This is a genomic window from Brevibacillus laterosporus (genome assembly GCF_030489605.1).
Taxonomy (GTDB): domain Bacteria; phylum Bacillota; class Bacilli; order Brevibacillales; family Brevibacillaceae; genus Brevibacillus_B; species Brevibacillus_B laterosporus_E.
Genome location: NZ_JAUKFY010000013.1, coordinates 1 through 57671, shown reverse-complemented (window position 1 = coordinate 57671; position 57671 = coordinate 1). Strand labels below are relative to the sequence as shown.

Genomic DNA, 57671 nt, shown 5'->3' with positions numbered 1-57671 from the left:
TTACAAACGACTCCTTTCTTTGCTTAAAAAAGAAAGGGGTCTTTCTCTTACAGATTAAAAAGCTGTTTTTGATTACATAAATGTCAGTTTACTCTGAAAAAGAAAGTAGGGAAAGCGATGCGTATCACGCCTGCTTCCATGATGGAACAGTTACCCACCCAATTTTTTTCAACGATGGTAGCAAAGGTTAACAAGGTAATTAGTGAGGGTCATGACGTTATTAATCTGGGGCAAGGAAATCCTGATTTACCGACACCTCCCCATATTGTAGAAGAAATGGCAAAACAGGCGAAAGATCCCATGCATCATAAGTATCCACCTTTTCAGGGACGGCTGGAATTAAAGCAAGCCGTAGCTCATTGGTATAAGCAGGAATTTGATGTAGACCTTGACCCAGAAGAAGAGGTAGCCATTTTATTTGGCAGTAAGACAGGGTTAGTAGAGATTTGTCAGGTATTAATGAATCCGGGAGATATCGCCTTGGTTCCTGATCCTGGTTATCCAGATTATTGGTCTGGAGTAGCTGTGGTAGGCGGACGTATGGTCCCTATGCCTTTGACTGTAGATAATCAGTTTTTACCTGATTATGGCCAATTAGACGCAGCTGATTTAGAAAAAGCTAAACTGATGTTTTTAAATTATCCGAACAACCCGACAGCAGTCAACGCACCTTTCGAATTTTATGAGGAAACCATCAAGTTTGCTCGAAAGCATGAAATTGTTGTTTGTTCTGATTTTGCATATGGAGCCATTTCCTTTGATGGAAAAAAACCAGTCAGTTTCATGCAGGTTCCAGGTGCAAAAGAGGTAGGAGTTGAGTTCTACACCCTATCAAAAACCTATAACATGGCGGGCTGGCGTGTAGGTGCGATGGTAGGAAACAAAGAGCTGGTAAAGCTAATCAACACATTGCAGGACCATTACTTTGTAAGCTTGTTCGGTGCTGTTCAAATGGCTGCGGCTAAAGCCATGACGGATTCTCAGGACTGTGTCAGAGAGCTGGTGGCTACCTATGAAAGCCGCCGAAATACCCTGTATACAGCCCTGCATGAAATAGGCTGGAAGGCGACACCATCGCAGGGATCGTTCTTTGCTTGGCTTCCCATTCCAACTGGTTATACATCTGCCCAATTGGCTGATGAGCTCTTATTTAAAGCTCATGTAATGGTTGCTCCTGGGATAGGCTTTGGAGCGCATGGTGAGGGATATGTACGTTTAGGACTGTTGAACACAGAGGAGCGCTTGCGCGAAGCGGTGAAACGTATTCAGAAGCTACAATTGTTTACGAATTAAGCCTCAAAAAAAGGTCATGTACAGAAATTTTAATCAATCAAAGCTCATCTGGCGGTTTTACATACTGCTAGTGAGCTTTTTTATTTTGGATATTTTCAAGCTGGCTATGCATATATTTTTTACTTTATGATAAAAATTATTTACATTATGTAAAAAATATATTACATTGAAATCGAGAGGATGTGGTCTTTTGGAAAAGGAAGGGAAAATCCGGAATGAATTATTTATGCTACGTGCAAAGAAACGATGGTCGCAAAAGGAGGTAGCTGACAAATTAGGTGTTAGCAGACAAACGATTGTGTCTTTAGAAGCAAATCGCTACAATCCGTCTCTTATGCTCGCCTTTAAAATTGCTCATTTATTTGAGGTTGATATAAATGAAGTATTTCAATATGAAGTAGATAAGGGAGATGTACCAGAATGTTAGAATTTCTATTTATTTTCTTTGTGATTACCTACGTCATTTCAGTGTCGTACACCGTTGCTTTTACGAGGTCAGAAGGAAAAGATGAACGTGGTCAACAAATTTTGGCTAATGGATATACATTAGGGTATTCCATTGCTGTGATTGGAATCCTTCTTTCCTTTCTGACAACCAAGCTATCATTTGTTTCCATTGGATATAAAGTTGCTTTAGATTTTGCTTTAATGTCTATTTGGTTTTCTGGCATTATGGTTGCTGGCTATATTTTTTATAAAAATAAAACTGTTTAGGTAATAGGTATAACAATTTTAGCTTGGTAAGACTGCCTAATCGTAGCCAAGATATGAATTCTGATCTGTCTACCATTAGGCTTCTTTGTATGTTATGGGACCATAGATAAATGTTAGTAAAATAAGCAAATAGATATTGGACCATTTTTACAGATTAAATCTGAGTTACTGAGGAAAACCTATTTGGTAGATTAGATAAAAACATTAGTTACAATCTCAATATTGACTAATAATGATTTTCATTATACGATACAGATGAAGTTGATAATGAGTCTCATTAGCAGATAGGATAAGAATAGGAGTGAATTTCCGATGACGAGATACCAAATTAACGGTTATACCGATATGTATACGGTTGTATCCAACGAGCGTAAAATAGGTGGTGCTGTCGAAGCTGATACCATCAAGCTTCGCTCTGGAGAAGAGTATAAGCATGCGGTGATTACTCGTCTAGAAATGTCCGATTCTCAATTCTGTTCGCTTGGATTTGTCACAGAAGAGGGAAAACGTCTAATCGTTCACATTCAGGATATTAGCATGGTGGTGGATGCACGTCATGTCAATGTTTGTGATTTAGAAAATCAACATATGCGAGAGCAAAAAGTGAACGAGCGACTTAAACATTTAAAACGTTTATGTGAATTAAACGAAGGAAGCTGTACTTTGCCTTTCCGTGAAGAGGCAGAAATCTTAGTCTGCGATATTGGCTATGAAATTGCGGCTAGCCACGTAGATATGCCTTTCTTACATACAGCTGATTCTCAAAAGGTTGTTCGGATTGCTTAATTATTTTCCAAATGGAAAGGATTCTGCCCTTAGGTTCATACCTAAGGTTTCTTGCTCTTAATAAAAACTGAATATTCGGACTTAATAATGCGTTAACGATGAAGAAATGAAAAGAGAGACAGCCTTCTACTTACAAACGGCTATCTCTCTTTCTTGTATACCCCTTATGTCTGTTTTATTCCTCTGTCATTTCTAATGTGCAAATCGCACTTGGACGTTTAATGCGGAGAACAGCGCACTCATAAACACGCATTAGGCTGTTCATTTGTTCGTCTCCTAGGAAAGCAGAATCAAAATCCTCAGCAATGGCAAGGTCCAGGTTATGTCTTCCTGTAGCTACCAGAGCACCGCCTTTGATCACTGGAGATTGGAATACACCATCTGTAACCAAGTTGCGAATGTGATCGATCTCAAGGACATTGGTACCTTTGTGTACACGATGGAGTAATGAATACAGCTCTGGAGATACAACAAGGGCATAAGGACCGCTGTGCCCCATTTTTAATAGCTTATTACGAGCTTCTACGATATCAGCAAAAGCATTTCCTGATTCCATCCAGTCACTCTTAATATGGGTGAGACGTCCTTTTACATTCATGATACCTGGTAGGTCAAACTCAGGATTACCATTAAAGATCAGATCATCCTCCATAAGGGCGCAGCTACTAGCGGCATTAGCGGCAGGGCTAAGGTCAATTGGCATACCCAATGTACGGGCTTGTGCCATATCACGCCAGTATAGCATGAAATCCTTGTATACGATCGGGATCGTTAAGCTAACACGTTTACTAGGTTGGGTTAGCTCTAGTGATTCACCGCGCAAGCTCAGATTACCAAAACGAGATTCATCATAAATATCGTTGGTAATGGTTTGAATACCTTCTCCTAATGGACCATAAATGTCAATGAACCGACGGCCTACCAGTTGGCGGCGAGCCATGTCAACGATGGTTTCATCTAATTGACGCCATTCTTCCTTAGATAATGGGGAGTCTGGGAATTTTTGTGATTTATCCATAAAATCCTCCGATCTTAACTTTTCTCTTATACATGACGATTGAGATGACGCAGACTTCCAACAGTAAGTCCTTTTTTCATAACAGATGTTTCTGCTGAGTGGCTGTGAGTGTCTGAATGTACTGTTGCTGGCTGCTTAGAGCTGCTAGAATCCTGCAATGCAGACGAAGCCTCAAAGTGATTCACCTGATGGATATCATGACCATGGTCATGATCATGCGTATCCACTTTTGCTGGAACGACATCGGAGAATTTCTCACTCAACTTCACCATGATCTCTTTGGTTGCTAAATAATCCTGATGTGTGTTTTCACGCATGCTATCGAGCTTTAAACGACTAGGCTCGTCTGTAAATTCATACAGCGCTAATTCCAAGTGCTCACGGAAATTGTGCAGGCCAAATCGTTCTAAGTTTAGGTCAGAGAGCAAATGAGACAGTTCGCGATCACTTAGCTGGTCCAAATTTTTTTCCTGAATGAGCTGAGACAAACGTGGAACGAGATCATGTAAACGTTCTTCCCGTTGCTCTTCCTCTTCAGAAATGTGGTGATAGTAAAGCTTCATATGTTCATCCCTAGCGTGATCGATTAAAGGTTGAACCATGGTGCGGAAAACATTGATGCCTTCTAATGTGCGGGTAAAGATGGTGTGGAGCTGCTTAATTTCCTGCAACATAAACTCCCACCTCCTTTTTTAAGAATTAGTGATAGCCTGATTATAACCGTGGGAAAACCATCCAATCAAGGACAGAGCTGTAGCTTGTAAAAATAGTGTGAACAAACGAGAAAAAAATAGTACAGAGTATTGTCAAACTTAATTGGGAATGATAATATTTATCAATAAGAATGATATTTATTCTCAATTAACTTTTTTGCTTCAGAGACATATAAACGAATAAACAGTGCACGAACTGTTTTTGACCATCAGAGTCATATGCACACACTATATAAAGGAGGATTTTTATTATGTCTATATTAATTATCGGTGGGGATAGGTTAGGCAACATCTTACAAATACTTGAAGAGGTTGGATACAAAAAGATTCACCACATCACGGGAAGAAAAAGCTCAGAAACCAGTTTAAAAATTCCATCTGATGTTAAAATGATCTTGGTTCTAACCGATTTTGTAAATCATAACCTGGCTAAAAAAATCAAATCTAAGGCCAAAGATAAGCAAGTACCTATTTGTTTTTGTAAACGTTCTTGCTCGGCTGTATCGCAAGTTCTTCAAATGCAAACCGTAAGTGCTTAGCTGGTGAAAATGACCATCCAACCTTTGGCGATTACATACGTGCATGCTTTCCTTCCATTGGGGATATGATAAAAAATATCCTTGATAATTGGAAGTGGGTGAGAAGATGGAACCGAATAAACAACTTAGTCAGATGCCATTTGCAGAGTTAGACTCTGCGCAGCTGCAACAATTAAAGCAAATCGAACAAGAAATCAACACTCAAACCGATCAGGAAGTCTATCTGATTGCGTTTTCTAAAAAGCAGGAAGTGTAATTATTAACTTCTGTGTACTATGACAATGAATATAACTATGAGAAACTCATTTTTTATAGAGAATAAAAGCAAGGTGGATGAACCGATTCCATTTTGCTTTTTTTATTTTTTGATGAAAACGCTTTTTTGTGGGAAAAATAAACTTTTATTCCATTTAATAGAAATATTTCCGATTGTGGATAAGTGGATTTTCCATTTAAGGAAGGGAAAACACAGGGAGTATTAGGGGAAATCGTGCAGTGAGAAAGAGCGTAGCCAGCTTTTCGAGTATGTGTCTTTGGAACGAAATGAGAAATAGGACGATCAACTTTTATTTAAGGGTGAAAATTTATTACAATGATCGCAAAGAAGTATGTAATAGGTTCGCGGCAATGATATTCCTATGATTTTTCAGGAGCCAATGATCTCTCTAAATCCATTGCATACGATGGGACAGTTAATTGAGGAAGCAGACTTATGTAATACAATATTTTCCACTTTGCAAGAAGAAGGTCCAGACAAGAGAAAATGGTTTCGTGACATGTGGTAATGAAACTAATGAGGTCAGGAGGAGAGAAGATGGTTTATTGGCAATTATTTCTGGCGTTCTTCCGGATTGGCATTTTTGGATATGGTGGTGGTCCAACTATGATACCACTAGTGCATGCTGAGTGCATCAAGAAGTATAAATGGGTTAGCGAGGAGGAATTCGCCGATAACTATGCACTTGGCAATACCTTACCTGGGCCGATTGCCACCAAGATGGCTGCATATATTGGATACAAGGTAAAGGGATGGCTTGGTGCCATCATCGCTATCTCAGCCATGGTCTTTCCTGTTCTGTTCCTGATGGTTGTCCTGATGCAGTTCGTAAATGTGCTGAAGACCTCCGAGACAGTACGGGGGATGATCGAAGCAATTCAACCAGTCATTGCGGTCATGATGGCGGTAATGACCTATGACTTTTTTAAAAAGGGCTGGAGGGATAGTAAAAATGGGAAAGAAAAACAAAGCTTTCTAGCGATGCTGTTCATTTCAGTAATCGCGTTAGTTCCTTTTCAAATTCATCCGGGTTTGTTCGTTGCTGTAACTTTAGTGATCGCCTTTGCGTACTCCACCTGGCATACCAAACGACAAAAGAACCAGCAGCAAAACTAAGCAAAGGAGTCTAACGCTATGATTTATCTACAGATTTTTTGGGCTTTTTTTATTACGAATATTCTCGGCTACGGGGGAGGTCCTCCAAGTATTCCGCTGATCCAAAATGAAGTCGTTACTCATTATAAGTGGATGACAGTGGAGGAGTTCGGGGAAGCGTTAGCATTAGGGAATGCACTGCCAAGTCCAATTTTCACAAAGCTGGGTGGATATATTGGCTATCAAGTGGCAGGGATTCCGGGAGCTGTATTTGGTTTGTTTGCTACGGTTGCCCCAACTGCTATTGCTATGATTGGTTTATTAGGTGTATTTCATTTATTCCGTCAAGCGCCGCAAATCAAAGCAATGACACATTCGATTCGTCCATCGTTACCGTTTTGCTTGGTATGCTGGCGGTGCAATTTATTCTTGGTTCCTACGAGCAAATTGGTTTATGGCACACACTGATATTAGGCGGTGCATCTTATTTTCTGATGGAACAACGCAAGGTTCATCCAGCCTTCGTTATTATATTAGCGATGGGCTACGGAGGATTTTTTATTAATTAATGAGGGAAAACACGCCTTTTGTCTTGATCTTTAGCGTGATAATTGCTTAGAGGCTAATAAACATACCTACCATGCAATTATTTCAGTCTTGAATACAAAAGAAGCACGTGCAGTATTCCTTTGTGCTGATGGGCATTTCTGCCGCCTCAGAGTTATGTCCAATCCTTAGTCCGTCTTGATGCCCTTACATGAAATGAACTAAGGGGAAGTGGAGTATTCCCTTTTTCAACCACCTAGCTCTTACCTTAAAGGCTATGGTGCATGGGATTAATATACAGTAGGTTCCGAAAGGAGTTGGGCGTGGTAAGATTATTATGCGTGATCGCGGACTGATGGCTCTGCGCCTGTTGATAAACATACACCCCGTAGAGCGAATCTCATAAATGATTTACAATTTCAACTAGTAGCAAAGAAGGGGTTGCCAGCTCTATAGGGGAGATGGCAACTCTTTTTTGTTTAGACGTTTATTGTTACGTGTGGTAGGAAAAAATGAAGTTATAAAAGTTGCTGAATCTTTTTCTTGATACTATCAATCCCGATGGCAAATCCGAGACATTGACCAGACTGGATGATAAATGCGTTTAAGCCAATTACTTCACCGTGTAAATTAATTAAGGGACCTCCGCTATTACCGGGGTTGATAGCAGCATCTGTTTGAAAAATTTCATCGTACAAGCGTTTAGATACTTGAATACGCCTATTTTTTGCACTGATAATTCCCGCTGTAACTGAATTCTCTAGGCCAAGGGGACTCCCGACACTAATGACCCATTCACCTACGCGTGCCTCACCTGAATTACCTAGAGTTATTGGGCTAAGACGTATGTCGGGTTCGATTTTTACGATAGCGTAATCTCGTTGAGGATCACTAAAAACAAGCTTTGCTTCAAATACTTTTCCATTCCACATTTTCACAAAAATTGATTTGGCTTTGCCTATAACATGCTCGCTGGTGAGAATATAGCCTCTGGGATGAAAAATGAAGCCGGAACCAAAGCTTTTTTCTGTCGGGCCTGCTTCGAGTGGTTCCATGTCCAAAAAGCTTTGCAAAATTTGATCGATGTCGGGAGGGGAGGTGTTGTCTTCGCAGATCAGGGAAACTACGCCGTGCTTTACCTGTTCCACTAACGGAACAAAGAAGTTGAATGGATGTAGATTACTCATCTGCTGATATTTTGTATTCGTATAGGACCAGCCTCTAGGTTTCACAACTTCATCTCCTTACTTCCCTGCAGATAGGTATACATCATCTTATGGAGGAAAGGATAAAGGTGGAACGCCCAATTATGGAGAAAGACCAGTACAATAGTCTCAAAATTAAATGTAAGTAATCAGATATCACAGAAAATTCCTGAAAATAGATACAAAAACTAGGAATATAGGATGCTTTTACTATATGAAAGAGAGGGAAATAAGCCTAAAGAAACTTGTGCTATAACGATTTAAAGCGTTACTCTCGTAGGAAGGGGGAGAAGGATTCATTTCTTGGTAGAATGTTGCTAATATGAAGTTAAACATTTTATAATATTGAAATAAAGAGGGAATAATGTAAGTAAATTAGTGTAATTTTGTACAAAGCCTACATCCGGAGGAAATGTTATGGACGTCAAATCAATCATTTTAGGCTTATTACATTATCGTGAAATGAGCGGCTACGATATAAAGCAGTTCTTTACGAGCAGCATCGGCTTCTTTTACGATGCGAGTTATGGCGCAATCTATCCAGCTCTTAAAAAGCTGGAGCAGGAAGGACATGTTACAAAAGAAGAGGTCCTACAGTCAGGAAAGCCAAACAAAATCATGTATCGTCTGACGCAACAAGGACGCGATCAATTTCATCAGGAACTGAAGACGGAAATTGAAGGGCCGATCGTTCGCTCTGATATGTTAACACGTTTATTCTTTTGTGATTTGCATACCGCAGAGGATCAGAAACACTTTTTTGATGATTTGATTGCATATCAAGAAAAACGTCAAGAAATTATTCGAAACAGTTATCAAAAAAGCATGCAGGAATTAAATGAGTACCAAAAGATGTGCTGGGAGTATACCCTTCATCAGCTAGACGGGGCTATTGAATTCCTAAAGGGGAAAAAACAAATGATGGACAAGGGGCAAAATGTTGCTCATATATCCTGAAGCTGATTATGCCTCCTTCCTGAATTGAAAACAGTCAAACTAATAAAACCTCGGGGATAGTAGCCCTCGAGGTTTTATTAGTTTTGTTTTATTTAAGATTTTCAGGGTTGAGGCATTCTAGCTCCGGTAGGACAAAACGACCATCTTTACGGATTAAAACATCATCGAAGTAGATTTCTCCGCCACCCCATTCTGGACGTTGAATTAATACCATATCCCAGTGAATGGAAGATTTATTTCCGTTAAACGCTTCATCATATGCCTGTCCAGGCGTAAAGTGGATGCTTCCGTCAATTTTTTCATCGAACAGGATATCTTTCATTGGATTTTGGATATAAGGGTTCACGCCAATAGCAAATTCTCCAATGTAACGTGCCCCTTCATCCTCATCGAAGATTTCGTTAATACGCTCTGTATCGTTAGCGGTAGCCTCAATAATTTTTCCGTCTTTAAATGTCAGCTTTACATTTTCAAAGGTAAAGCCTTGATACGGAGATGGAGTGTTATAGGAAAGGGTACCGTTTACAGAGTCCTTCACAGGAGCAGTGAAAATTTCACCGTCTGGAATGTTACACTCACCAGCGCATTTGATTGCTGGAATGCCTTTAATGGAGAAGGTTAGGTCTGTTCCTGGAGCAGTTAAGCGAACTTTATCCGTTCTATTCATCAGCTCTACAAGGTTGTCCATAGCCTTGGACATTTTGCTGTAATCTAAATTGCAAACATCAAAGTAAAAGTTTTCAAACGCTTCTGTGCTCATGCTAGCCAATTGAGCCATGGATTCGTTTGGATAACGCATAACAACCCATTTTGTTTCAGGGACACGGATGTCTGTCACAGGTCTTTGCAATTGTCGCGAATACATACTCATCTTGTCGCTTGGAACATCAGAAAGCTCTGTAATGTTATTGCTTCCGCGAATTCCGATAAAGCAATCCATTTTTTTCATAAAGGCAACTTCAGCATCCCGCATGACAGCCAGTTGATCTTCATTTGTGTTCATTAATAATTCACGTTGAATAGCAGGGTCTTGAAGCTGAACATACGGGTGAGCTCCAGCTTCATATACTTTGCGAATGAGGGCTTTTACTAACTCAGGCTGGTGACCGGTTGAATGAATGAGAACGTGCTCGCCCTTTTGAGCACGGATGGAATAATTGACCAAATTGTGTGCCAATTTTTCTAAACGTGGATCTTTCATATATGTATCTCCTCACTTTTATGACCTTGCTCATATTGTACACAAAAAAATTTGGAAAGCGAAGTACTTCGGTAAAAATATTTTTATTGATGTTTATTATTCTGAAAATGTGGAAAAGCTGAATGATAATAAAGACATTCACAAAAAGGCAGGGAATGGATATGATGAATCGAGATATCAATGCGTTACAACCAAACGAGCACTTGCATATGACTATTTGTGTGGGTGAGGATTTCAAATCGATTGCATGGAAAGCTCAATACGATATGGAATTTAACTCAGAGTGTCTGTTTTGTTTCTCTGAAAAAATTACCGGTTATCGGGTAGAGGATGAAATTGGCCATTCGGGTAAAATTGCTATTTGTCCTACATGCGAGAAAGTAAACGCTATTTATCACTAATTGTTGGTGCAAGAATACTGGTATCTTTGGCATTTATCTACCAAAATCAACGGATGGATGCCAAAGTTTTCATCTAGTTACAGAAAGTATGACATGTAAAAGTGAAAGGAAACCCCTACAATGTGTAGAGGATGCGCTTTTTACATATGGAGAAAGCGTTTGGGCGTTTCGCGTTAAAGAATGACTGCCATCATGTACCAATCGATCTTCAGCAGGATTATGATATCCTTCACTTGAAATGGGTGACACAGACATAAGATCAATACACAGACAGATAAAGCTGGACGGAAGGCAGTTTTGAGAGAGGAGAAGAAATACAGATGAAATATTGCAGCAAATGTGGCAAAGAAATGGACATCGCGCTGCGCAGTGTAATCTATCGCAGTCGGGTGAAAATTCGTAATGTGCCTATTCATGTCTGCAAAGATGAAGCATGTGCTTGTACATCGGTTGTTGATCTCGTCAAGGATGATCTTAAACAACTGATGACTAACTTAGGAGATCAACCAAAAGAGCAAGAGGTTGCGTTCGAAGCAATCAGTGAGTTTGCGAATTTACTCGTCATCATCGCTGAACAGAGCGAGGATGAGGAATTAAAAGATAAGATTGATGAGAGAGTAAATGAACTACTTGATTTATACTTGCTGGCTAAATCGCTTAATGATCAGCAATGGATTAATGAAATCCAAAGGAAGCTGACTCAAATTAAGATAGAAGTGTAATGGAAAAAGGAAAAAATTTGCCTTTCGCTCGCTTTCTCTTTATCATAATGTTCATCTAAGGTATTGAGAAAGGAGTGGGCTTATTTGGCATTTAAACAGTTGCAATCCCAAGAAGACCTGCAAGAATTCTTAAAGAAACAAGGCAAACTATTACTGTTTAAACATAGTACGGTTTGTCCGATCAGTACGTCTGCTCATGAGCAATTTCATGCGTATTTGCAAGCAAATAGCGACGTAGAGGCTGCCGAGGTTCTCGTTCGTGAAGCTCGCCCTGTCTCCAATGAGATCGCGGAGCATTTTCAGATTAAACACGAATCACCGCAAATCTTCCTTATTGAGGACGGTGCAGTATCATGGCATACCTCTCATTGGAAGATTACAAAGGATGCTATTGAGCAAGCTATGAAATAAGCAGATAGGAGAAAGACCCCATCTTCGGCATGGGGTCTTTTTTATTTTTACTCCCAGTATAGTTCTACTTTATCCCCACTTACTAAAGGGGTTTGGAAGGAAGCTGCTACATTATTTACCTTCATGATGAAATGAGGTAGCTGGTTTGTTCCAATCGGCTGAGCTGGAATTTCTATATAACGAAAGATATCGCTTACTATAGGCGCATCCCCTACTGCGGAGCGTATAGTTACAACATCGTTATGCTGCAGCTGGGTTTCAATGGTAGCGGGATTACCATTTAGCTGGATATCCATGTGACCTGTTTCTAGGGAGATAAGCTGGTCGTTTACATAGACATTGACAGTTTCCTGAACCATATCCTCTGGAGTCATTAGATCGCCGATTGTCGGTGTCTCTAAATCGTGAACCTCGCAATGGATGGTATCTTGTGAATGAACCAAATCCAATAGAGTAGCCTTTTTACCATTTAAAAGAATATGTAATTCTTTGCGAGGAAGAGAATAGGTTTGATTATTACATGTAACCGTAAATAGAGGAGCTTCAGCTACCTCCCGTATCAATGTGGCAAACCTGCTGGACTGTATGGTTTCCCCAATGGTTTTAGGCAAACGCATCTCCAGATCCATACGATCAGAAAGCAAGGCATCGCTTTTTAGAATGATGCTTTCGTGTAAAACAATTGGAGGCTGTAACAACTCCTCGCCATTAATTGTGAGGGGGAGTACCTGACTGGAATCAACGAGATCATGAGCTAAAGCAGTTGCTTCCATACCATCCTCCCCTGGACTTACACGAATGATGTCTCCATCCGAGATAAGAGAATCGAGGGAGCCTGTTCGACCGTTGATTAAAATAGTAGGAGAGGTTCCATGTCCCCCTGGGATGATTTTAAGACGTCCATTCACATTGACTGACATAGCTAGACCTGGACGGCCATGAAGCCGCTTAATGTCCATGCCAGCCGCTAGGAGCGCGTCTCCCAATGTCATTTTCCGAAGATCAAAGAGCCTTACAGGTGTATCATTAATAGTAACTGTTACATAACGAATCGGTTGGGAATGAGCAGCTAGAGCAATTCCAACAGGTGTTACAAATGCAGGCCCGTTTAGCAAGGGATGTTCACCAACAAATTGCTTGATGGCATCAGCACCTCGAACAGCAACACGATTAGCTGGCAATCCTAAATGCTGGGCTACCTTTGTTGGCAGAGTCGGAGTCAAGCTTCCGCCCCCAATTAACATAACTGCTTGGGGCGCCTTGCCATTAAGCTCCAAAATTTTGTGAGCGATCTGTTCAGCAAGGGATTCGATTTCAGGATCAATAGCGGCAATGACCTGATCTGTAGCTAATTCCTGTTCAATTCCCAAAATATCGTGGAATTGAACGGTTTCTTGATCGTGTAGCTGACGCTTTACCTCTTCTGCAACAGGAAAATCGAGTAAATACGCATTCATAAGAGCATCTGTAATCTCATCCCCGGCTGTTGGCACCATGCCATAAGCCGTTATGCTTCCATCTTCTGTTAAAGCAATATCAGAGGTCCCGGCACCGATATCAACTAGTGCTATATTTAATCGACGCATCGTGGTAGGAATCAATACATGAATGGCAGCAATCGGCTCTAAGGTAAGGGCCTTCATCTCTAGACCACTTCGCTTGAGGGCTGCTAACAAGGAATCTACAACCATGCGCGGGAGAAACGTTGCGATAACATCAACAGAAGCGTTTGTTCCACGTTGATCGATTAGACTGCCGATAATCTCCTCATCCAAATAGTAGTTAACCACACTGTACCCTACGCAATAATAGCGTGTAATGTCCAATTCATTCAGCTCTTGAGCTAATTCTGCCTGTGCCTTTTGTACAGCAGAAAACTCCAGAGTAAGCACATCATCTTTGGTCAACACGGGTAAATGGGAGATAGGAAGCTCGAAGCGCACGCGCTTTGTTTTCAGCGAGCGTCCTGCTGCTGCCACTGCCACCTCTTGTAAGGGTCCATGCTTTTGAGATAAATGCTGCTTGATCTTCTCGATGACTTCAGCGACTGCAAGTACATCGTGAATTTGTCCGTCCAGCATAGAGCGTTCCTTATGCTCTAAAATGTAACAATCTTTAATTTGAAACTTGTCTTTCTCTTCAAGCGGTTCAACGATAAGTCCTACTACACTACGGGTACCAATATCTAAAGCAAAAAGAGTGTTATTTTGCTTATCTGCATGTTCTTCTAGCAAATGGATTGTCTCCTTCCCATCTGGAATGGAAGATTTACGTATTTTCTCTATCATATACTAGCTTCTGAAGATAATAAAACCCCATTAAATTAACCTTTTTCAAAAAAATTATGGCTTGTAACAATTACTTTCGCGCTTTTTGGTACTAAAGGGCTGGTCAAACGTCTAATCATCTACTATAATAACAGATAACTCAGAACGTCTTATGTATAACCATACTGTGATTTGCAAACGATAAGGGAAAAAGTAGAAGGGTGGAGTAGAGATGAGAAATGAACAAATTGAGGCCATTCGCCGCCAATTGGACACAATTAATTTGCAATTATTAGAATTGATCAACAAGCGTGCCTCTTTGGTTCAAGAGTTAGGCCAAGAGAAGAGCAAGCAGGGCGTGAATCGTTTTGATCCAGAACGTGAACGTGACATGTTGAATCTAATTGTAGAGAATAACAACGGACCATTCAGCGACGAGGCCATTCGTCATTTATTTAAACAAATCTTTAGCGCTTCTCTTGACCTGCAAAAGGATGAGGATAAAAAAATTCTACTAGTAAGCCGTAAAAAACAACTAGAGGATACGGTTCTTACTATTAAAGGCGTGGAATTTGGTGGAAAAGAGAAGATTCTGATTGCCGGTCCATGCTCAGTAGAAAGCTATGATCAAGTTCGTGCTGTTGCTGAAAATCACGTGAAACGCGGATTGCGTGTGCTTCGCGGTGGTGCATACAAGCCGCGTACCTCTCCATATGACTTCCAAGGGCTTGGAGTGGAAGGATTAGAGATTCTGAAACGTATCGGCGACGAGTTTAATTTAGTAACCATTAGTGAGATCGTAACACCTGCTGATCTTGAAATGGCGACAAAATATGTAGATGTTATTCAAATTGGTGCACGTAACATGCAAAACTTCGAACTGCTAAAAGCGGCGGGTCGTACGAATCATCCTATCTTATTAAAACGCGGGCTTTCAGCGACCATCGAGGAATTCATTTACGCTGCAGAATATATTTTATCAGAAGGAAATACGCAGGTTATGCTTTGCGAACGCGGTATTCGTACGTATGAAAAAGCAACCCGTAACACCCTTGATATCTCTGCTGTGCCAATCCTAAAACAAGAGACTCATTTACCTGTATTTGTAGATGTGACTCATTCGACTGGCCGCCGAGACCTATTGCTTCCAACAGCGAAAGCGGGCTTGGCAGTAGGTTCTGATGGTATCATGGTTGAAGTTCATCCTGATCCTGATGTAGCATTATCCGATGCAAAACAACAGCTAACGATTCCTGCTTTCAATGAAATGCTAGATGAACTTTATGCTTCTGGTCTTTATAAACCAGAAACCGCTATGCTGAAATAAAAGCAGAACCAAAACGTGTGTAACCCTAGCAGGCCTCTCATTGGAGCGGTCTGCTTTTCTCTTATGGTAGGGTGAGTCAGGAGTAGATGTTATACATAGCTTGAAGAGAGAAGGCAGGGTGGTGGTTTCCGGCGGGTTCTGTGCTAATGGAACCAGCATCTCAAGAGACAAAAGGACCAAAAACGGCGAAATCATGCTGTTAATAGGAAAAATGTAGGCCGAGAAAACGGTTGCAACTATGGGTATCATATCGTATTATATGGCTATAAATTTATGAAAATAATACTGAAAGGTATAATCTGGAAAAGATAGGTGGACGTAATATGCCAATTACAATATATGATGTAGCACGTGAAGCAGGAGTATCAATGGCAACTGTATCAAGGGTCGTTAATGGCAATCCGAATGTAAAGCCATTAACACGTAAAAAGGTTATGACTGCTATTGAACGTCTAGGTTATCGCCCCAATGCAGTAGCAAGGGGTCTTGCAAGCAAGAGAACCACAACGGTAGGGGTTATTATTCCGGATATCTCCAGTCAGTTTTTTTCTGAGCTAGCACGGGGTATTGAAGATATCGCTACTATGTATAAATACAATATCATTCTTTGTAACTCAGATCACCGCTTAGAAAAAGAATTGCAATTAATCAATACCTTATTAGAAAAACAGGTGGATGGATTGTTATTCATGGGAGCCGAGATCAAAGAAGATCATTTTCATTCCTTAAAAACGGCGTCCATTCCAACGGTTCTAGCGGCTACGCGCGATCCAGAAGGAAAGCTGCCAGCAGTGACCATTGATCATTTCCAAGCAGCTTATGATGCTACTCAGGCCTTAATTAGACGAGGGCATAAGCGTATTGCGATTATTACAGGACCAATGTCATATCCATTAGAAGGACTCGTTCGCTTTGAGGGCTATAAAAAAGCGTTATTGGATGCGGGATTACCGTATGATGAACAATTGGTTGCTAATGGTTCTTTCCGATATGAATCAGGTCTGCAAAGCATGGGAGACTTCATGAAACTAGCAGAACCTCCAACAGCCGTATTCGCAGCTAGCGATGAAATGGCAATAGGTGCGATTCATGCTGTTCAGGATTTGGGACACTCTGTACCTGAGGATGTAGAAGTAATTGGTCACGACAATGTACGGTTAGCAGAGATGGTGCGCCCTCGTCTTTCCACAGTTGTTCAACCGATGTATGATATCGGGGCTGTTGCGATGAGATTGTTAACCAAGTATATGAATAATGAACAAGTTGAGGATCATATTGTGTTATTGCCGCATCGGATTGAGTATCGTCAAAGTACGAAGGAAATGGCAGAAGAATAGTAACGCGAGATAGAGGGTGAGAAGATGACAATCGGAATCATGGGAGCGATGGATGAAGAAATCGCTTTGTATTTAGAAGACATGCAAAATAAAGAAACCGTCACAAAAGCGGGTATAACTTATCATATAGGTGAATTTCTGGGGAAAAACGTAGTGCTTTGCAAATCAGGTGTAGGTAAAGTGAATGCTGCTGTCTGCACACAAATCCTCATTCAGGAATTTCAGGTAAGTCAGGTGATCTTTACTGGTGTAGCTGGTGCTGTCCATCCAGATTTAAACATCGGTGACATTGTTATTTCGACCGATTGCATGCAGCATGATATCGATGCTACTTCCCTTGGATTCAAACCAGGGGAGATTCCTTTTGAAAAAACATGGTGTTGGATCGCAGATGATAAATTAAAGGAATTAGCAATAAATGCTGGCCATCAGTTAGAAGCTGATATTCAGATTGTTACAGGACGTATCCTCTCAGGTGATCAATTTATTGCAGACCGCCAAAAAGTCCAGCAATTATCGGAAACATTCCAAGCATCATGCACAGAGATGGAAGGGGCAGCAGTCGCTCAAGTATGCTCCATGAATGAGGTGCCTTTTGTAATTGTACGAGCGATGTCTGATTGTGCAGATGGTTCAGCTCATGTTAATTTCCTTGAATTTACGAAGCTTGCTTCCAAGCGTTCCTACCAAATGGTAAGGAACATGCTTCATACGATGAAAAAAGAGGAGGCTTAACAAATGAGTCAATCAAAGGCAATTGTATACTCGACAAAGGGCTGTATTGAATGCGATATGGTTAAAAAAATGCTGGATGAGAAATCGGTTTCTTATGAAGTGAGAGACGTTATGAGCAGTAGTCAGTATCAGGAAGAAGTAGAAGCATTCGGGTTTATGGGCGTTCCCGTTACTGTCGTGAATGGGAAAGCAGTAAAAGGATACCAGCCTGATGGTATTTTACAAATGTTAGGGAAATCATAATAACATAAAAATAAGCAGATATACTCATACTTAATGGTAAGGGTCGCTTACATGACAAAAACGGGTTTGTATCGTATGCATCATGCATCGTACGAATCCGTTTTTCTTTTTAGGCGGAGGAGGGGGAATTCCTCATGATAATTTACGATAGATAATAAATTGACAAGGACATTGATATTATATATACTTACATTAAGTAATCAACTTACTTTAAATTAATAATCAAGTAGATGTAATTTCATTTATCGGGAAAAAGGGGTTGGAAAGAATGAATTTCCATGGCTATCCATATACATTTGTGAGTCAGGTTCATCTTATCATTGAAAATTTAGAGCGTTCTATAGCATTTTACAAAGATATGTTAGGGCTGAAGATTCTCGATCAAACAGAAACAAAAGTGGTTTTTACTGCTAATGGAAAAACTCCTCTGGTAACAATTGAGAAGCCAGATCATGTAACACCGAAAGAACCGTGGAAGACAGGATTGTATCATTTTGCCCTCTTAGTTCCTAATCGTGCGGACTTGGCTAATACTCTGTTACACCTCCTTCAAGAAGGATATCCGCTACAAGGAGCTTCTGATCATCTTGTCAGTGAGGCGGTTTATTTAGCAGACCCGGATGGGAATGGAATTGAAATTTATGCAGATCGACCATCTGAGACATGGGTTTGGGAGGGCGATTCTGTAGGAATGAGCACAGAACCATTGGATATCGAGGGGCTGTTACAAGAAAATAAAGAGGATGCTTGGAAGGGGTTGCCAAGCGGTACGATCATGGGGCATATCCATTTGCAGGTAGCCAATATACAGCAGGCGGAGGAATTTTATACGAAAGGGCTTGGATTTGAAGTTGTATCAAGATACGGGAATCAGGCACTCTTTATCTCCACAGGAAAATATCATCATCATATCGGTTTGAATACATGGGTAAGTGCCGGAGCGTCTGCGCCAAGTCCAAATAGCGTTGGCTTACAATCCTATACGCTGGTATTACCTGACGAGGAATCGAGAGAAAGAATGGTTCAGCAGGTAAAAAGCTTTGGGGCTTCTGTCACAGAAGAAAACGGGATCAAGATTACAAAAGATCCATTTGGCAATACGATTCATTTAACCGTGTAATCATGCAGGTGTTATAGATACGAGAAGAGGTATGCTGGAATTGGCATACCTCTTCTTATCATGTTAGAGAGGAGACGTAAAATACTCTTCTCATTTAGAGTTTATATTGTAAAGAAAATCAGGAAGGCTGAGACAATTATTTTATAAATGAGGAGCATGCAAGATTGCTTTGCCTAAGGAGAGGCGGTTTTTTTCGCTAATTTCTCCACGTCTTGGTATCGTCATGAACGTACTCACATCGTCAAATAAACAGGTAGGCAATTCTAAGGGACTGTGCGGAAGCCATTTTTGTAACCATTCAGCAGGAAGGGGACCATCTGATAGCCAGTGATCTGTCATCTCGCTCCATAATAGAGTCCAAGCACGTGGAACAACACGCCAAATATCATAGCCTCCACCGCCAACGGCTACCCATCTTCCTTGGCATAACTCATGAGCTAGTTTATGGGCAAGTCGGGGGATGTGCTGATAGATGCGCATAGAGCAGCTCAAATGTGTGAGAGGATCGTAGTTGTGAGCATCGCAACCGTTTTGAGTAATGATGATATCAGGTTGAAAACCATGTGCGATTCTAGGGAGGAGCGATTCGTAAATTTCAAGGAAAGAATCATCTTCAGTGAAAGCATCAAGTGGTACATTTACACAATAACCAAAGCCCTGGCCATCTCCACGCTCCGTAACATTTCCCGTACCTGGGAAAAGATATTTTCCTGTCTCATGCAGGGAGATCGTCATGACATTGGGGTCGTCATAAAAGGCCCATTGAACGCCGTCACCATGATGGGCATCTGTATCAATATATAAGACGCGGGCATCCCAATGTTTACGTATGTATGCGATTGCTACAGAGCAATCGTTGTAAATACAAAAGCCAGATGCTCTCCCACGAAAGGCATGATGCAATCCACCGGCAGGATTAAAGGAATGCTCCGCCTGTCCGTTCATCACGATATCGACTGCTGAAATAGTTCCTCCCACAATTAGAGACGTAGCTTCATGCATATTTGCAAATATAGGGACGTCTTCAGTGCCTAAGCCATAGCTGGCTGCAAGCGGCAATTCTTCTGGCTGAGTGCCCTGTCGTTTGACTATCTCTAAATACCTGGGGTCGTGTACGAGCAGTAATTCTTCGTCAGTGGCATGGCGAGGAGCTATAATATTCTCCGGGGTGAGTAATCCATAAGCTTGCATGAGATCATATGTGAGTAATAAACGTTTTTGATTAAAGGGATGCTCCTCATGAAAAAAATATTTGGTATAGTCGGCTGAATAGATTAGACGGGGGGTACTAGTCACGTAGGAATTCCCCCCTGATCGGGGCGAGTACATGAAAGCCTTTGGCACGTAACATGCTTGTCACCGTACGAGTATCCATGGTCGTCACTCGAAAGACCAGATTTTTTTTCCCTTCTGTACCTGAGGGAAACACAATGACGCTGCTCACATTTACTTTAGACTCACGAATAACCTGACTTACCTCCGCTAACACGCCGTAGCGATCTTCTACTTCTATTTCTATCTGGGAGCTGGCTTTGTTTACGCCAAACAGTTCAATCATTTTATATAAAATATCGGATTCTGTAACTATGCCTACTAATTTATTCTCCTCAAGCACTGGCAACGACCCGACCTTGTACTCGTACATGGTCTTGGCAGCCTCCTCAAGAAAATCAAGAGGATGAGCGGTTATCACTTCTGTATTCATAATCTCTTGTACGGGTTTGGTCATAATAATATGATCATCGGCTCGAGCGTATAAAGAAGAGGGGAGTGCATCACGAAGATCTCGATCGGAGACGATGCCGACAAGGATTTGATTATCTAGGACAGGGAGATGGCGAATGCGATTTTGCTTTAAGAGAGTTAATGCTTCGCCTATACTTGTGGTAGCGGTAGCTGTGACTACCTGTTTGCGCATAAAGTCTTCTAAACGCATAGACAAACTCCTTTCAATCAAGAGCATAAATTCTTAATACATATAACGTGATTGAAAACGCATGCTGTCAAAGGTAGTCATACTTTCAAGCGGAACTCGTTTACCTATGCGTGTCATTAGACAGTTTGCTGGATGTGAGCAAATTTCGGGATCGTCGGTGGCCGTCCACATCATACCGACACTGCCCATCAACTTCTCCATCACCTTGCGATAGTCCCAGACACTTAACCCTGTTCCTTGCAAATCCCAATGCCAATAGTATTCGGTGGATAATATAATGTAATCCTCCAGTGCATCGTCCATAAAGGCCACTTCTAACATCTGCTTTGCTATACTGCCCCTACGAATCTTCGAACTTACCTCAATAGCTCCCAGCTCCAGCAAATCGTCCATTTTAATCATAGACCAACGCTCCAGTGGGTCAGGATGTAGGAAGGTGACGTAGGCCAAAACTACATTTTCATGGCGTGCTATAATAATTCGCCCTTCTGGCAGGTCAGCAATTTCGACAAGTGCTTCATGTTGTTGCTTGGGAGCGCGAAATGCTTTTAAGCCTTCATCAAATTCCATAGTAGTCAAGTCCTTAGAGCAAACTGGCCCTTCAATTATAATTTGGTTATCATGAACCCATACTTTTTTTTGATAAAATGTTTTCCTGTGAATCACTAGGCCTCACCATCGCTTCCCACGAATCTACATGCTTAGTATATCTTATTCCGCATAAAAGGAGTCTTATATTTTTGAAAATTCAACAATCTGTCATGGATAAAAAAAGACTGCTGGGCGAATATCCCAACAGTCTTTTTTGTGGTCATTTATTTTACTTTTGCATGGGCTGAAGGAGCAGATTCACCATAGGTATTCACTGCAGTGATGTAGAAGCTGCCTCCAGGCTCGCTTGTAGTTAATACAAAGCTTGTTTCGGATACGGAATCCATCAATTGATAGTTGGTTGTGCCATTCATAGCATAGTAAACGTTGTAGGCAACGATGTGATCTTTTGCCGGACCTTTTTTCCAGCTGACTTTAATTCCATCTGCGGTTTTAGAAGCACTAACGCCCTGGATTTTACTAGGTGCGCTAGTAGCTACTGGTGGGGGCGTTGTTTGACCGCCATCAGGTGGAGCAATAGGATCTACTTCAGTGCCTGGTTGATTGTGATCAGGATTTGGCTGTACAGGCGGATTGCTGTCACCTGGTATATCTACTCCTGCCCCTGACGTAGAAGACGCCTGAGACTCGTTACCTGAAAGGTCAACTGCTGTTACATAGTAACCATGGTCACTGCGTTTCCCATCAGTGTACTTTGTCGTTTTCGGGTCCTTAACCGTTGCAATTTTTTCAAATCCACCGTTTGCACCTGCACGATAGATACGATAGCCCAGTACATCCTCCTCTGGGCTGGCATTCCACGTAAGGGTCGTGCCACTACCAGATTTCGTAATCGTAACGCCTGATGGAGCAGAAGGTGTCCCGTCTACAGCTACGCGTGGATCTTCTTTTTCTGGCATCCGCTCTGCCCAATCGGCAGGCTTAGTTCCAACCCTGCTATTTTTTGCAGAAATTTGGTCAGACGAAGGGAGTGGATCTGGACTCTTAAAGAAGACGCCCTCTGTTACAAAATCATCTGGTGTATTTTCCTGTGCCAGATAGAGAACCTCACCGACTTGAACAACACGAACTTTTTGATGAGAATCGTCCACTTTGGTTGGTACAAATCTTTGATTAAATAAATCGGTAATTACGTGGCCGGTTTGTTTAGACAGCTCACTTGGCAACATGCCGGACTTGCTATCAATTGTTGCGCTGACAATACCGCTTGGTTTATTAAACTTCGCTGATTTGTCAGCTACTTTTGGATCAATTTTAAAGACCTCTGTCATCACCTTACCCCAAATTTCCATTGGTCGGCGTTGTGCTGAACTAGGAATGGTAGTTGGAACATCATAGCCTGTCCATACACCAAGGGTAACATCAGGTGTGTAGCCTACAAACCATAGATCGTAGGAATCATTGGTAGTTCCTGTTTTTCCGGCAATATCTACACCTTTTGGCACATGTCTTCGCACAGAGGCACCCGTACCGGAGTTGACAACAGTACGCATCATGTCTGTCATCAGATAGGCAGTCTGTGGACTAAATACTTTAACAGGTGTGACATTGTGTTCATAAATGGTATTTCCGCGGCTATCCACGATTTTTTGAATCATGTAGGCATCTACAAAGTTTCCATCGTTGGCAAATGTAGAAAATGCATTGGTAATTTCTTCGCTGTTTAGACCGTAAGCTAGTCCGCCAATAACTCCGGTAGCCGCATAATTATCACTATCGACCAGAGTGGTGACACCCATTTTTTTCACATAGTTTAAAGCGGTCGGGATTCCGACTTTCAAATACGTTTTAATCGCTGGTACGTTCCAGGATTGACGCAAAGCTTCACGGGCACTCATCATACCATGGTATTTGCGGTCCCAGTTAAGCGGCAGGTGAGTACCTTTACTTCCATCTGCCAATAGTACAGGTGAATCGTCAATCGGGCTTCCCGGCTGTAAGATACCAAGCTCCAATGCTGGTGCATATGCGGCGATTGGTTTCATAGCTGAACCGGGTTGTCGTGAGGCGGTGGCGTGATTGGTTTGTTCAACGTTAAAGTCGCGGCCGCCCATCATGCCGATGATTGCACCTGTTTTGTTATCAATGAGGGTTGCGCCTACTTCTTCTAGGGCGTTTTCGATCTTTTCCTTTTTTCCGCCACGTGTCACATAATAGGTACGATTGCTACCAAAGTTTTTTGGATTAGCAGCGATCTTTTCCATGGCAGTATTAATTTCCTTATGCACAGTCGTGTACACATGATAGCCCTTTTGTAGAATTTGACGCCGTTGCTCCTCGAGAAGCTGACGATATTCATTGCGGCCAATTTGTGATTTGTCACGACCTTCGTTTGCTAGCTTTTGGTCCAGCAGAACCTCAGCTGTACGTTCCTCAATTTCCATCATAAGGAATGGGTGCTCAGCGTAGGCACGTTTTTCTGGTTTGGCGAGATGTGCTTGTATATTAGTGGAGAGGACCTGTTGTTGTTGAGCAGCTGTTATGTAATTGTTCTCCCTCATCCGTTGTAGCACCATTTTCTGGCGCTCCAGTCCGCGGCGATACCCTTCCTTGTTAAAAGGAGAATAGGCCATAGGACTCTGCGGAAGTCCAGCTAAGTAAGAGGCTTCGGCTAGATCAAGATTGCTCGCATCTTTGCCGAAAATCCCTTTTGCGGCTGCTTGAACGCCATAAATGTTGGATCCATTGGCGTCCTTACCAAAATAAACGTCATTCATGTAAGCTTCTAAAATCTGATTCTTGCTAAACATTCTTTCAATTCGTATGGCATGAAGAATTTCTTTCGCTTTTCGTTTATGGCTTACTTCAGGTGAGAGGATGGTACGTTTAATCAATTGTTGTGTAAGAGTACTACCACCTGTTACGACACTTTGTTTAGTAAGCTCTTGAATGGTTCCACGTAAGGTAGATTGAATAACTATTCCATTATGTTCATAGAAATACTTGTCCTCTGTGGCAATGATGGCGTTAATGAGCGCGGGTGAAATCTCCGAAATCTTCACCATCCGGCGATCTTCTCCCTTAGCTCGAAGCTGACCGATCAAGGAACCATCTTGATAGTAGGCAAACCCTGTTTGAAACTTGCTAAACAAGAGTTCTTGAATCTCTTCTTTGCTTCGGATCGGTTCATCATTCACAAGAGCGGCTATGTAGCCCGTAGCAACTCCACCTACGAGAAACAGCCCCATAAATCCTAACAAAAAACAGTATGCAAGAATCACTCGTACAGGGTGCTTCTTTCTGCCGCGCTGCCCTATTTTACGTCTAGGCCTCTTGGCAGAAGCATCTTTATTCTGCATATACGTCCTTTCCCCCTTAAAAGATCAGCCCCATTATACCATAAGTAAAAATACTGGGGTAGAATCATGTCGAGCCATAGGTAATTTGATTGGAAAATGACCGATAACCATGAATGAAGGCATTTGCAGGTCAGAATCACATCCACATCTGGCAATAACTAGCTGCGTGTAAAAAATAGAATGGTAGAGCAAGCTGAACCTCTTTTTTTCAGCAAATAAGCTCCCCTATACTAGGTTTTTCCTGTAAATAAGCTCTTGTTACGTAAACGAAAATACTCTCCCTAATAATTGACGCAAATGTAACGTCAAGGTTTCGAAATACTAGGCTATTCCTCTAAATTTTGATGTTTTCTGACTTTATCCTAAGATAGCTGATTACACATAAAGGCCTTTATAGACACAATAGAACTAAGAGGAAGGAAGCGGGTATTTTATCGGATAGGGTCGGGTAAAAATAAAAAAGCTCCACACCCAAAGGATGTGAAGCTTGATGTTTCCAAGTAAAGACTAACGGCTGTACCACTCAACGATCAGAGTTTCGTTGATTTCAGCAGGCATTTCAGAACGGTCCGGTAGACGTGTGAAAGTACCTTCTAATTTGTTATCATCGAAAGTGATGTAGTTTGGTACGAAAGTGCGAGCTTCCAAAGATTCTTTTACGATAGCAAGGCCACGAGATTTTTCACGAAGAGTGATAACATCTCCTGGTTGTACGCGGTAAGAAGCGATGTCAACTTTTTTACCATTAACAGTCATGTGACCATGGTTAACCAACTGACGAGCAGCTGGGCGAGTTGCAGCAAAGCCCATACGGAAAACTACGTTATCAAGGCGGGATTCAAGAAGCTTCATGAAGTTCTCACCCAATACGCCTCTCATTTTTTGAGCTTGTTCGAAAGTGCGACGGAATTGCTTTTCGTTTACACCGAACATATGACGTAGTTTTTGTTTTTCTTGTAACTGAAGACCGTACTCAGTCAATTTACGGCGGCTTTGACCGTGTTGTCCTGGTGCGTAGTTACGTTTAAGATCTTTTCCTGTTCCATCTAGAGAGATACCTAGACGGCGAGCCAGCTTGTGGCGTGGTCCTGTATAACGAGACATATGCTCATTCTCCTTTAATTTGGATTCGTAGGTGTTTACTTCCAAAAGGCAAGTTTCATCTTTATACACGAACTTCAGACGGTAGCGTTTCCGCATCGTGCTCCTCTTGAAAAACAGCCGCAGTCAAAAGGCAAAGGGGGTGAAACTAAAAGGCAAACCTCGTATTCCTTTTGTTTTTACCTACAATCAATGCTACCCTATTCAAACATAACTCTTATTCTATATGCTGGCTCTAGGTAAAGTCAAGAGATTGTCCTAGAATAACAGCCGGAATTCGCTGGTAAACCAAAGCTTGGCGATGAGACTAATGTCTGGACCTAACATATAAGGGTTCTTCAGGCATCTTTTTATTGTAAAACTCTAAGAATTTCTGGAAATAGATAGCCGCTTCTTCACGAGTCACAGATGCATCTGGCTTAAAGCTTTGATCAGTCGTTTCCATAATTCCAAGTGCGGTAACAATCGAAATAGAACCCTTTTCCTTTACATTGGCTGTATCCGCAGAAGATGCTACAAAGAGATTTGGTAGCTCAGCTAGGGAATGATAGCCGAGAGCCCGGGTGAACGATTCTGCTAATTCAGCCCTCGTAATCGGTTTTTCTGGCTGCAGGCTCTTGGTTTGGGGAATATATCCTCGTGCAAGAGCGTACTCAATAGCCCCGAAGTATGGAGAAGCAGCAGGGACATCATGAAAGCTGGCTTGTTTTGGTATAAATTCATCATCATAACTACCATTGCTTAGGATAGCTACTAGCATCTTGATTATCTCACCGCGCTTTATGGGCTCTTTAGGCTTTATCTCTCCATTGACAGGTTCAATTGCATTGTATTCGTACAGAATCCGCAATGCTTTTTGCTTGTCAGCAGGAAGCTTCTGCAAATCCTCTGGTTCTGACCGATTTACATCCACGGGTTTATTTGTGTATAAATGGATCCACTTACCAGTGATTGCGTCTAGCGTAAGACTGTTGTCGCTAGAGGGTTGTAGAGTATAGACGAGAGTCAAGGGTTTCGACTTTGACGACTGTTGATTTTTATCACTATGATCCTCTTGTTTCACTTGATAAGTTAATGTAACCTCCAGTTGCTGTAGCCATTTTTCTTTGGCTTCTTCCAGGGAAAGATAAGCAGCCGGTTTTTCAGGGAAGTTAACTTGACTACTTGTTGAAGAAAATAAAAGTAATTCCCCGGTTTGTTGATCTAGGACGACACTTGCTCCCTCTGCTGAAAGCATGATTTTGTGAATATAGCGCTGGAACATAAAAGAACTTTCCCGTCTATCGTTATAGTCAGGTTTATCATCATGATCAACCTTATCTAAATATAAGGTTTGAGCTTGATAAGGGGCTAAACGTTTTACGGTTTCTATAGCAAGTTGCTGTAATTTCTCTGGTGCTAATGAAGCTTTGGTTGCATCTTTGTTTATTTTCCACAAGTTGAGGTAGTAATTAAGCACGTTTCCATTTTTTTCATCAATCATGAGAGAAATGGTGTCAATCCCTTGATCTTGTGTTTTTCGTGCAAAGGACAGATCCCAAAAGGCTTCTTTATCTCTCCCTTTCTTCTGATAGATTGCATCTGTTAATTTCCACTTCCCCGCCGGAATTAATTTTTGGGCTAGCTCGATTGCTTGTGCTTGCGTTAATGGTTTTCCCTGATGCAAAGGAGGCAGTGGCTTGTCAACTATGGGTGAACGCTTGTTGGGATTACTAGAAACAGGTAAAGAAGGTTTTTCTAAAAATGCACCAGTGATGGCATCTATAGTTAAATCCTTTTCATAATCATAGAATAGTTGAGGCTCAGTTATTTCCGTTTCTTTAGAATCTGGTATTTTATAACTTAAAGTAATAAAAGGGCTTTCTTTGAAAATTTTAGTAGCTTCCTCAGGAGATATTTTCTTTGAATCAGCAGGGAAATTCAAATCTTCACTCCATGTAGAAAAGTAAGATACAATTGTCCCATTAGGGTTGACTGTAATTGTTATAGAATCATCGGGAAAAGGTATTCCGTTTATTTGTCTTTGATAGGTAAAAATGTATTCTGTAGAGGTAAGTGCTGTTCTGTTATCTGAAAGAGGTGTAGGCTTCAAGGAAATACTTGATAATTTCTTGCCGGCATGTTTACGTAGAAACGCTTCGGCTGCTTGTTGAGCTTGCTCTAGTGAGATAGGTGTCTTGCTTTTATTTGCTAAGAGAGAAGGATGTGAAAGAGAATAGCTGTTTAATTCTCCTGAGTTTGCATTGATTTCGACTAGTAAAAAGAACGCCTTTCTTCGATCAATGTTGCCACTATTCTCCCAAGCAAACGTCCAAGTGGGAGGTGAATTCGTATCTTCATTTAATGCAAAGTGGCTATCGGTTGGAACTGGACTTATACCGGACCATTCCTTTGCGAACTCAGACGCGATAGCGAGTGCTTGTTCTCTTGTTAGTTGGGACTTGCTCACTTGATGAGCTGTGGGTTGAACATGCTGTTGAGTTGATTTTGTTTTTGTGTTAGCTTCAACGATTGACCCTGAAAGCAGCAACATGCCTGTTAAGCTAAGTAGACTTATTGGACGGATCAATGAATGCATAAATAAAACCTCCTAAACCTGCAATGTGTAATGTATGTAGATGAAACTGACATATATATAACGGTAAAAACAGGAAGGCAATGAGACGAGGAAGTCATGCTGGCGTCCTATAAAGAATGGGGCAAAAGAGGAATTTTGAGCATTTCAGTGGAATTTAAAAATTAGGAAAAATGTGTTATTGAATTTTGAAGATTCTAGTATCTCATGATTATATCCATTATAATTAAATTGTACATATTCATGCAAGGAAAGTAGGGTGTCTTACTAACATGGAAACCATCGTATACTTAATCCGACATGGAGAAACGGATTGGAATCATATACAGAAAATACAAGGTCATACGGATACCGATTTAAACGAGCTAGGGTATAAGCAAGCGGAAAAGCTGGCGAATCGTCTTGCTTCAGAAGGCTTTGCTCATGTGTATTCAAGTGATTTAAAACGTGCCTTTGAGACGGCGAAACGTGTAGGAGAACGCCAGCAGACTCCTGTTCCTGTCACGAAAGTGCCCGGATTACGTGAGCGTTGCTATGGCGATTGGGAAGGGCGCCACCTTGCTGATGTACAAAAGGAGATGCTGGATGTTGAGCCACATCAGTCAATCTGCGGGATTGAATCCTATCAAGCTATGCAAAAGAGAGCTGATCGTGTCTTAAGCGAAATTATTGAGAAACATCCCGGTCAAAAAATTGCCGTGGTAAGTCACGGTGGACTGATTAATGCTTTTCTGCATTATATTACTGATGGTCAGCTTGGTACGGGGATCACTAAAATTGGCAATACCGGAATCACCATTTTGCATGCGGAGAATAAATCGTGGAAAGTTATGGAGATAAGTCGAGTTGACCATCTAGAGGAAACCATAACCGATTAATGATTAATATAGAGGAAGAAGGAATCAGCATTGCGGACACGAACGCAAATAGGAACAGTAGGTAAATTATTTGATAGCGTTGTTCCCTTTTTTCTGCCTTCTTGGCCCATACAAGCACCAGGGCTCCTTTTCTTTGCTACTCCAGAGCGTGGTGTAATCGCTACTTATGAATTGGGAACACTCCCGGCGCAATTGCCTCCAAGTTTTTTTCAAGATGCTATGGAGGAGCTAGTTAAACAGGAGGTACCCAAAGTTTGGAAAAACGGTCAGGTAATTAGTAAGGAGCGAGTTGCTTCTGAGTACGGTGATTACAAATGGCTGTTGCAAGCCTTAGGTCCTCAACCAGATGATATACATGCGATTGCAGGCATTCTTACTTGTGCACAGGAAGCTCCGCTCAATATGCGAACCTACGGTGAAATGGTAAAAGGGCTCTATTCGCTTGGGTATAAAGGGTTTATTCAGCGAATGGCCAGTGAGATCGTAGTGGAAGCGAGCAAATGTAAGGAAGCCACCCCATTTATGAAGACGGTTGTTAACGGTCTACATGCTATGGTGGGGAGGGGGCATTGTTCGCTTATTAAATTGGATGAAAGTGGACATTTATTGCCGCAGGAGCGTTACACAACAGATTCCGCTGTATATAGAGGCTCTAAATTACATCAGGTGTTAAATTGCTTTGTATCTAAAAAGGCAGAGGTTTATCAAGAAGATTCGCGCGTGGCGATGTATCCAATTTATGTGGAGGATGAACCGATCGCGGCACTTATTCTTCATGTAGCCGAGCAAGAAGAGCAATGCTTGGATAAATTGGATATCGAGATGCTTCATTCGACTGGAGAGCAGGTCAGCCATCAATTGCACAGGACTTTACACATGCATGATATCTTACGGGAAACTCAAAAGAAGGAGCTTCTTTATCAACTGACAAAACAAATTCATGCCTCGATTGACGTAAATGACGTACTAGCTGGAGTGCTTGCAAGCATAAAGCAATTATACCCGTATTTTTCAGCGGAACTGTATCTTACTATGGAAATGGAAACAAATCTACCAATCAAGACCTTTTCCTTAAAAAAACAACATAATCAGGTCAGTCAGCAAGCTTATCTTGAAGGAAAGCTAATGATGGGTCAAGAGATTATAGATGAGCAAGCGATTACATTTGTCGCTGCTCCGTTACATGGGAGACAAGGAATTTATGGCATTCTCCAATTGGCCACCCATGAAATCATTAATTTATCTGCTAAAGAAACCGAATTTATTTCTATTTTAGCGGAAACAGCTGGTAACGCCTTTGAAAACGCTCAGTTGTATCAGCAATCACGCGACATGGTTCGTGAACTGCGCTTAATCAATGAGATGGCCCAGCAGATTAATCGCAGTTTGAACATGATAGATATACTTGAGTTCGTGATTAAGATGCTGCACCGAACGTTTGATGCGAGCTATTCTGCTATTCTGCAAAAAGCATCAGACGGTGAGCGGATGCAAATTATCTCTTCATCCAAGAGTGATCAGATCGGGCAATTTGTACCGATTTCGGCTACACCGATTGCTGAAATTTTAATTGATAAGCGGAAAATTCTTCCTTCTTCCGACTGTTTTACTCATTTACCTCATCATTTGTTTCCCTTTCATTCTGTGATGGGGGTTCCTTTGTTACAAGATTCAGAAGTATCAGGACTCTTGCTGGTAGCAGATCACAAGCCTAATTTCTTTACCTATGACGACTATAAATTACTCGAACTATTTGGACAACACACCAGCCTGGCTATTACTAATGCTTTATTGCTTAGTGAAGTGGAACGCATGGTTATCACTGATAATTTAACAGGGCTTTTTACACGTAGATACTTAAATGAAAACGTAAAGAAATCCTTACTTGCAGATGAGCAGGGCTCCTTAATTTTAATTGATATTGATTACTTCAAGAGAATTAACGATACCTATGGCCACCTTGTTGGGGACGAGATATTGTATCAGGTAGCTTCTGTTATTAAGAACTGTATTCGGGACAGCGATATTCCAGCAAGATGGGGCGGCGAAGAGATAGCGATCTACCTGCCGCATGTTGATGTGCTGATTGCCAGTAAAATAGCAGAACGCATTCGTATTCGTGTGCAGCAGGAAAGTAAACCAAGTGTCACGATTTCCTGTGGAGTTGCTATGTGGAGCAGGGATGTTCAACAGAATCGTTCTGCAGAAGAACTATTTCACGATGCAGACGTGGCCTTGTATAAAGCAAAGCAAGAGGGGCGAAATCAGGTAAGAAAGAGTGAATCAAGTAAAATATGGTAGGCTATGAGAAAATGCTATCCGTAAAAATCTGGGGGAGATAGGATGTCTGCCGTATCAAAAAAGAATAGATTGTCAAAGGCCGCAACAGAGATGGCCAAGGGAGTGTATCAAATTTCTCTGCCTACTCCATTTGCAGTAGGAGATGTGAACGTATATGTATTGGAAGGCCAAGAATGTATCACGCTGGTCGATGTAGGCCCGTTAACAGAAGAGGCGTGGAGCCGTTTAGAGAATGGACTAGCCTCGATTGGATATCATCTGGAAGACGTGGGGCAAATTGTGCTTACCCATCACCATGTGGACCATATTGGACAATTGGAGAAGGTAAAACATCTATCACAAGCAAAGGTGTATGCCCACCCTCTAGCAGCACCGTATGTAGAACAAGATGAGGAATTTATGCAGTTTCATGATGAATTTTTTATTACTTTGTATAAAGAGTGCGGACTGCCAGAGGAATTGCTATCTGTTGTGGAAAAATTTCGCAGCATGATGGCCACCTTCCAAGAGAAAAGCAAGGTGGATGAATCTCTTGTTCATGAGCAAGACCTGCCTCGTTTTCCTGAGTGGCAAGTATTATTTACACCGGGACATTCTCAGTCTCATTTATCACTATATCGGGCCTCTGATCAACTATTGATAGCGGGGGATCACCTGATCTCTTCCATTTCTTCAAATGCATTTATTGAACCGCCACGAGATCGTAGCATGACTCGACCGCTAACATTGGTGCAGTATCGGACCGCCTTAGAGATGTGTGCAGGTATGGATATTAAGCTAGTGGTTTCCGGACATGGGGAGCCGATCGAGAATAGTCGCGAGCTGATTTTTGAACGATTGCAGAAAACCTGGGAGCGTACCAATGCGATCCGCCGTTTTTTGCTTGATGGTCCAAAGACCGCATTTGAATTAGCTGTCCTTTTATTTCCGCTCCTCTACCTCAAGGAATTGCCTCTCGTCATTTCGGAAACCTTGGGACACATTGATTTACTAGTGATGGTTCAGCAGATACACGTACAAAATAAAGAGGGCGTTCTCTATTATTCACTATAAACCTTTCCTTCAGTAAAAGTCCTTTCCTGTTAGACAAAGCGGGTAAGGACTTTTTATTGAAATGAATCCTCTCCCTCCCATCTTGCGTCTTTCTATGTAGAGAGAGTGAGTAAGGAACTAGTAGTAAGGTAATTTTATACATAGCTTTTATTGTCGAAAGAACAGGGAAGCACCCTTTTTTTGCATGTCGATCTGTACTATAATAAATGAGTTCCTATTCAAGATAGAGAGGTGGATGGGATGATCAAAGTCATTCTTCCGTTACTCTTACTTTTACTAGTTCTTTTTTCGTAACATAGATTAAACTCAAGGAACATATTGGCACAGGAGAATCTGCAAACGTTTTGCTCATGATATACACTCTTTTGGTATTTGGGCGATTGGGGTAAGCCGTATTATCGCCGTCCTGTTAATCTTCTTTCCGTTTTGTCCCCTATTTATTGATTGCAGTTGTAAAGGTTCTGATATTTGGCGAGATAGCCAGCTTTTTTATTCATGGCTGTCTGCGGCTTAGGGGCTACTCTCCGCTTTTTTATGGCTCGTTACCGGATCTTTTGATTGGGCCCAAAAAAAGTGAGCCAGCAGCCTTTTTTGCTAGATGTAATCGCTCTTTATGTTTTACAGCATGATTTGGCAAGATATCAACACACCATCTTAGAGGCTACAATGGGACATGATTTTTCGAATTTCACGCTCATAAACTACGTTTTTTGCTGACGACTGCCGTTTAGGTATGTTCATGTGGCTTGGATCTATAGTGAGAAAAAACGGAGAAGAAGTAGCCGAGGATGATAAAGATGAGAACTGAACAGCAAAACACAAAAGAAAGAATACTGGTAGCCGCAGCCTCATTATTTTATTCACAGGGATATGACCGTACTACTGTGCGTCAAATTGCTGAGAAGGCTCAGGTTAATGTTGCTTTAATTTCTTACCATTTTCAAGGCAAGCAGGGAGTTTTGGAAAAGCTGATCAGCCACTACTATGATCATTTTTTCCAAATCGTACAGGAGCAATGGGAGAGGGAAAAGCCGCAGGATTCGATGGGACAGTTAGAAAAGATTGTAAGATTATTTATTTTTTATCAACATGAACATGCGTTGGTAACTAGGCTGATTCAGCGGGAATTAAGTGTGGAATCCATGCTCGCACGAGAGGTAATGACCGTCTATATACATCAATTGAAGCATTGCTTTGCTACCGTGATAGAAGAGGGGATACGGACAGGGGAGTTTCGAGGAGTGGGCATTGATGCTGTTTTGATGAATCTTTCCAGTATTTTGACTTATCCGTACCTGAATCCACAAATTGTCCGTGAAGTATATTATTTAGAACCGGGTTCTGCTGATTTTTGTGAATGGCTTGTCACCTCAAGCGTTCAATTTTTGCGTTCCCTCTTAGTACATACAAGTTGAATGAGAAACAAGTTGGTAAAGGGGTTGTCCAACCGTGAAAAAAAGGCTGTTGTTGTTATGTCTTGCCGGTACTCTTTGCTTTCACAATGTGGCAATGGCGTCTCCATTTCCGAAGAAGACGAGTGACATTGTACAAGACCAAGCAAAGATTTTTAAAAAAGACGAACGAAAAAATCTTGAAGAATCACTTAAACAAACACCAGGTAACTATAAGGTTGTTGTAGTCGAAAGTACAGAACCGGAAGCAAAGTCTCCTGATGAGTATGCGCAGAAGCTCTATGCTGAGTATAAATTAGAAGAAGACTCCCTTCTGATGGTGTTGGACAAGCAAAAGAAGGATTTAGGTGTTTATGCCGGCCCTAAGCTTGTTCAACAAGGAGCAAAATCCGAGCTATTAAAGGGGAAATTGACCGCTTATTTCGATCCTTGGAAGAACACGGCTAAATTTGATCAGGGCATTTCTCAATTTGCCAAGGAAGTCCAGAGTGAATTGGCTAAATTGCCAAAGCCTGCGGAAACAGCAGTTGCGGCTGATGCAGATCCAAACATCGAGTCTCAGGAAAATACGTTGTTGAATTGGCTGCCGTGGTGGGTATTTGTTTTGGCAGGAGCCTTGTTTGTGGGACTCATTTATTTGATGATACTCACGATGCGTCGTCGCACGCTTATGCGTGATATTGATGAACTAGAAGATTGGAAAGATGAATTGCTGGAAAAAATTGAAAAGATAGAAGTGGAAAAAAATAAGCGTCGCGTGTCAGGGATGACAGAGGAGCGCTATGTAGCCCTTGCAGCACGTAAGGAAAAACTGCTTGGAACCAGTATTCCCGATATCGAAATGTTGATTATAGAAGCGGATGAAGCTTGTGATCGTTTCCGTTTTAAAGCAGCCAATAACCTGATTCTTGAAGGCGAAACGATGCTCAATGATATTGAGGATGAATTAGAAGACCTTAAAAATGATACGACCCAGGTTGTACAATCTAAAAATGAGAATAAGCAAGCGATACCAGAGCTTGAAAAGATGCTAGAACAGGTGGAACGAAAACTATCTGATGTAAGATTGGAGTACGGTCTTTCCTTCCATGAATTAAAAACCGATCTAGATCGCATTGGCGACATGAAGGCAACCATTAAATCTGCTATTGCTAGCGGAGATAATGTCAAAGCGGCAGAAGTAGCCTTTGAGGCTCACTCTATTTTAAGAGAAACGAATGACTTATTAGAACAGCTGCCTACCTATGTAAATCAAGTGCGTACCGAAATGAAAGAAGAGCTGCATCAGCTTGAACAGGATATCGAGACTGCATTAGGTGGTCAGTACGATCTGAACCAAACGGCGTTAGATGAGGAATTACTGCAAGTAAAACAATTGGTGACCTCCGCAGGGAATGCATTAGAAGAGGGCAATTTCCACATGCTGCAAACACATGTAAAAGCATTTGTCTTAAAAGTGGAATCTATTTACAGCAATCTGGAACAAGCAGTGCTTGGAGAAAAAGGGGAGGGGCATACCGATCAAGCTCAGGCTGTAGAGTCCTCGTCTACTCTAACAGATGAGGATACCTTCAAAGAGCTTGCAGGTGACCATCAGGAAGTCAATGCTGAGAATACAAGGGAAGGTATTCAGGAAAATGCCGAACGAAGCAATGAAGAACCGAGAAAAGAGACAGATCATCCTGCTACTCAACCTTCCGATACGCCAGATACGACGGCAGCATACCGGGAAGCCGCGGTAAGTGAAATAATGACAGGGAATCCGCCTGATGCAAAGCAAAGTACCTCTTCCTCGCAAAATGATCTGCAAAAGAGCCGTTCTCTCATAAGTGACAGGAAGCGGGAGCGAGCGGACGGGGAAGAACAGCATGAGTATGAGTTGGTCATGCCGAAAATTCCCAAACCGATGTCACAGGAATCTGAGAAGCTGGTTAAAATTGAGGAAAGACCATTTATTGAAACAGAAGATGATATTTTGGACGAAATGGAGCGTATCTCAGGCGAATTAATATGTATTCGACAGCGTATTAAGCGTAGTTACTTGCCGGGAGTACCAGATGATTTAAAAACAAAGTTTGATACTGTTGTCGGTCTATTAGGGCAAATTCAGCTGCGAATGGAGAATACTCGATATGACATTCGTGAAGTTGCTTATTACTTAGAAGAGGCACATGAACAGCTAATGGATACACATTACATGGCTGAAAATACAATTGCGGCTTGCCAATCAGCGGAGGGTGCTATTCAATATACGAATCGCTACCGGCGCTTAAATCGTCAGGTAAATGAATTGCTAACAAAATCAGAGCAAGCTTTCCGTCAGTTGTATTTTACTGAAGCCTACCAGTTGGCAGAAGAAGCTCGCTTGATTATTGAAGGCGATCATGATGACGATGCAGGAGGGCGCTGGATGCTGCGTAAGAAAAAAAGAGGAGAGCGTTAGCCGATGAGGGATCCTATGCCGTATGTTTTGCTGGTAGCAGGTGTAGTAGTTGCCATCCAGCCTAAAACCAAACGGTGGAAGCGACGCTTGAGCGCTCATTTCGCAGGTAACGAAAAACGCGTGAAGCAACGAGCGAATACGTTTTATCTGTTGGGTGTATCATGTGTTATACTGGGATGCTTTTTGCTGCTGCGTACCTGAATCAGCTAGCAAAAGGAATAGGTTTCATTGGACATAGGTTCGTAATGATAAGGAAAGGCACGTCTTTTTTAAGGCGTGCTTTTTTGTTGATGAAGTGAAAAAAAAGAAGCGTCAACGATCGACGCTTCTAAAGATAAAGATAAAGATAAAGATAAAGATAAAGGGAGTAGAGGTGTGAGAATCAGTAACCAACTACTTTTAGGGGGAGTAGGGTTCTGAGACGCTCTTCTGGGAGGAAGAGCAATTAGTAATATATTCCCCAATAAAATAGATCGTTAAACATGTATTTCAAAAAAAATGTACGTAATCTGCTATTTGTCTAAAAGTCGAGCAAACTCCCGATAACTAACTAGCTAGATAAGGTGTATTGAGCCGCATGTAGGCCTGCCACATAACCAGAAGAAAAGGCGATGGTTATGTTATATCCACCTGTATGTGCATGGACATCAAGAACTTCTCCAGCGAAGAATAGACCAGCGGCTTTTTTAGACTGCATCGTTTTCGGGTCTACTTCCTTAGTATGAATGCCGCCGCCTGTAATAAAAGCTTCTTCCAGCGATAGGGTTCCAATGATTGTTAACGGAAATGATTTTAGAAGACGAGCGAAATTTTGCCATTTTTGTTTGTTGAGATGACTGAAGGTGGTTTCTTCTTCTAGCTCTGCTTTCTGCAAGAGAACAGGGATAAGCCTTTCCGGCACATAGCCCTTTAAAGCATTTTTGATCGCCTTTTTGGGTTGCTCCTCACAAAGCTTCCAAGTTTCCTGGGAAATGATGTCGATGGAACGCCCTGGAAATAAATCAATTGTCAGTTGGAGAGGAACAGTGCCGAATTTACGCTGAGTAACGGATACATAATGCCCTAAACGTAGGACAGCCGGTCCAGATACACCGAAATGAGTAAAGATCATATCTCCTTCTTGCGTGGTTACCCTCTTTCCTTTTGGATCAGTAAGGGTTAGTTCGACCTCGCGCAAAGAGAGACCTTGTAATGTTTTTTGTTTAATGATCTCATCACTTGCTCGCAATGGTACTTCAGTTGGGTAGAGATCAGTAATGGTATGGCCTGCTGCCTTTGCCCACTTATAACCATCACCGGTGGAGCCTGTTTGAGGCACAGAGCAACCGCCTGCTGCTACAATAACAGCTTTTGTCTTCAAAATTTCCCCATTCTTTAATTCAACCCCTGTGCAGGCCTCTTGTTCATACAGGACACGCTCTACCTCTGCATGCAGACGGATGTGAACGCCCTCCTGTTTTAACTGGCTAACAAGAGCGTTGGCTACAGTAATGGCCTTATCTGTCGTTGGAAACATTCGGCCACGATCTTCCTCTTTCAAGGAAACCCCTATTCCTTCAAAAAAGGAGATAATATCCTGATTGTTAAATTGGGCAAAGGCACTGTGCATAAATCGACCATTTCCCGGAATTTGTTTAATCAGTTCTTCTAAATCCTTAGCATTCGTGACATTACAGCGGCCGCCACCTGAAATGATCAGTTTGCGTCCTAGTTTTTCACCTTTTTCAAGCAAACAGACACTTGCTCCGTGCTTGGCAGCTGAATAGGCAGCCATAAGCCCCGCGGGACCGCCACCGATAACAATGCAATCAAATCTTTCTTTCTTCATGAAATGTTCATCCTTTTATTTACTGTATAGAGTAATAAGCACGTTTTTCTCCACCATTACACAAGATGTGATAAGGAGATAGTGACTGGGTAAACTAATGTAAGTCAGATTAAGTATGCCATTACATTCAAAAAAGCCGTTCTTCATGGTTTCTACCAGCATTTTTAACAGTGGTAATCCTCAGGCTTCCCTTACTTACATGGTTGCATAAGTCTAACAGGTAGTCGATAATGGAAAAGTATACAGTTGTCTTTACATAGAATACAACAAAAAAGACTCAGTTTGGGAGGATCTAGGTAATGGCCGATCAATTTCAGTTGGATTTATGGAGAAAATTAACAGAAGCGCCTGGTGCTCCGGGATTTGAAGGACCTGTCCGCTCCATTATGAAAGAATATATCTCCTCTTATACAGAAGAAGTCACCTATGATAATATGGGAAGTATTTTTGGAGTGAAGCGCGGGGATGAACAAGGACCTCGTATTATGGTTGCAGGCCATATGGACGAAGTAGGGTTTATGGTAACCCAAATATCCGATAAAGGTTTTATTTCCTTTCAGCCATTAGGTGGTTGGTGGAGTCAAGTATTATTGGCTCAACGAGTTCAAATTATTACAGAAAACGGTCCGATTATCGGGGTAATTAGTTCCATTCCACCGCATGTATTAAGTGAAGATATGCGTAATCGCCCGATGGATATGAAGAAAATGTATATTGATATTGGTTGTGATTCTAAAGAGGAAGTCCTTAAGGCAGGGGTGAAACCAGGACATCCAATCGTGCCGATTTGCCCCTTTACTCAAATGGCTGACCCGAAAAAATTCATGGCAAAAGCTTGGGATAACCGTTATGGATGCGCCCTTTCATTAGAATTACTAAAAGAATTACGCGAAAATCCACAGCATCCTAACGTTATCTATGCAGGGGCTACCGTACAGGAAGAAGTCGGTTTACGCGGTGCAAAGACAGCGGCTCACATGATTGACCCTGACATGTTTATTGCATTGGATGCTAGCCCGGCTGGTGACATTCCTGGTGTGACAGATGGCATGGGTAAATTGGGGGATGGCTTACTATTACGCATTTTGGATCGTACAATGATTATGCAGCCCGGCTTACGTGATTTGTTAATTGATACATGCGAAGAACTAGGTATCAAATACCAATACTTTATTAGTCAAGGTGGGACTGATGCAGGGGCTGTCCATATGCATGGTAAAGGTGTTCCTTCAGTAGTTATTGGTATTCCGTCTCGTTACATTCATAGCCATGCATCCATCATGCATGAAGATGATTATCAAAATGCGAAAAAGCTGTTGTTTGCTCTGGTTAAAAAGTTGGATTGGGCTACGCTTGAGGCTACTCGTCGCCGATAAGCGTATGTGAAAGGAAGCGTGATTTTCAATGAATGCCATCAAATTTTATCGCCATGAAACGGCTACAGATGCCGTACTGGAATATAATTTTTATGACCATAAATTTGCTCCAACGAATTTAGTGGTACGTAAGGTATTGATGGCTATGCTTCATTCTGTCCAAAATCGTCTTACTGATTTAGAGGTGGAGTATAACGACAATATGCTGGTGGAAAAAGTAGGGGGAAATGCAGCGAGGATTCTTACACTGCTGGGAGCTTCTACGGAAAATGTACAGAATAATTATCGGGGTGAAACGGTTGTAAGCCGCACTTTTACGGCGAAGATGACGCCTGAACGCTTTCAATATTTCTATGAACTAAAGGATGTTGGTGAGCTCTCGCGGTTTGCTCTAAAAGAACAGGCATTAGATCGGATTGTCTCGTATTTTAATCAATATTTGTTAGTAGTCATACCGCTTGAGGAAGAAAAGCAATTTTTTGAACTGCTCCGAGCCATGCATGTTCCTTATCAGATCCAAGCAGTCCATAAATAGACTGAACATGTATTTCGTCACAGAAAGTATTGAAGGCACAGTGCAGTATAATCTATGAATTATCTACAAGCTTTATGAGCATCCCTTTTTATTCTGTAGGAGTATTACAGGACAAAGAGGGGTGCTTTTTTGGCTGACCATGCTACCAATTCAACTACGCACGAAGAAGTAAATTCGTAGGGAATTAGGGGCGTTATTCCATCAAGGAAAAAATTTTCTTCACATAAAAAGGCTTCCACTCGCCTTACTACTAGCAGTGAAAGCCACTCAGAATTATGTGGAAGGACGATCAGGTCCTTCTAATTTTTTGTCACCAAAGCCCGGACGATCGTCTTGGGTTTTCTTTGGTTGTATATTTGTTTCACTGCGTTCATTGGAGTTATTGGAAAAGCGCTTTTTATCCATGCTTATCATTCCTTTCGGGTCTTATTATTCCCAAAACAAAAACTTGTACTCAGGCTTATTTTTTTTGTATTCCTCAAGCATTGTCTCATGAGCTTCATTTTCCATATGAAACAATAAAGAGCAAAACGGTGCTTTATCAAGAAGGCTGGCTCCTTGCAACTTATGATCATCCGCAGAAGAATTCATCGTGCACGCTCCTTTTTAGGGTGTAGAGAAGGGGAAGACCCTTTATTTTTATGGCGGGCGTTAGCATAGATAGCAAAAGCGGTCAGAATGGCAACAGAAATTAATGTAATGATGCCATACATATACCATGGGCGCATACTGCCTACGCCGCCAAGCGATTCAATCATATAGCCACCGAGTGCATTACCTAAAGCACCGCTAATCCCTGTGACTACACTGCCGATCCCATAATAAGCTCCTAATAAAGGCGGCTTAGCAAAATGCCCAACTAAACTGTCGAATACAGGTACAGCCAGCATTTCACCAATAATAAACACAACAGCTGCTGCACTAAACGTCCAAAACTGATGAGCAAAGCCCATAGCGAATAAGCCCGCGCCAAGGAAAAAGGCACCACTGACCATTGCCCAATAAGGACTAATTTTTTCTAGGATATAACGGGCAATAACACCTTGAAATAGAACCACAAAGGTTGAATTAATGGTCCAAATCAAGCCTATCTTGGCACCTGTCCCCATAATATGTTGTCCGCGTAATGGAACAACAAGCGGAAATTGAGCATATAATCCCCAAACCATCAAAGATACCAGACAGAAAAACAAAAAGCTGCGATGCCCCAATAAACGTTTATATTGACTCCATGATAAGGAATCCTTTTTCGTTTTCTCCTGGCGGGCTTTCGGTAAAGCAAATAGAAGAAAAAAGGTCAACAGAACATAAACACCTGCTGCATAAATGAAGACAATCCGATTGGTACTTAATGCAAGTAACGTAACCGTAAGACCTCCAATAATAATTCCAATGTTGGCCGAGATTCCACGCCATGAAAATGCAGTTGTTCGATTTTTTTGTCCTACTGCATCAGCTATTTTTGCTTTTATGGCAGGGGCTAATAACCCCATACCACTGCCATTAACAGCCGAAAATACCATAAAAAGCAGAAAGGTTTGACTTACACTAAAACCAAACATAGCACCTGCCTGAATGGCTGCTCCGCTTACCATGACAAGCTTACGGGACACACGATCACATAAAAATCCACCAACAAGACTTCCAATTTGGTACATTAAGCTGGCTATAGCAAGAATGAAACCAATTTGACTTGCATGCAAATGCCGTGCTTTTTCCAAAAAAATAGGAAAAATAGGGGTCACCAGAAAGATTGCAATGTGCATAAAAAGAGCTGCAATCAACAGAAAGAGAAATGTGCGGTTACCAAGTAAGCGACGTGCGTTGGTCAAGGTATTGTCCCTCCTCTCTCTTCTGATGTCAGACTTAGTATGTGAAAAGAGAGACGCCCTTTATTCGTAGCCCAAAATGCATGAAACTGGGCAGATGCCTAGAGACTTTTTGTAAACCGTGACATATCCCTATAAAAAGAGGCTAGTAGGAGGGAAGTTTATGGGTAGCATTTTTAAATTAGGAGGTCTTGAGGTGGTCATTGGAATCATCGTTGTCATCTTCCTTATCTCCATCGTGTTTGATGATGGATTTGAATAAATAAAAGAGTGAGGTTTTGCATGCTTTCCTTAGTGACAATCATATTTGGCTCTATTCGCGCGTAGGGTAGAGCATACACAAAATTGGTACAAGTATGAAGCACAAGGAGCGTGAGAAAAGTGGCTCAAGTCATTTTAACGTTTTGTGTTGCTTATGGAATCGTGATTGGAGGATCAATACTTGGAGGCATGGGTGCTTTTTTTAGTGATCGAGCTCCGTTGCTTGTCATGTCAGATCTAGCAATCCAGCTCAAAATTATGGGGCTGGTGGGAGCCCTTGGAGGAACATTTGACTCATTTCTACAAATTGAAAAATTATTTGTCGGCAATTTCTCACCTGTTTTAAAACAGCTCATTTATATTTTTGCAGCGTTTATCGGAGCGCATCTTGGAACAATTTCGATGCTGTGGCTGACACAGGGGAGATCTTCATGACAACTCTACAAGAGGAGCAATCACCTAAAGTACGTCGATATCTTCGTTATATCAGCTTGTTTATTTTAGGAGCTGTTGCAGGAGGAGCGATATTTCTGTTCTTATTTATTCAAAGAATGGAAGATTTAATGCTGGAGAACAAAAATTTATATGTATTAAATGATCGTCTCCAAAACGAAATGGACAATCTTAACGAGTTGCATAAAGTAGCGCGAAAGAAGCAGAATGTCGTAATTGAAGATGTTGAAATCACCTTTTTAGGACAACGCCCGAACACCTTTGTAGAAGAAGAATTAAAGCATAGCCTAGAAAAAGACTTGGCCCAATTGAAAAGGAAAAAAGTGGAGCAAGTAGGCGAAATGCATGAAATATTGCATGAATTACTGCAAAAAAAAGAGTACATTATCCAAGGGAAGGTCATAGAGGTAAATATAAAAACCCTGGTAATTTCACGGGTTTTGCACTTATACGTAGTGGCTAAAGAACAACCGAAAACAATCGGATAGCTCTTGTATGTGGCTGTAAGAGAAAAATGCAACAAAACCCCAGCTTGTTCGTATATAGTTATAACAAAATAAGAAGGGCTTTTGGAACGAGGGGGCTTGGGGATGTCATTATTTAAAAAGATGATGGCGAGTGTAGGAATTGGAGCAGCTACTGTAGATACACGCCTGTTCAAGGAAACATTGTTTCCCGGTGAACTGGTAAAAGGCGAGGTTCATATTACAGGGGGAGATATTCAACAGGATATTGATGAGATTTATATTTATGTTATTACCCATTATGAACGAGAAAGTAATAATAACAAGACAAAGGAAGAATGTATCCTGTTAAAGCATCGTTTGACAGAACCCTTTAGCATTGAGCCGCAGGAAACAAAGGTCTATGCGTTTTCATTTTCATTACCTTATGCAACGCCTTTGACGATAGGAAGACAACCGGTCTATTTGCGTACAGGCCTAGATATAAAAAATGCAATTGATCCTGGTGACTCGGATTATATTGAGGTAAAACCGCATCCGATGATGGGTAACGTATTAGAGGCACTCTCTGCATTGGGCTTTCAGTTATATAAAGTCGATTGTGAATTTAATCGTCGGCTTGGTCAGCCTTATCCATTTGTACAAGAATTTGAATTTCGGCCACAAGGTCGGTTCCGTAAATATGTAGATGAACTGGAGGTCATTTTCTTTTTGCAGGAAAATGAATTAGAGGTTCTTTTAGAGGTGGATAAACGTAAGCGCGGATTTGCAGGCATGCTGGAGGAAGCATTCGATATGGATGAGCGATATGTGAGGCTGCGTCTAACTGATCAGGATCAAAATCGACCAATTCGAGAGCTTACAGCATGGATTGAGCAGATGATTATGAAAAGCATTGGATAGGAAAAAAGCTAGTATGAACTCCGGGGTATGAGATACAAGCTTGCTTCACACACTAGTCTTGATCTCATCCCAAGGAGTAGAGCATGGTATATATGATACGTAAAGGATTAGCCCTGATTTTTGGCAGTGGATTACTTGCACTTGGAGTAAACGGTTTTATTATTCCGCATCAATTAATGGACGGCGGCTTGACCGGAATTGCTTTAATAATCAACTATATGGCGGGTTATAAGGTAGGCATGGTAATGATCGTCATGAGTATACCAATTTATCTATATGCTTGGTTTACAAGGCGGTCTTATTTTTACGATAGCGTCAATGGATTGTTGCTTTCATCCTTTTTGATTGATTTATTTTCGCCGTTGCAGCATGTTTCTGTATTTACCTCCTGTTCGCTATTATTGAGCAGTATTTTGGGAGGATTATTTATTGGCATGGGGATTGGGCTGTTACTTAGATTTAATACAACGACAGATGGATTTGATTTGGTGGCTAAACTTCTATCTGATGTAACACGAATTAATATCGGGATTGTGATTTTTGTTTTTGATATTTTAATCTTGTTGATAGGCGCACTGCTAGCCGATACCCCCCATTATTTTTATTCCTTTTTAGCGATCATGATCGTATCAGGAATTACATTTTTGTGGAATCGTCGTGGAATGATCCAGACGGAATAAGTCGGGATTGTTAGTCAGAAAAGCTTGGTGGATGCCAGGCTTTTTCTATTATGTATCCCTCATGTAAGCATCGACCTTTACCTCAAAATGGAATGCTGTACACGTCTGAAAAAATTTTTTTCGAATACGAGGTATCAAGGCACATTTTTCAGACAATACTGTGAGCATGAAACATTTAGAGGAGGAATTTCCCAAATGAATTTGTTAGAAAAAACGAGACGAATAAATGCGATGCTACAAAAGACGATGGGTGGAAACGGGGTATCATATCAGGATATTGCTAAATTGCTCTCTGATATCATCAATTCCAATACGTATATCATCACGGCAGATGGTCAGATTTTAGGAAGTGGTTTTGCCCAAGAGATTTCGATTCAGGAAACCGGCCGTTTTACGAGCTTTTTGCCTGAAAACTATAAGGAAAAATTATTAGAGATTCATTTCTCAGTAGCTAACGAGGCAGTTCACAGTAACTACAGCATGGTTCCTGCAGAGTGGAAAAATCTGTTCCCTCAAATGATGACCACCATCGTACCTATTAATGCAGGTGGCAGTCGATTAGGAACATTAGTATTAACTCGTGCGTTTGGTGCTTTTGAGACGGACGATCTCATCCTAGCTGAGATTGGTGCGACTGTAGTTGGAATGAAAATAGTACGTCAGCGCACAGAACAGATTGAAAATGAAGTTCGTGACAAAACATTTGCTAAGATTGCATTGTCCTCTCTTTCCTATAGTGAACAAATTGCGATTGAAAAAATCATGGAGCAATTAGATGCTAAGGAAGGTTTGTTGGTTGCTAGTCAATTAGCGGATCAGGCTGGATTGACCCGTTCTGTGATCGTTAATGCATTGCGTAAGCTTGCTAGTGCAGGAGTTCTTGAATCGCGTTCTCTTGGTATGAAGGGAACCTATATTAAGGTGCTAAATGATAAATTCCATTCTGAGTTAGAAAAATGGAAAACCTCATAATCACATAAATGAGTAGTAACGATTTCCATGTTCTCCTCCCAGTTGTAAGACATGCCTATTTCGGGCATGTCTTTTTTTATTATTTTTAATGTTTCATGTGAAACTTTACTGTACTAAAGAAATAGTTATGTGCAGACAATACTAAATATTATTACTTATTAAATTTTTATATTTAAAAAGTCGTATAATTATGATATCTTTTTGATTAGGAGGTGTACAGCATGAAAGAGCTATGGAGAACTCCATCATTTCGTTGGTTCTGGCTTGGTATCTTTTTATCAGCTGTCGGAAATTCATTTGGATCGTTTGGGGTAAGCTGGTATTTATTACATCGGACAGGTTCTGGAGCAATTATGGGGACTTCTATCTTGTCCTATTATGTACCAGCTCTGATATCTGGATTAATAGCAGGCGTTTTATTGGATCGCATTGATCGAAGGAAACTCATTATTTTTGATAATGTGGTAAGAGGCACTTTATATGGATTGCTTGTTTTTTTGTTGTCTTTACCAACTGTACCAGTCGCTACCGTTTATATCATCATGGCCTTAGCCGGTATGTTATCCCCATTAAGCAGCACTGGTCAACAAGCTATGCTGCCGAATTTAATCAAGGATAAGGAACTGCTCATTAAAGCAAATAGCGTGATGAGTGCGCAATGGCAGATTGTTTGGCTCTTTGGGCCTATGCTAGCAGGGGTAGCGGTTACGTTAATCGGACCGGCCAATGTTATTATTATCGATTCGATTAGTTTCTTTTTATGTGCAGCCTGTTTTTTACGAGTTTCCTATACATATAAGCCAAACTCCAACATAGCAAGTCAGACGAAAAGAGAGGCATTACTTCAGTTTTGGAAAGATCTTGTGGTAGGTTATCGATATATTGGAAAGAATTCGCTGCTACTTTCTCTTTTATTCTTTAGTCTGTTTTTTAATATGGGATATTCACCTGTAGAATTATTGCCTGTATACATACAGCAAGTATGGGGGATTGGAAAAGAAGCTTATCAGGGATATATGCTTACAGCGATAGCTATCGGATCATTGTGTGGTTCGATGTTATTTATCGCCAAAAATTGGAGATATCCGATTGGAGTGACAGTCGGGGCGATTATTTGCTTGTGGGGATTCGCTACGTTCCCTCTAGGATTTACACAGCGCATGGAGATTGCTGTTGTGTGCTTCTTTGTTGGTGGGGTTGTTTTTGCTCCATTTAACGTATTGATTTCAACCTATATTCAAAAACAGGTGCCGAATGAGATTCTGGGGCGAGTTTTAACTGCCAATCGTTCCATTACAGGGTTTGGTTTACCTGTTGGAAGTTTCTTATCCGGCCTCCTGGCTTCTTCATTAGGAATGGATCGTATCTTTGTTTATTGTGCCGTGCTATGTATGCTGGTTGGAATCATAGCGATGATAAGGCTGCGAGCTTTGCAATAATTTCGCATTATTTGCGATTCAGTAAGGGTGCGACTCGTTTCAGAATAAAATCTGGTAATATAGGATAAATCAGCGACAGTAGATGGAGACGCTTTGGCAGGGCTACCTCAAAGCGTTTCTGTTTGGTTGCTTTTATTATCGTTTTTGCCGTTTTTTCGGGAGATAGCAGGTAGCCACTTACTTTTTGTTTATATGTGCCAGTATTGTCTGCGTACATGAGAAATGGCGTATCAATTGGACCAGGCAAGGCACAGGTGACTGAGATTTGTGTGGAAGCTAGCTCATGTCGAAGTGACTCGCTGAATCTTATCACAGCGGCCTTTGTCGCAGCATATACAGCAGTTTTAGCAGAAGCAACACGGCCTGCTAGAGAAGCAATATTCACAATCCTAGCTTCTGATTGAGTGAGCATCATAGGCAGGAAAGCACGGGTCATATATAATGTGCCCAATAAATTTGATTCAATGGTCTGGTGAATCTCTTCCAGTGAATGATCTAAAAAGGACTTAAATAAAGCAAAGCCTGCATTATTGATGAGAATATCGCAACGGCCAAAACGAATTTTTACCCAAGCAGAAAAAGCTCTCACTGCTTCATTATCCGACAGATCAAGTTTATAGATATGGAGCATTGGGGGACGGTTCCATTCACGCTGGACTCTTTTTAGTTTCATGTGATCTCTGCTTGTAATAACCACGTGGTACCCCTCACGAATATACTCCTTGGCAAGTGCCATCCCAAGTCCACCGGTGCCGCCTGTAACAATTACTACTGGTTTACTCATAATGCTAATCATTCACCTCCTATAAACATCCTACCATTAACGATATTCCATGTAAAAAAAACCTGAAGGGACAGGTTATAAAAGTCCTCGTCTGGGTGCAGTATAGCCATAGGAGGTGACCAATATGCCAATAGTAAAATGCAGTGTAGCGAGTTGCACGTACTGGGGAGAAGGAAACAATTGTACTGCTGAAGCCATTATGGTGGACATTGACCCTCATGCAGACAAAAAATATGATGCTGAATTTGCAGACGAGTTCGCTTATGATACCGAGCACCGTGATTATGCAACAACATCTCGTGAAACCTGTTGTCATACGTTCAAACCAAAGGCGTAATTACTTCCTATGTTAAAATGCTCCCTTAATGGAAAACAGATGAATTTTTCCAGGGGAACAATTATTCCAGTGAGTAACACCAGATAAAAAGACGTAACCTTTTCATAAGGGTTACGTCTTTTTTAGTCAGTATTGGGAGTTTAAATTACAGAGCTTGTTTCTCTATAGGTGAGACATGCTCCAGTTTCATACGTCTAATAAAGAAGTCCGCATCATCCCAGTTCGTAATGCGATGGACCAAGGACGGAAGCGCACCTTGATTATACGGCGTGTCAAACAATAGAACAGGAATGTTAAGTTCGCTGGATAATTGTAAGGCATTTTCTAATCGATCCTCCATAAATAGATCAATGCCCCATGCTTTCGCGGCACGGACCTTATCATGGCTGCCAACCAAATCTATATGATGATAAGGGATATGATGTTTAGCAAACCAAGCTTTGGTTACCTGCATATCATCTAAAGCTCTGGCACTGATATAAATAAGTTCATGAGTTAAGTGCCAGATTTGCAAAATTTCGGAGGCGTTGCCATGCAGAAGAGAATGGGAGTAGACTTCTTGGCTATTTTGTAAAAGCCAGGCAGCAAACTCTTCATCTGTGATCTCATACACATTTGCTAAATTATATTCAAAGCAATCTTGTAGTGTTAAATTTTTGCCAAAGGATCGATTCAAAAAAGGGACAATACTGCTAGGATCGGTAACTGTACCGTCAATATCAATACCAATTTTTAGTGTTTTTTTGTTTGTCATCTCCTCGCCTCCTGAGTAAATTGTACACCGAAGACAGAGAATAAGGCTACTTCCTTCATTTCATCCTGATAAAAAGGGGTTGGAGCACAGCATGGGTAACGATCAGAAACGACGTTTACGTGGTGAGCAGAAGGAAGCGAGGACTGCTCAAAGCCGCAGAGACAAAATTGATACCAAGTCATATGATACAGAGCTAGCTCAGGATTCATGGATGCGGGCTTCGCTGGAGCCAGGCGCTACCCAAACGAAGGGGAATGTTGAATATAATCCTTTGACACAGACGGAGCGCTATTCAGGCGATCAAAATCAATCTACACAAGCGGTGGCGAAATCTTCTCAGGTCAATAATGATGATTCAATGTCTTATCGAAATGATGTCTCAACAGAAACAGCTGCGGAAATCGCCGAGCCATACCGTCCGAAACGGTTACGCAATGGCGATAATTCTAGCTTGCGAGAAGCAAGACAAGCTGAAGATAAGGATGGCAATTTAGTCCAAGGGAGCGGCATAGGAATGGTAGGGCTAGGTTCCTCTATCTTGTCCTTGTTCCTGCTACCTTATGTTCTAGGCCCTCTGGGAATTGTGCTGGGATTCCTGGCTTATCGTCGCGAGGCAAGATCAATGGGGACGTGGGCAATGGTTATCGGAGCTCTTGCTTTTGTAGGAGCACTCTTGATTTATCCGTATTACGCTGCCCGGTAGATCATTATTATCGACAAAATAAAGCAAGGCGAGGGGCTGACTTGTAGGCATTAAGCCTGCAAGGCTAGCCCCTCCTTTGTGTTAAATAAAGGGAAAATACGCTAGAAAAGTGCTAATCTTGCAACTGATGCTGAGATTTTTACCATTTAGAGTTGGAAATGTGTAACTTTCAATGCTTAAATTCGACTATTACCCTTAGCCGTGAAAATAAAGGAATCACAAGATGAATAGGAGGAGCTGCATTTGTATGAGGAAGGAGCAAGGGATAGGCAGATTGGTCTTATCTATGAGCAATATTATCGTGATGTCTACCACTTTATGATTTACTTTACGGGTAATCGGAGTGTCGCTGAGGATTTAACTCAGGAGGTATTTCTTCGTGTTTTAGACTCTCTTAAGCGCTATGAGGAAAGGGCGAGTATGAAGACATGGATTTTAAGAATAGCGAAATATGTAGCCATTGATCATTCTCGAAAAAAGCGTATTCGTGCATGGTTTGGAATGGAGACAATTAATAAAATACCCTCAAAACTCGGACAACCTGAGGAGGAATATGCAGGTAAAGAAGGACGAAGACACGTTGTAGAAGCCGTACTTCGAATGAAACCCAAATACCGCAGTGTTCTGATCCTACATGGTTTAAAGGAATACAACATCAAAGAAACAGCAGAAATTCTATGCTGTAGTGAAGGCAAAGTAAAGGTTGATTATCACAGAGCAATGAAGGAAATGCGGAGATTTTTAGAGGGGGACATAGAAAGGGGCTGGATCAATGAATATTCATAATGATAGGGAATTAATAGATGAAGTCCGAAGCAGCTTTGATATCAGACCCAGACAGGAATTTACTAACGCCCTCAAAAAAAAGCTAATGGGGGTACAAGAAAAAAGAAATGGGAGAGCTCATATGGCATCAGTAATAAAAAAATGGACGGTATCTGCCGCTGCTGTATTAGTTCTAGCAGGAGGGGCTCTGATTTGGAAAGAAGGAACCAATATTACGGCGGCATTGCCGTTTTTACATTCGATTCTATTTAACGACAAAGATGGCCAAGTAACGGAGATTGTAGGGATAGCAGCACAGACAGTAGAAAAATTGTACAAAGAATTTCCAGAGATGCGTGGGTCTGAGCAAATCATCTTTCTTCAAACTTCTAAAGAAAGTCAAAGAAAAAAGTATTATATTGAATTTCGGAAGCGAGAGAATGACAATGTGATTTTGTACCGAGATGTAAGCATCGATAGTCAAAATGGATTGCTTCTTTCTTACAGTGACAATCTCATAGATGAGGACAATAAAAATGTAGCTACTCCAAAAGATGATTCGGTGAAAAAGGCAACTACTTTTTTGCACGGCTTTCTTGGCCAGTCTTTTGAGGAATACCGAATAGATTCTGTAGATGTTGATAAAAAAGGGACACGAATTCGATATATAAGATTTGTAAATCATCTTCCTGTGAAAGGTATGGACTATAGAGTCTATCTAACTGGAGACGAAAAGATAGTAGGAATTAGTTCAGGAGAAGTGGCAGGGTTGCTAACAGAAAAGCCGATATTTCCTAATCCGTCTATTGGTTTGGACAAGTCAATAATCGAAAGAAACTTTGCTGCATACATGAAATTGCAATATAAAAAGAGAGAGGGTCAGAACGAATTCAGCTTATTATACGAAGATGATTCCATTGGGTATTTTAATGCTTTAACTGGAGAAGAGATAAAAATAGCAGATCATTCTCCTTATCGTAAAAAGTATTCATCCACGATTCAAGTAAATCCAGGCGGTAAGCAGGTTAAGATTAAGTCAGCACAAGAGGTTCCTGATGCGTTGGCCCAGTTCGGTATTGATTGCAAAGGAGCCGTATATAAAGTCCAACCTCATTATAGCTACATGCCTAAGGAAATGGCGGGATATGAAACAAAATGGAAGAACAAAAAAATGATAGTGATAACAATGGATGGGATAGTTAGTGAATTTATAATAAGTAAGCCTACAGAAGAAACAGGGGGCACAAAGCTGTCAGATCAAGAGCTTGAACAAAGAGCGTTAGCTTATCTTCAACAGTATATGACAAAAGGGATAACGGAAGTAAAACGATATATAACTAGAGGGGATTCAAAAGAAGATAAAGAACAAAAGATGAAATTCGTATTCACTTATAAAGGCGTAGTCGTTCCTAGTCATAGATATGATCTTACAATTGATAAAACTACTGGCGAAATTCTCTCCATTTCATTAGAAATGGTTAAAGAAAATTTTACGAAAAATTGGCCAGACCCAGCTAATGCAATATCGCCGGCAGAGGCAGCGGCGATCTATTTGAAACACCGGCCTCTCACTCTGACATACGTTTATCCAGTGAAAGATGGAAACATGCAACAAACCCCGGTCCTTGCCTATACGGCTATACCAAACAATAGAGGATCAGGAAGTATTGATGCGATAACCGGCAAATTTGAAGAATAGTAGAAGATCAGAAAGCATCACCAGAGTCCTCATCCTATGTAGGGTGAGGACTTATAATCAGCGATACAAAACGGACTCAAACGGTGTAAGAGCGGCGATTACCGCTTCTTTAAAAACATGAGCGCGAGTAATTTTACCATTTGTAAAAAGACCGTATGCTCCCTCTTTGTGATTACTATTACTAATTCCTGATAACCTGTCAATAACTTCGCGTAATTCCCTACCCGATCTTTTCATATCTTCCCCAATATGATTAGGGATGGGAAAAGAAAGTCCTTTCCCAATATGTAAGGTTTCCCCATTCCAAGCGGCACAGATAGAGAGGAGATACCACTGTTTCGTATAGATAGCATCAAACGTCAGACCACCCTCTAATCCGAAGCCTATCTCCGCATTAGGGACTGCCTCAAGGGCTAGCTTGGCTCGCGTTATGGCTCCTCTAATCGTTTCATCCTCAGATAGAGGCTGCTCAGCAACCCCGGAAGGCACACTGACACACTGAGGCTGAATGCCAGTAGCTAAAAAAATGGCTTTTCGTTTAGCTTGATTCTGACTTCCTAAAGCAAGCGTTTTATACAATAGTTTTCACTCCCACCTTTTGCTTCTTGATTATTATAACAGGTTGGAAGTGTATCTATTTACAGTGTCTGAAAGCTTATCGAATAAATTTTTTTAATAAAAACGAAAACAAGCTGTAAAGAAGAAATCATGAACGACATCGCCTGTGATACAATGGGAAAAAATATCGGAATGGTGGGAGTCGGGCATGAGATTTACGAAAATGCATGGGATAGGCAACGATTACGTATATGTTAATTGTTTTGAAGAGCCTCTTACGAATGTTGATTTGCCGGAACTTTCACGAAGAGTAAGCCAGCAACACTTCGGAATTGGAGCAGACGGTTTAATTTTGATTATGCCTTCAACAATAGCAGATTTTCGGATGAGGGTATTTAATAACGATGGTAGCGAAGCCCGCAATTGTGGGAACGGACTACGTTGTGTGAGCAAGTATGTTTTTGATCATGGCTTAACAAACAAGACATCTTTTACCATTGAAACAAATGGGGGAGTGGTTGCTCCGGTTGTCCACTTAGGTTCAGAGGGAAAAGTGGAGAAAGTAACAGTTGATATGGGAAAACCGCGTTTACTGCGCGGGCAAATTCCTATGTCAGGGGACCCTGATTCTGAAGCGATTGGTGAACAGGTGCAAATCAACGGGCGGACCTTTACTTTCACCGCAGTTTCTATGGGGAATCCTCATGTGGTGATTCTTACGGATAAAATCTCCGAAGAAGAAGTAACCACCTATGGTCCATTATTAGAAAGGCATGCTTTATTTCCTGAAAGAGCAAACATTGAATTTATTTCCATAAATACACCTTCTGATATTACCTTTCGTGTATGGGAGCGAGGCTCTGGAGTAACACTTGCTTGCGGAACGGGAGCATGTGCTGCATTGGTAGCCGCTGTTTTAGAAGGAAAAGCAGAGAGAATGGCTACGATACATTTACTTGGAGGCGATTTGCAGATAGAATGGCGTGAGGACGATCAGCATGTTTATATGACAGGTGCAGCGGCCGAAGTATTTGCAGGTGAGTATTTGGGAGCATTACCGTTGCTAGAACAATAGCATCTTTAATTTTAGATAAAAGAGGGCAAAAAAGTGGTTATCTCCTAGCGTGTGAGTAACCACTTTTCCTATAGAAACAAGCCATTTGGCATATGAGAATTTTCATGTCCATCTTTAGTTGTATACCTCTGTTAAGACATCGTGGGAGGTTTCATCATCAATATAGACTTGCTTTGATTTTTCTGCCTTTTCAACCTCTTGCTTTAGCTTTTGCAATTCATCCTCCATTTGTTTGATTTTTTCCATTACTGTCATGATAAAGTCCCCTTCCTAGCCGAATTTATTGATAATTCTAACAAGTATAAAGAAGTGTGTAAAGCAGTGATCTTTGTTGAAAACGTTTACAACTATGACTTAAATGTGAACGAGCGCTTGGTAGATTTATTTATGTAATGGTTAGGATAAGACAAGAAGCCATTTCTTATACCCAAGGACGGATAACGATCTACAGCAATTACCAAGTGAAAGAAAAGAACTACAGCATGAAGGTAGTTGTAAAAACAAACAATATGGTATGATGTAAGACAGTTCGACCCAGATTTGAATTGTAGGAAGGGTGTCTTTGCCGTGATTTACCTGGATAACAGTGCCACGACCCAACCCCATCCGCAGGTGATTGACACCATGAAGCGGACTATGGAAGCATATTATGGGAATCCTTCTTCCTTGCATCGTTTGGGGGTAGAGGCAGAGAATGTTTTAAAACAGGCTCGTCAAATTGCTGCCCGCGCTTTGCAAAAGAAACCAACAGAGATTTTCTTCACTTCCGGTGGCACGGAAAGTAACAATACAGCAATTAAAGGTGTAGCCATGCGCTATCGAGAGCGTGGTCACCATATTATTACAAGCCAAATAGAGCATGCCTCTGTTTTGGATGTTTGTAAACAGCTAGAGGAATTTGGCTATGATGTAACTTATCTTCCTGTTAATAAGGAAGGGAGAGTTTCCCTGGAAGATGTGAAACAGGCTATGCGACCTGATACGATTCTTGTATCTATTATGCATGTCAATAATGAATTAGGGACTATCCAACCGATTAATCAGATTGGTACATATCTAAAGCTGTTTCCTAAAGTTATCTTTCATGTCGATGCAGTACAAAGCTTTGGAAAGGTACCCCTTCGCATAAATGAGTGGGGAGTTGATTTGCTAAGCTTATCTGCTCACAAATTCCACGGTCCTCGTGGTGTTGGTATCCTTGTAAAACGTGAAAATATGCTGATTGAGCCTTTATTAAAAGGTGGAGGTCAGGAAAGCGGACTGCGTTCCGGTACGGAAAACATCCCCGGAATTGCAGGAATGGCAAAAGCCATGCGTTTAATCGAAGAGACTGCTGCACAGGATATTTCAAGGCTAAAAGAGATGCAGCAACGTTTAAGAGAAGGAATTCAACAGATTCCTGGATGTATAATTAATTCTCCTGAAACAGAAGCGGCGCCTCATATCATAAATATTTCCGTGCAAGGGATGAAAGCAGAGGTTTTGTTACATGCTCTGGAAGCGGAAGGATTCTGTGTATCTACTCGTTCCGCCTGTTCAGCTAAGTCTGATGAGCCAAGTCCAGTATTGGTAGCAACAGGAATGAGTCGCGAACAGGCCAAATCTTCTTTGCGAATAAGCCTAGGTAAACAAAATACAATGGATGACGTGGACAAATTTTTAGTAGCGCTGCAAACATGCAAAAATCGCATTTTACCATATACAAAAGTGTAGAGGATGACAGCAATGAATTATGATGTAATTTTGATTCGCTATGGCGAATTAGCACTAAAAGGACGCAATCGAGATCAATTTGAAGATACGCTGATGAGAAATGTGCGTCATGTACTGGAGGTTCACCCATCCGTGGAGGTATATCGCCGGTACGGGCGGATGTATGTCCAATTGAATGGAGAGGATGCATACGAGGTAATGGAGAAGTTACAAGCAGTGTTTGGAATTACCTCCATTAGCCCAACGATTCAGGTTGAACAAACAGAAGAAGCTATTAAAGAAGGAACTCTTCGCTTGATTCAGTCTCTGACCCCTGATCCGCGTACCATCCGTGTAGACACGCGCAGAGCTGATAAACGTTACCCAATGGCTTCGATGGATGTTAATCGAATGGTAGGGACTCATCTCCTACGAAATATCGAAGGACTAAAAGTAGACCTTCATCAGCCAGAAGCTTCTGTTAAGATTGAGATCCGTACGGAAGGTACCTTTATTAGCTGTGAAACGCTACCATGTGCTGGAGGATTGCCTGTAGGCGCTAGTGGAAAGGTCTTGCTCCTATTATCAGGTGGTATTGATAGCCCTGTCGCTGGTTGGATGACGATGAAGCGTGGTGTAAGATTAGAAGCAATACATTTTCACAGCTACCCGTACACTAGCGAAAGAGCTTTAGAAAAAGTGAAGGATTTAGCGCAAAAGCTTACCAAATGGGGTGGCTCCGTCCGCTTACATACGGTACCGTTCACAGCCATTCAAGAAGCGATCCGTGAACATTGCCCAGAGGAGTATAACATCACAATTATGCGCCGTTTTATGATGCGCATTGCTGAAAAGGTTGCACAGAAACGAAAGGCGCTAGCACTTGCTACAGGGGAAAGCTTGGGACAAGTCGCTTCACAGACTCTAGAGAGCATGTATACGATTAATCATGTTGTCAAAATCCCGATCTTACGTCCGTTGGTTGCAATGGATAAGTCAGAGATTACGGAAATTGCCCGCAAAATTGACACGTTTGATCTCTCTATTTTGCCATATGAGGATTGCTGCACGATCTTTACACCTAAGAATCCTGCTACTCGTCCACGAGTAGAGCTAGCGGAGAGATATGAGCAGAAGCTTGATGTAGAAGCATTGGTAAATGACGCTGTTGCGCGTACAGAATTAGAAGAAATTACAGCAAAACCGCGTGATGTCGTGACTGATTTGTTTTAAATAAAAAAGAGACCTTCCTTTTTGCTAAGGAAGGTCTCTTTTTGTGTACATGAAAACGAGTATCTATCATTTCAAGGCTGGTTACCCCCAATTTCGAGGGAGGCAAATATTATTGGGGTTCAATATCCTGATTAGATTCACTGTGTGTAGGATGGGCTCCGGGATACTGGCGAGGTAATTCCTGATGTAGCTGTCTTGTTTCATAGGTAAATCGGGTGGTAGTAGAATGTTGACCGTTTTCCCAACCAGTTGCTTTTCCTAGCTTTTCTTCATTTGTGGCAGCACCATAAGGGCCTTCTGGAAATTCTTCTTGTAAAATCTCGTTTCTTTGGGAGTGAACAGTGGATAGTTCTTTATAATCCTCGGCAGATTCCTTTGTTTTTTTGTAGTAAGACATTTCTATGGTCTCCTTATTAATATAGATGTTTATAAAACTAGGATGTCCTTGTTTTATATAAGCAGTGCTTTTTTTAGTAATGCCAATTTTTCCTTGACTAAAAGGACTGGGAAATGTATAGTATAGAACTGTTCTAAAGATATATATTTATAAACAAATATGGCTTTATTACAGTGCGTGTTTAGTATGGTTAAATAAAATTAGATATATATGAAGATGTTTTTAGTTAGCTTAAAAAAATCTTTTCAAAAAGTGTTGACTTAATAAAATGAATTGTGCTATATTAATAAACGTAGTCGCTAGCGAGTTGCTGAAAAACAAAAAAGTTTTTAATAAAGTACTTGCGAAGTGATGATTGATATGATACAATGAATAAGCTTGTCTCGATAATCTAATTTAGAGAGATGAGGATGATCT

General features: G+C 41.3%; 57 protein-coding genes and 1 pseudogene. 38 read left to right on the top strand and 20 right to left on the bottom strand.

Annotated features, from left to right (window positions below; genetic code table 11):
• The first annotated feature begins 117 nt into the window (after positions 1-117).
• From QZ995_RS14930 to QZ995_RS14915, 4 genes are all read left to right on the top strand, one after another.
• Positions 118-1293 carry a pyridoxal phosphate-dependent aminotransferase gene (locus QZ995_RS14930; RefSeq protein ID WP_301808338.1) on the top strand — a complete coding sequence of 392 codons (1176 nt, stop codon included), beginning with the start codon at positions 118-120 and terminating at the stop codon, positions 1291-1293.
• A gap of 190 nt (positions 1294-1483) precedes the next feature.
• Positions 1484-1720, top strand: a complete 237-nt coding sequence (locus QZ995_RS14925; RefSeq protein WP_003334813.1) for a helix-turn-helix transcriptional regulator — start codon at positions 1484-1486, stop codon at positions 1718-1720.
• Entirely contained in the window at positions 1714-2007 is a 294-nt protein-coding gene (locus QZ995_RS14920) for a hypothetical protein (RefSeq protein WP_301808335.1), read from the top strand. The genes QZ995_RS14925 and QZ995_RS14920 overlap by 7 nt, the downstream gene beginning before the upstream one ends.
• A 312-nt stretch (positions 2008-2319) precedes the next feature.
• Positions 2320-2793 carry a hypothetical protein gene (locus QZ995_RS14915; RefSeq protein ID WP_301808333.1) on the top strand — a complete coding sequence of 158 codons (474 nt, stop codon included), beginning with the start codon at positions 2320-2322 and terminating at the stop codon, positions 2791-2793.
• 175 nt (positions 2794-2968) lie between these two features.
• Here the strand turns inward: QZ995_RS14915 and QZ995_RS14910 are convergent, their stop codons facing one another.
• Both QZ995_RS14910 and QZ995_RS14905 read right to left on the bottom strand, forming a co-directional pair.
• Positions 2969-3811 (bottom strand): family 1 encapsulin nanocompartment shell protein, encoded by an 843-nt coding sequence (locus tag QZ995_RS14910; protein ID WP_301808330.1) that lies wholly within the window; start codon positions 3809-3811, stop codon positions 2969-2971.
• Positions 3812-3837: 26 nt separating this feature from the next.
• A complete protein-coding gene (locus QZ995_RS14905; protein ID WP_301808327.1) occupies positions 3838-4485 on the bottom strand; it encodes an IMEF encapsulin system ferritin-like cargo protein in 648 nt (215 codons plus the stop codon).
• Positions 4486-4775: 290 nt separating this feature from the next.
• Here QZ995_RS14905 and QZ995_RS14900 point away from each other — a divergent pair, with 290 nt between their 5' ends.
• From QZ995_RS14900 to QZ995_RS14885, 4 genes and pseudogenes are all read left to right on the top strand, one after another.
• Positions 4776-5063 carry a DUF2325 domain-containing protein gene (locus tag QZ995_RS14900; protein ID WP_003334818.1) on the top strand — a complete coding sequence of 96 codons (288 nt, stop codon included), beginning with the start codon at positions 4776-4778 and terminating at the stop codon, positions 5061-5063.
• A 106-nt stretch (positions 5064-5169) separates the two neighbouring features.
• Positions 5170-5319 (top strand): hypothetical protein, encoded by a 150-nt coding sequence (locus tag QZ995_RS14895; RefSeq protein ID WP_301808315.1) that lies wholly within the window; start codon positions 5170-5172, stop codon positions 5317-5319.
• A gap of 558 nt (positions 5320-5877) precedes the next feature.
• A complete protein-coding gene (locus QZ995_RS14890) occupies positions 5878-6456 on the top strand; it encodes a chromate transporter (protein WP_301808313.1) in 579 nt (192 codons plus the stop codon).
• A gap of 18 nt (positions 6457-6474) precedes the next feature.
• Positions 6475-7004: pseudogene (locus QZ995_RS14885) on the top strand (chromate transporter).
• A 495-nt stretch (positions 7005-7499) separates the two neighbouring features.
• Here the strand turns inward: QZ995_RS14885 and QZ995_RS14880 are convergent.
• Positions 7500-8213, bottom strand: a complete 714-nt coding sequence (locus QZ995_RS14880; protein ID WP_212932432.1) for a S1C family serine protease — start codon at positions 8211-8213, stop codon at positions 7500-7502.
• Positions 8214-8603: 390 nt separating this feature from the next.
• On the opposite strand from QZ995_RS14880, the gene QZ995_RS14875 reads away from it, so the two are divergent.
• Positions 8604-9143 (top strand): PadR family transcriptional regulator, encoded by a 540-nt coding sequence (locus tag QZ995_RS14875; RefSeq protein ID WP_301808310.1) that lies wholly within the window; start codon positions 8604-8606, stop codon positions 9141-9143.
• A gap of 88 nt (positions 9144-9231) precedes the next feature.
• Here the strand turns inward: QZ995_RS14875 and QZ995_RS14870 are convergent, their stop codons facing one another.
• Entirely contained in the window at positions 9232-10344 is a 1113-nt protein-coding gene (locus tag QZ995_RS14870) for an aminopeptidase (RefSeq protein ID WP_301808308.1), read from the bottom strand.
• Positions 10345-10505: 161 nt separating this feature from the next.
• On the opposite strand from QZ995_RS14870, the gene QZ995_RS14865 reads away from it, so the two are divergent.
• The 3 genes from QZ995_RS14865 (at position 10506) to ytxJ (ending at position 11878) form a co-directional block, all read left to right on the top strand.
• A complete protein-coding gene (locus QZ995_RS14865) occupies positions 10506-10745 on the top strand; it encodes a hypothetical protein (protein ID WP_437124740.1) in 240 nt (79 codons plus the stop codon).
• A gap of 320 nt (positions 10746-11065) precedes the next feature.
• Positions 11066-11467, top strand: a complete 402-nt coding sequence (locus tag QZ995_RS14860; protein WP_301808306.1) for a hypothetical protein — start codon at positions 11066-11068, stop codon at positions 11465-11467.
• 84 nt (positions 11468-11551) lie between these two features.
• Positions 11552-11878, top strand: coding sequence for a bacillithiol system redox-active protein YtxJ (ytxJ, locus tag QZ995_RS14855; RefSeq protein ID WP_301808305.1), 327 nt, complete (start codon positions 11552-11554; stop codon positions 11876-11878).
• 47 nt (positions 11879-11925) lie between these two features.
• Here the strand turns inward: ytxJ and QZ995_RS14850 are convergent, their stop codons facing one another.
• Positions 11926-14112 carry a cell division protein FtsA gene (locus QZ995_RS14850; protein WP_301808303.1) on the bottom strand — a complete coding sequence of 729 codons (2187 nt, stop codon included), beginning with the start codon at positions 14110-14112 and terminating at the stop codon, positions 11926-11928.
• Positions 14113-14377: 265 nt separating this feature from the next.
• Here QZ995_RS14850 and QZ995_RS14845 point away from each other — a divergent pair, with 265 nt between their 5' ends.
• The 5 genes from QZ995_RS14845 (at position 14378) to QZ995_RS14825 (ending at position 18907) form a co-directional block, all read left to right on the top strand.
• Positions 14378-15472 carry a bifunctional 3-deoxy-7-phosphoheptulonate synthase/chorismate mutase gene (locus tag QZ995_RS14845; RefSeq protein WP_301808301.1) on the top strand — a complete coding sequence of 365 codons (1095 nt, stop codon included), beginning with the start codon at positions 14378-14380 and terminating at the stop codon, positions 15470-15472.
• 323 nt (positions 15473-15795) lie between these two features.
• Positions 15796-16809, top strand: coding sequence for a catabolite control protein A (ccpA, locus tag QZ995_RS14840; RefSeq protein ID WP_031413124.1), 1014 nt, complete (start codon positions 15796-15798; stop codon positions 16807-16809).
• 24 nt (positions 16810-16833) lie between these two features.
• Complete coding sequence (locus QZ995_RS14835) at positions 16834-17544, top strand: 5'-methylthioadenosine/adenosylhomocysteine nucleosidase (RefSeq protein ID WP_301808298.1); 711 nt, start codon at positions 16834-16836, stop codon at positions 17542-17544.
• Positions 17545-17547: 3 nt separating this feature from the next.
• Positions 17548-17787, top strand: a complete 240-nt coding sequence (locus QZ995_RS14830) for a glutaredoxin family protein (RefSeq protein WP_301808297.1) — start codon at positions 17548-17550, stop codon at positions 17785-17787.
• A 268-nt stretch (positions 17788-18055) separates the two neighbouring features.
• Entirely contained in the window at positions 18056-18907 is an 852-nt protein-coding gene (locus tag QZ995_RS14825) for a VOC family protein (RefSeq protein ID WP_301808296.1), read from the top strand.
• A 141-nt stretch (positions 18908-19048) separates the two neighbouring features.
• On the opposite strand, the gene QZ995_RS14820 is transcribed toward QZ995_RS14825, so the two are convergent.
• The 6 genes from QZ995_RS14820 to QZ995_RS14795 all read right to left on the bottom strand — a co-directional run bounded on the left by QZ995_RS14820 (position 19049) and on the right by QZ995_RS14795 (position 28433).
• Positions 19049-20236, bottom strand: a complete 1188-nt coding sequence (locus QZ995_RS14820) for an acetoin utilization protein AcuC (protein WP_437124742.1) — start codon at positions 20234-20236, stop codon at positions 19049-19051.
• Entirely contained in the window at positions 20196-20843 is a 648-nt protein-coding gene (locus QZ995_RS14815) for a CBS and ACT domain-containing protein (protein WP_301808292.1), read from the bottom strand. The genes QZ995_RS14820 and QZ995_RS14815 overlap by 41 nt, the downstream gene beginning before the upstream one ends.
• Before the next feature lie 33 nt (positions 20844-20876).
• Complete coding sequence (locus QZ995_RS14810) at positions 20877-21509, bottom strand: N-acetyltransferase (RefSeq protein ID WP_301808290.1); 633 nt, start codon at positions 21507-21509, stop codon at positions 20877-20879.
• Positions 21510-21658: 149 nt separating this feature from the next.
• Entirely contained in the window at positions 21659-24754 is a 3096-nt protein-coding gene (locus QZ995_RS14805) for a transglycosylase domain-containing protein (protein ID WP_301808288.1), read from the bottom strand.
• 507 nt (positions 24755-25261) lie between these two features.
• Positions 25262-25858, bottom strand: coding sequence for a 30S ribosomal protein S4 (gene rpsD / locus QZ995_RS14800; protein WP_301808495.1), 597 nt, complete (start codon positions 25856-25858; stop codon positions 25262-25264).
• Positions 25859-26162: 304 nt separating this feature from the next.
• Entirely contained in the window at positions 26163-28433 is a 2271-nt protein-coding gene (locus tag QZ995_RS14795) for a YcdB/YcdC domain-containing protein (protein ID WP_301808287.1), read from the bottom strand.
• Positions 28434-28702: 269 nt separating this feature from the next.
• On the opposite strand from QZ995_RS14795, the gene QZ995_RS14790 reads away from it, so the two are divergent.
• The 6 genes from QZ995_RS14790 to QZ995_RS14765 all read left to right on the top strand — a co-directional run bounded on the left by QZ995_RS14790 (position 28703) and on the right by QZ995_RS14765 (position 36718).
• On the top strand, positions 28703-29308 hold the full coding sequence (locus tag QZ995_RS14790) for a histidine phosphatase family protein (protein WP_301808286.1): 606 nt from the start codon (positions 28703-28705) through the stop codon (positions 29306-29308).
• Positions 29309-29338: 30 nt separating this feature from the next.
• A complete protein-coding gene (locus QZ995_RS14785; protein WP_301808283.1) occupies positions 29339-31609 on the top strand; it encodes a sensor domain-containing diguanylate cyclase in 2271 nt (756 codons plus the stop codon).
• Positions 31610-31651: 42 nt separating this feature from the next.
• The gene (locus QZ995_RS14780) at positions 31652-32662 is read left to right on the top strand and encodes an MBL fold metallo-hydrolase (RefSeq protein WP_301808282.1); all 1011 of its coding nucleotides are present in this window, start codon (positions 31652-31654) and stop codon (positions 32660-32662) included.
• Between the two features lie 797 nt (positions 32663-33459).
• Complete coding sequence (gene refZ / locus QZ995_RS14775; protein WP_301808278.1) at positions 33460-34077, top strand: forespore capture DNA-binding protein RefZ; 618 nt, start codon at positions 33460-33462, stop codon at positions 34075-34077.
• Positions 34078-34111: 34 nt separating this feature from the next.
• The gene (locus QZ995_RS14770) at positions 34112-36517 is read left to right on the top strand and encodes a septation ring formation regulator EzrA (protein WP_301808276.1); all 2406 of its coding nucleotides are present in this window, start codon (positions 34112-34114) and stop codon (positions 36515-36517) included.
• Between the two features lie 3 nt (positions 36518-36520).
• The gene (locus QZ995_RS14765) at positions 36521-36718 is read left to right on the top strand and encodes a hypothetical protein (RefSeq protein WP_301808275.1); all 198 of its coding nucleotides are present in this window, start codon (positions 36521-36523) and stop codon (positions 36716-36718) included.
• A gap of 349 nt (positions 36719-37067) precedes the next feature.
• On the opposite strand, the gene QZ995_RS14760 is transcribed toward QZ995_RS14765, so the two are convergent.
• Positions 37068-38345 carry an NAD(P)/FAD-dependent oxidoreductase gene (locus tag QZ995_RS14760; protein ID WP_301808272.1) on the bottom strand — a complete coding sequence of 426 codons (1278 nt, stop codon included), beginning with the start codon at positions 38343-38345 and terminating at the stop codon, positions 37068-37070.
• A 299-nt stretch (positions 38346-38644) separates the two neighbouring features.
• Here QZ995_RS14760 and QZ995_RS14755 point away from each other — a divergent pair, with 299 nt between their 5' ends.
• Both QZ995_RS14755 and QZ995_RS14750 read left to right on the top strand, forming a co-directional pair.
• Complete coding sequence (locus QZ995_RS14755; protein ID WP_301808270.1) at positions 38645-39721, top strand: M42 family metallopeptidase; 1077 nt, start codon at positions 38645-38647, stop codon at positions 39719-39721.
• Positions 39722-39749: 28 nt separating this feature from the next.
• Positions 39750-40256, top strand: coding sequence for a hypothetical protein (locus QZ995_RS14750; protein WP_301808269.1), 507 nt, complete (start codon positions 39750-39752; stop codon positions 40254-40256).
• 273 nt (positions 40257-40529) lie between these two features.
• On the opposite strand, the gene QZ995_RS14745 is transcribed toward QZ995_RS14750, so the two are convergent.
• The 3 genes from QZ995_RS14745 to QZ995_RS14735 are packed head-to-tail and all read right to left on the bottom strand — an operon-like array spanning position 40530 to position 42088.
• Positions 40530-40661: a hypothetical protein gene (locus QZ995_RS14745; protein ID WP_301808266.1), complete on the bottom strand. Its 132-nt coding sequence runs from the start codon at positions 40659-40661 to the stop codon at positions 40530-40532.
• A 24-nt stretch (positions 40662-40685) separates the two neighbouring features.
• A complete protein-coding gene (locus QZ995_RS14740; RefSeq protein WP_301808264.1) occupies positions 40686-40847 on the bottom strand; it encodes a hypothetical protein in 162 nt (53 codons plus the stop codon).
• Complete coding sequence (locus QZ995_RS14735; RefSeq protein ID WP_301808261.1) at positions 40844-42088, bottom strand: MFS transporter; 1245 nt, start codon at positions 42086-42088, stop codon at positions 40844-40846. Before QZ995_RS14735 ends, QZ995_RS14740 begins: the two co-directional genes overlap by 4 nt.
• A 378-nt stretch (positions 42089-42466) precedes the next feature.
• Between QZ995_RS14735 and QZ995_RS14730 the strand changes: the two genes are divergently transcribed.
• From QZ995_RS14730 to QZ995_RS14705, 6 genes are all read left to right on the top strand, one after another.
• On the top strand, positions 42467-42781 hold the full coding sequence (locus QZ995_RS14730) for a YtrH family sporulation protein (RefSeq protein ID WP_301808258.1): 315 nt from the start codon (positions 42467-42469) through the stop codon (positions 42779-42781).
• Positions 42778-43287, top strand: a complete 510-nt coding sequence (locus tag QZ995_RS14725; RefSeq protein WP_301808256.1) for a hypothetical protein — start codon at positions 42778-42780, stop codon at positions 43285-43287. Before QZ995_RS14730 ends, QZ995_RS14725 begins: the two co-directional genes overlap by 4 nt.
• Before the next feature lie 102 nt (positions 43288-43389).
• Positions 43390-44166: a sporulation protein gene (locus QZ995_RS14720; RefSeq protein WP_301808254.1), complete on the top strand. Its 777-nt coding sequence runs from the start codon at positions 43390-43392 to the stop codon at positions 44164-44166.
• An 83-nt stretch (positions 44167-44249) separates the two neighbouring features.
• A complete protein-coding gene (locus QZ995_RS14715; protein WP_301808252.1) occupies positions 44250-44846 on the top strand; it encodes a YitT family protein in 597 nt (198 codons plus the stop codon).
• Between the two features lie 195 nt (positions 44847-45041).
• Positions 45042-45818, top strand: coding sequence for a GTP-sensing pleiotropic transcriptional regulator CodY (gene codY, locus QZ995_RS14710; RefSeq protein ID WP_301808251.1), 777 nt, complete (start codon positions 45042-45044; stop codon positions 45816-45818).
• 221 nt (positions 45819-46039) lie between these two features.
• A complete protein-coding gene (locus tag QZ995_RS14705) occupies positions 46040-47257 on the top strand; it encodes an MFS transporter (protein ID WP_301808250.1) in 1218 nt (405 codons plus the stop codon).
• Positions 47258-47264: 7 nt separating this feature from the next.
• Here the strand turns inward: QZ995_RS14705 and QZ995_RS14700 are convergent, their stop codons facing one another.
• Entirely contained in the window at positions 47265-48041 is a 777-nt protein-coding gene (locus QZ995_RS14700; protein WP_301808249.1) for an SDR family NAD(P)-dependent oxidoreductase, read from the bottom strand.
• Positions 48042-48165: 124 nt separating this feature from the next.
• Here QZ995_RS14700 and QZ995_RS14695 point away from each other — a divergent pair, with 124 nt between their 5' ends.
• A complete protein-coding gene (locus QZ995_RS14695; protein ID WP_301808246.1) occupies positions 48166-48378 on the top strand; it encodes a DUF1540 domain-containing protein in 213 nt (70 codons plus the stop codon).
• A gap of 145 nt (positions 48379-48523) precedes the next feature.
• On the opposite strand, the gene QZ995_RS14690 is transcribed toward QZ995_RS14695, so the two are convergent.
• Positions 48524-49132, bottom strand: a complete 609-nt coding sequence (locus QZ995_RS14690) for a hypothetical protein (protein ID WP_301808244.1) — start codon at positions 49130-49132, stop codon at positions 48524-48526.
• 91 nt (positions 49133-49223) lie between these two features.
• Between QZ995_RS14690 and QZ995_RS14685 the strand changes: the two genes are divergently transcribed.
• The 3 genes from QZ995_RS14685 to QZ995_RS14675 all read left to right on the top strand — a co-directional run bounded on the left by QZ995_RS14685 (position 49224) and on the right by QZ995_RS14675 (position 52299).
• Complete coding sequence (locus tag QZ995_RS14685; protein WP_301808240.1) at positions 49224-49835, top strand: hypothetical protein; 612 nt, start codon at positions 49224-49226, stop codon at positions 49833-49835.
• 243 nt (positions 49836-50078) lie between these two features.
• Positions 50079-50621 (top strand): RNA polymerase sigma factor, encoded by a 543-nt coding sequence (locus QZ995_RS14680; protein ID WP_301808237.1) that lies wholly within the window; start codon positions 50079-50081, stop codon positions 50619-50621.
• A gap of 121 nt (positions 50622-50742) precedes the next feature.
• On the top strand, positions 50743-52299 hold the full coding sequence (locus tag QZ995_RS14675) for a YcdB/YcdC domain-containing protein (protein WP_301808235.1): 1557 nt from the start codon (positions 50743-50745) through the stop codon (positions 52297-52299).
• A gap of 57 nt (positions 52300-52356) precedes the next feature.
• Here QZ995_RS14675 and QZ995_RS14670 read toward each other — a convergent pair whose 3' ends face one another.
• A complete protein-coding gene (locus tag QZ995_RS14670) occupies positions 52357-52878 on the bottom strand; it encodes an inosine/xanthosine triphosphatase (RefSeq protein WP_301808233.1) in 522 nt (173 codons plus the stop codon).
• Positions 52879-53065: 187 nt separating this feature from the next.
• Between QZ995_RS14670 and dapF the strand changes: the two genes are divergently transcribed.
• On the top strand, positions 53066-53932 hold the full coding sequence (gene dapF / locus QZ995_RS14665; RefSeq protein ID WP_301808231.1) for a diaminopimelate epimerase: 867 nt from the start codon (positions 53066-53068) through the stop codon (positions 53930-53932).
• A 114-nt stretch (positions 53933-54046) separates the two neighbouring features.
• On the opposite strand, the gene QZ995_RS14660 is transcribed toward dapF, so the two are convergent.
• Positions 54047-54187, bottom strand: a complete 141-nt coding sequence (locus QZ995_RS14660) for a hypothetical protein (RefSeq protein ID WP_301808229.1) — start codon at positions 54185-54187, stop codon at positions 54047-54049.
• 312 nt (positions 54188-54499) lie between these two features.
• On the opposite strand from QZ995_RS14660, the gene QZ995_RS14655 reads away from it, so the two are divergent.
• Positions 54500-55645 (top strand): cysteine desulfurase family protein, encoded by a 1146-nt coding sequence (locus QZ995_RS14655; RefSeq protein ID WP_301808228.1) that lies wholly within the window; start codon positions 54500-54502, stop codon positions 55643-55645.
• Positions 55646-55657: 12 nt separating this feature from the next.
• Entirely contained in the window at positions 55658-56857 is a 1200-nt protein-coding gene (thiI, locus tag QZ995_RS14650; RefSeq protein WP_301808227.1) for a tRNA uracil 4-sulfurtransferase ThiI, read from the top strand.
• Positions 56858-56966: 109 nt separating this feature from the next.
• Here the strand turns inward: thiI and QZ995_RS14645 are convergent, their stop codons facing one another.
• Positions 56967-57254 carry a hypothetical protein gene (locus tag QZ995_RS14645; RefSeq protein ID WP_301808225.1) on the bottom strand — a complete coding sequence of 96 codons (288 nt, stop codon included), beginning with the start codon at positions 57252-57254 and terminating at the stop codon, positions 56967-56969.
• Positions 57255-57671 lie beyond the last annotated feature (417 nt).

Bases quoted from the DNA above. Each gene is read 5' to 3' on its own strand.
- QZ995_RS14930 (WP_301808338.1), top strand. From the start codon at position 118: ATGCGTATCACGCCTGCTTCCATGATGGAACAGTTACCCACCCAATTT.
- QZ995_RS14920 (WP_301808335.1), top strand. From the start codon at position 1,714: ATGTTAGAATTTCTATTTATTTTCTTTGTGATTACCTACGTCATTTCA.
- QZ995_RS14915 (WP_301808333.1), top strand. From the start codon at position 2,320: ATGACGAGATACCAAATTAACGGTTATACCGATATGTATACGGTTGTA.
- QZ995_RS14910 (WP_301808330.1), bottom strand. From the start codon at position 3,811: ATGGATAAATCACAAAAATTCCCAGACTCCCCATTATCTAAGGAAGAA.
- QZ995_RS14905 (WP_301808327.1), bottom strand. From the start codon at position 4,485: ATGTTGCAGGAAATTAAGCAGCTCCACACCATCTTTACCCGCACATTA.
- QZ995_RS14900 (WP_003334818.1), top strand. From the start codon at position 4,776: ATGTCTATATTAATTATCGGTGGGGATAGGTTAGGCAACATCTTACAA.
- QZ995_RS14895 (WP_301808315.1), top strand. From the start codon at position 5,170: ATGGAACCGAATAAACAACTTAGTCAGATGCCATTTGCAGAGTTAGAC.
- QZ995_RS14890 (WP_301808313.1), top strand. From the start codon at position 5,878: ATGGTTTATTGGCAATTATTTCTGGCGTTCTTCCGGATTGGCATTTTT.
- QZ995_RS14875 (WP_301808310.1), top strand. From the start codon at position 8,604: ATGGACGTCAAATCAATCATTTTAGGCTTATTACATTATCGTGAAATG.
- QZ995_RS14870 (WP_301808308.1), bottom strand. From the start codon at position 10,344: ATGAAAGATCCACGTTTAGAAAAATTGGCACACAATTTGGTCAATTAT.
- QZ995_RS14865 (WP_437124740.1), top strand. From the start codon at position 10,506: ATGATGAATCGAGATATCAATGCGTTACAACCAAACGAGCACTTGCAT.
- QZ995_RS14860 (WP_301808306.1), top strand. From the start codon at position 11,066: ATGAAATATTGCAGCAAATGTGGCAAAGAAATGGACATCGCGCTGCGC.
- QZ995_RS14845 (WP_301808301.1), top strand. From the start codon at position 14,378: ATGAGAAATGAACAAATTGAGGCCATTCGCCGCCAATTGGACACAATT.
- ccpA (WP_031413124.1), top strand. From the start codon at position 15,796: ATGCCAATTACAATATATGATGTAGCACGTGAAGCAGGAGTATCAATG.
- QZ995_RS14835 (WP_301808298.1), top strand. From the start codon at position 16,834: ATGACAATCGGAATCATGGGAGCGATGGATGAAGAAATCGCTTTGTAT.
- QZ995_RS14830 (WP_301808297.1), top strand. From the start codon at position 17,548: ATGAGTCAATCAAAGGCAATTGTATACTCGACAAAGGGCTGTATTGAA.
- QZ995_RS14825 (WP_301808296.1), top strand. From the start codon at position 18,056: ATGAATTTCCATGGCTATCCATATACATTTGTGAGTCAGGTTCATCTT.
- QZ995_RS14820 (WP_437124742.1), bottom strand. From the start codon at position 20,236: ATGTACTCGCCCCGATCAGGGGGGAATTCCTACGTGACTAGTACCCCC.
- QZ995_RS14815 (WP_301808292.1), bottom strand. From the start codon at position 20,843: ATGCGTTTAGAAGACTTTATGCGCAAACAGGTAGTCACAGCTACCGCT.
- QZ995_RS14805 (WP_301808288.1), bottom strand. From the start codon at position 24,754: ATGCAGAATAAAGATGCTTCTGCCAAGAGGCCTAGACGTAAAATAGGG.
- rpsD (WP_301808495.1), bottom strand. From the start codon at position 25,858: ATGTCTCGTTATACAGGACCACGCCACAAGCTGGCTCGCCGTCTAGGT.
- QZ995_RS14795 (WP_301808287.1), bottom strand. From the start codon at position 28,433: ATGCATTCATTGATCCGTCCAATAAGTCTACTTAGCTTAACAGGCATG.
- QZ995_RS14790 (WP_301808286.1), top strand. From the start codon at position 28,703: ATGGAAACCATCGTATACTTAATCCGACATGGAGAAACGGATTGGAAT.
- QZ995_RS14780 (WP_301808282.1), top strand. From the start codon at position 31,652: ATGTCTGCCGTATCAAAAAAGAATAGATTGTCAAAGGCCGCAACAGAG.
- refZ (WP_301808278.1), top strand. From the start codon at position 33,460: ATGAGAACTGAACAGCAAAACACAAAAGAAAGAATACTGGTAGCCGCA.
- QZ995_RS14765 (WP_301808275.1), top strand. From the start codon at position 36,521: ATGAGGGATCCTATGCCGTATGTTTTGCTGGTAGCAGGTGTAGTAGTT.
- QZ995_RS14760 (WP_301808272.1), bottom strand. From the start codon at position 38,345: ATGAAGAAAGAAAGATTTGATTGCATTGTTATCGGTGGCGGTCCCGCG.
- QZ995_RS14755 (WP_301808270.1), top strand. From the start codon at position 38,645: ATGGCCGATCAATTTCAGTTGGATTTATGGAGAAAATTAACAGAAGCG.
- QZ995_RS14750 (WP_301808269.1), top strand. From the start codon at position 39,750: ATGAATGCCATCAAATTTTATCGCCATGAAACGGCTACAGATGCCGTA.
- QZ995_RS14745 (WP_301808266.1), bottom strand. From the start codon at position 40,661: ATGGATAAAAAGCGCTTTTCCAATAACTCCAATGAACGCAGTGAAACA.
- QZ995_RS14740 (WP_301808264.1), bottom strand. From the start codon at position 40,847: ATGAATTCTTCTGCGGATGATCATAAGTTGCAAGGAGCCAGCCTTCTT.
- QZ995_RS14725 (WP_301808256.1), top strand. From the start codon at position 42,778: ATGACAACTCTACAAGAGGAGCAATCACCTAAAGTACGTCGATATCTT.
- QZ995_RS14720 (WP_301808254.1), top strand. From the start codon at position 43,390: ATGTCATTATTTAAAAAGATGATGGCGAGTGTAGGAATTGGAGCAGCT.
- QZ995_RS14715 (WP_301808252.1), top strand. From the start codon at position 44,250: ATGGTATATATGATACGTAAAGGATTAGCCCTGATTTTTGGCAGTGGA.
- codY (WP_301808251.1), top strand. From the start codon at position 45,042: ATGAATTTGTTAGAAAAAACGAGACGAATAAATGCGATGCTACAAAAG.
- QZ995_RS14705 (WP_301808250.1), top strand. From the start codon at position 46,040: ATGAAAGAGCTATGGAGAACTCCATCATTTCGTTGGTTCTGGCTTGGT.
- QZ995_RS14700 (WP_301808249.1), bottom strand. From the start codon at position 48,041: ATGAGTAAACCAGTAGTAATTGTTACAGGCGGCACCGGTGGACTTGGG.
- QZ995_RS14695 (WP_301808246.1), top strand. From the start codon at position 48,166: ATGCCAATAGTAAAATGCAGTGTAGCGAGTTGCACGTACTGGGGAGAA.
- QZ995_RS14690 (WP_301808244.1), bottom strand. From the start codon at position 49,132: ATGACAAACAAAAAAACACTAAAAATTGGTATTGATATTGACGGTACA.
- QZ995_RS14685 (WP_301808240.1), top strand. From the start codon at position 49,224: ATGGGTAACGATCAGAAACGACGTTTACGTGGTGAGCAGAAGGAAGCG.
- QZ995_RS14675 (WP_301808235.1), top strand. From the start codon at position 50,743: ATGGCATCAGTAATAAAAAAATGGACGGTATCTGCCGCTGCTGTATTA.
- dapF (WP_301808231.1), top strand. From the start codon at position 53,066: ATGAGATTTACGAAAATGCATGGGATAGGCAACGATTACGTATATGTT.
- QZ995_RS14660 (WP_301808229.1), bottom strand. From the start codon at position 54,187: ATGACAGTAATGGAAAAAATCAAACAAATGGAGGATGAATTGCAAAAG.
- thiI (WP_301808227.1), top strand. From the start codon at position 55,658: ATGAATTATGATGTAATTTTGATTCGCTATGGCGAATTAGCACTAAAA.
- QZ995_RS14645 (WP_301808225.1), bottom strand. From the start codon at position 57,254: ATGTCTTACTACAAAAAAACAAAGGAATCTGCCGAGGATTATAAAGAA.